Origin of the sequence: Streptomyces sp. NPDC096040, from assembly GCF_040303265.1 — a bacterium.
Classification (GTDB): Bacteria; Actinomycetota; Actinomycetes; order Streptomycetales; family Streptomycetaceae; genus Streptomyces.
Genome location: NZ_JBEOTA010000048.1, coordinates 1 through 42,349 on the forward strand (window position 1 = coordinate 1; position 42,349 = coordinate 42,349).

Genomic DNA, 42,349 nt, shown 5'->3' on the forward strand with positions numbered 1-42,349 from the left:
GCGCCGCCCTCGTCCTGCTCCAGATCGAGCACGGACGCACCACCTGAAACGAAGATCACGAACCGTCACGAGAGGTTACCGAGAAGGGTTCACTGGGTGGTCAGCTCCTTGACGCCGTCAGGCGGGAGCAAGTGTTGAAGGGACATTCCCCCTCCTCCTTGAATCCAGGGAGGTCACGTTGGGCGGGAAGGGGCACGGCAGCGTGGGGTGGAACAGGTTGGGGCAGGACACCACGGCGTAGGAGGCGAGCATGCGCGACTGCGTCCAGTAGCCCCAGACGATGTCAACCCCGCGGGGCAGCACGTCCAGGGCGTACTCGACCCTGAACTCCAGGGAGCAGTAAGCGGCCTTGCCGTCCTCCCGGACCATGGGCGGAGTCTCGGTGTAGCGAGCCTGGAGCCAGGCCACGGCGTCCTCCGCCCGGGACCAGGTGGCGGCCACCTGCTTGCCGCGCATCAGCCACTGCCCCGTCATCATCGGGGGCAGCATCTCCTCCAGGAAGGTGCGGGTCTGCGGGTCCTGCGGGCCCTCGCCCGGCCGCCGCCGTCCCTCCTGCCGGTGGGTGTCCCCACTCCCGATCCACGGCCCGAACGCGTGCCAATGCCCGTTCCAATTCTGGCTGGTCAACCTGCTACCGATGCTGCCGCTCACCCTGTGACCCCTTCCCAAAGGTCGAAAGGCGGGCCCCCACCCGCAGCGAACGGGGGCCCGCCCTGAAACGCTCCGAGGCTCGACGGCCTCAGACTGTAAACGGAGGCACCGACAACGCCGGTGCATTCGACTTACGCGCCGATGATGTCGCCGGCCTTGGCCAGCGCGGTGCGCAGCTCGGCGCCCGTGAAGCGCAGCACCGGGCCGTCCTCCACCTTGTTGTCGCGGATGGCGAACGCGTCCTCCGCGCCCGGGATGGCCGCGAGCTCCAGGCACTGCTCGTTGTCGCCGCCCTGGTTGCCACCACACAGGGCGGTGAACTCCGCGCCCTCCAGCGGCAGCGCGTACAGGTCCACGGCCTCGTTCTTCGGAACCATGACACTCCTCGGTGTCTCGCGCGGGAACCGCAGTCCCCGCGGTTGGCCCGCCCACCGGTTGGGGGCGGGGGTCTGGGGCGGCCCGGCCGACCGGGAAGGGATGCGGCCGGGGCCGTCGTCCCGGCTGCCGTCACTCCCCCACGGAGGTCAGGCCGGGACGCTGGAGCCCACCCCGAGCCGGGGCACCGCGGCGGATGCGGTGCACGGCGACCGAGAGCCGTGGTGCGCCACGGCCGGCCCGGGGCGGGTGATCAGTGGCGGGTCACAGCAGGCGCACCACGGCCGCCGCAGCCAGGACGCCCAGCGTGAGGGCGTAGGCGCCGGCGGCCAGCGCCAGGCGCGGGTGCCGTTCGCGGATGAGCCGCCACGCCTCCCGGCCGGTCCGGCCGTCGGCGTGGGCCCGGATGCCCAGGCCGGTGAACGACAGCGACACGACCTGTACGGGGACGGCGGCCTTACCGTGCTGGGGGTGCATGGTGCTCCTCGGTACGTGGGGGCGGCGGGCGTTGTACTCGCAGCCGGGGGCGGAGGTGGGTCGAGGGCCGCGGCCCATGACGTGCTGCCAGAACCTGCGCTCCACGGCGTCCAGGCACGGGGCGCACAGGTTGAGGGGGGCGTGCTGGCCCTCCGCCTGAATGGGGCCGACCCACACCACGGGCACGTCGGCGGCCTCACGGCGCCAGCAGTCGCCGGTGAACCACGCTGCGGTCACGGCGCGTCGGAGACGACGGCCAGGGCGAGCAGCACGCCGAGCGTGATCACTATGAGCACGTACAGCGCTTGGGCCTGGGGGGTGACGTATATCGGGACGGTGGGGGCCGGCTGTCCGGCCGGGGGCTGCTCGGGCTCCAGGTCGGCCCAGACGCGTTTGCCCCACGGCAGCAAGTCCGTGCCCCACTGGACCGAGACGGCGTCGATGATCGCCAGGCCCCGGCCGTCCACGGCATCCTCCGTGGGCGGCAGTAGCACCGGCATGGTGCGGCTCATGTCAACGACGGCCACCTGCACCTTTCCGCCGTCCAGGCGACGGACCGTCACCCGGATCGTCGTGGAGCGGGCGTGCCGCACGGAGTTGGTCACCAGCTCGGTGACGACCAGCTCGGCCACGTCGTCCAGGCCGGTCAGCTGCCAGTCGGCCAGGGCCTTCCGCACGAGGTGACGGGCGACCGGTACGGACTCCGCCAGGCGGGGCAGGCTACGGGTCGCGGTAGGCACCTCGGCCAGGGGCGCGAGGTCGCGAAGCACCAGCTCACCCATGGCGCGGTTTGTCACCGGCGAGCCGGTAGCGGCCCGTTTGGACGAGCTGTGAAACGGCGTCCGAAGCGGCCAGCTCTCCGGCGCTGTCCATCTCCACGCACCAGTAGTGGCGGCGCTCCGGGCTGGTGGCGTTCAACGCCGGCACGCCCAGGAAGTGGCCGCGCCCCATGAACTCCGCGTCGTCCCGGGCCTGCTCCCACTCCTCGCGCAGGCCGGTGGTGTGACCCACCAGCACGTAGTAGCGCAAGGTCGTCAGGTCCGCGAAGACGGGGCCGCCGAGCAGGGCCCGGTACAGGTACGCGTCCACGTCCTGGGGGACGTCCGTACCGGCCGCCGCGTGCACCAGGGCGGCACTGATACGGACAACGCCGAAGATGCCCCCGCAGCGCAGGAGCGCCACCCCGTCCGTCTTCCACTCCCGCCGGGCCCGGTCCCGGTCCTCGGTCGCCATGAGGAGCCAGTGCTCCACGGCCAGGCGACGCTCGGCGCCGCTCACAACGTCTGTTCTGGTATCTGGTGGTGACACCGACGGGTGGTGAACATGCTGAACGGAGCCCATGTCTCGCGGCCTCCCAAGTAGCCTGATTCAGGGATAGCCACGACCGTACGTAGTCGCGCGGCACCCCTGAAGTGACCGCGAGTACAGGTGGTTACGGGCAAACCACCAGGATTGGACTGCTCATGCAGCCAAGTTCTCGACAAACCCTGACCGGTAGTACGGGTCAGGCTGGGCGGCCTCGGACGGGCCTGCTCAGCGGGTACGTCCTGCGGGTGATCCGCGAGCAGCAGGGTTACACCCAGGACGAGACGGCCGAGCGGCTGCGGGTGTCCACGGACACGATCGCCGGGTGGGAGACCGGCCGCCGTCCCCTCACGGCCGTGCCTGTCGGCCAGATGCTCGCCTTACGCCACCGGCTCATGCAGATGGGCACCTCCCCCGTCCTGCTCCAGGCGCTGGAGCGGGCCCTGGAGGCGGACGTGCTGCTGGCCAGCGCCCTGGACGAGGACACCCCTGTCGAGGAGAGCCCACTGGGCGCCATGGTCATGCAGCGGGAGCTCGCGGAAGTCCTGGTGTGGCCACTCAACGGCGTCGCCCCCGGCCCCGTGCGCGCCCTGCCCCGGCCGGCCCGCGCCCGCCGAGGCCCCGCCCCGACCGGGCCCCAGCTCACCGCGGCCGAACGGCGCACCTTCTTCAAGACCATGCGGGCCACAGCCGAACAGGCACGCGACCCCGGACAGTTCCTGCTGCGCCGCCAGGCCCTCTACCTGTCCGGGTACGACCGGGAGGCGGACACCGCCGACTGGCTGGCCCACCAGCAGCGCACCGAACGCCCCGACGACTGGCTGACGGCCTGGCTCAACAACCGCTCCGTGGCCGCAGTCGCCGCTCGCCACGGCGACCGGGACCGCATGGCCCACTTCATCGACACCGCCCTGCAGGACGACGACCCCGGGGAGGCCGCCAACCTGGCGTACTGGGCGTACTGGGTGGGCGAGGCACCCGTGCCGCAGCTCTCGGACGACTTCATCGCGGACGACTCTCTGGGCCCCTGGCACGGTGACAAGCTCCTGGCCCACCTCGTGGCAGGGATCGCCCCCGAACACGGCTACGTGGACCTCAACATCCACAGCGTGTGGGCCCTGCTCCAGGTCCGCCCCAACCTGCTCCGGTCCGGCCAGGCCGCCCGCGCCCTACGCGAGAGGCTTCCGATCATGTTGGATAGCGGAGACCTCTCGCCGCGCGCGCGGCGAGAGCTGGAGAGCATCCGGTACGCGATCCGCCTCGCCGAGGCGTGAGAGGAGCCCGACCGTGTCCAACGACCAGGAGCTGACGGCGGTAGCGCGCTTCCTGTACGAGGCAGGGACGCTCAAGAACACCAGGCGCAGCGGCTGGTGGATGGCCGGCGTCAAGGACCCGGAGTCAGTGGCGGACCACTCCTGGCGCACCGCCCTCATCGCAACGATCATCGCCCAACTGGAAGGCGCCGACCCGGCCCGCGCCGCGTTCCTCGCCGTGTGGCACGACTCCCAGGAGACCCGCACCGGCGACGTGAACCACCTGGGCAAGAAGTACACCCCCGGCGAGGCGGACCCGCGCGCCATCACCGCTGACCAAGTCGCCGGTATGCCCGAGGGCCTGGCCGACGCCATCCGCGCCCTGGTCGGCGAGTACGAGGCGAAGGAGAGCCCTGAGGCCGTCTGCGCCCGGGACGCCGACAAGCTGGAGTGCATGATCCAGGGCATCGAATACCGAGACCAGGGCTACGCCAACGCACAGCGGTGGATCGACAACAGCCGCGGCCGGATCACCACCAAGAGCGGCCAGGCCCTGGCGGACGCCGTCCTGGAAACCGGCTCCCTGGACTGGCTGCGCGCCGCCCTCGGCGAGCAGCCGCGCTAACCCAAGATCACCGTACGGGCTGTGTCAGACCCCGCCCTTAACGTGGGTGTATGCCCAACTCCCCCCGGCCTGCGGGCACTGTGTGCTGCCCTGCTCGGGGCCACCTCAACGACGCCATCCGAGACCTGATGAACCAGCCCGTCAGCCGTGAGCGCTCCGCCCAGTGGGCGCGGCTGCTGGAGCAGTGGGCGGACCTCTGCCCCCAGGGCGGGGACTGCTGGACCACCGCCGCCTGACCCCGGACATGGGTGCGCCCCGTCCCGGTTTTCCACGCCGGGGCGGGGCGCTTCACATGCGTCCGAGTGGCACGCCAGCCTTGTGGACTCCACCACCGTACGGCCCGGCACTGACAACGACCTGGGCCGGGGACGCCGTTACGCCGGCGGCGCCTGCTCGCCTGGGTCCTCGACGTCGACGGTGAGCGGGTCCACCGTCGTAAGCAGCCGGTAGGAGGCGGACCGCAGCACGTCCTGCGGGCTGCTGGCCTTGTACGCGAGAACGGAACGTCCCGGCCGACGGTTGGAAGCGGCCTGGCCACGTTGCCCACTCACCGGGACCGCTCCACCGCGGCCTGCTCAAACTGCTTACGACCTTGGCGGATCCGCGGGGCCAGCGCGCGCGTTACCCCTCGGTGCTCTGTCAGAGCAGCTTCTGCGGTGCCTGGTACTGGTCGACGGGCGCGACGTTGCACGAGGCCTTGGGCCCGCCGAGCACGTGGCCCCCGATGCCCTCACCCTCCGGCAGCGGCACCAGGCAGCGGCCGTCAATGTTGATGAGCGGAGCGCCATAGGTGTTGAGGATGCCGCCAGCGTCGTCCGTAATGGCGGTGTCGGCCGCCGATGCGGGTACAGCGACGGCCATCGTTGCGGCAATCGCGAAAGCCGCGCTGGCCAGAACCTTCTTGATCACTGTGATGCTCCTGTTCGGTGATCTTCTTTGTGATCTGTCCAACGCCACGCTGTGGTTGTAGTTACGTGTGCCGGACCAGCCGTCTCGGCGAGGGACGACAGAGCGGTCGGATCGGGGAGGCGGCAGGCGCTTCATGAGCTCGTCGGTGCTCAGTCCGTGCCCGTCGCTCATCGCTGCACCGCCCGGGCCGCGGCCGGGCGCACCGGCCGGCCGAACGCCAGCGGCTCCACCTTCACATGGGGCGGGCTCGCCATGATCCGGGCGAAGTTCCACAGCGCCGCCGCCGGGCTGCTCAGGTTGTCCCGGATCGTGCGGCAACCTCGGCAGGACGGCTCCTCATGGCCACGGGTGCACACCCGCTGCCCGGCCTGGACGTCGTGGGCCTGGATCGGGTGCCGGCACCACGGGCACGGGTGCAGGTCGGTGGCCCGCTCGATCTGGTGGCGGGCGCGGTCAACGCGCGGCCGGGGCCGGTGTCCCATGGATCTCCTCCAGCTCGGGGTGCTCGGTGCGGTAGTGCTCGCGGAAGACTGCCGTCAAGCGGCCCAGCCTCACCTGGTGGCGCTCGCTCGCCTGGGCGGAGATGGCCGCCGATACGTCCTCGGCGGTGAAGTTCGCCGGCAGGGTCAGCGGCCCGGGCAGCTCGTCCATGAACTCCAGGTACACCATGGGGCACCCCGGCTGACGGCAGGCGAACCGGGCCGTCTGGGCGTTGAACCCCTTGAGGCCCCAAGGAAACTCCGGGCCGCGCATGAGCGGCGGCGCCTCGTCGGCCTGGTCGGCCATGCGGGCCGCATCCTGGTGCCACCGCTGCATGAGGTGGCTAGCCACATCCTGGGGCATCTCGGCCAGCAGGGCGTTGATCCGGTCCACCGTGTCCTGCTCGCTCACCGAGCGCCGCCGACCAGGCCGAGGGAGCGCAGCGCCTCCAGCGCCGGCCGCATCCGCTCCGCCGCCTCCTGCATGCGGCGGGCGCCCTCCGCCACCACGTCCGGGGCCGGGCCGCCGAGCCGGGACGAGGCCAGCGCCACCAGCTCATCCGTAGACAGGGAACGCAGCCACGCCGCGCGCTGGTCGGCGGATTCATCGAGCGCCGCCGCACGCCGCACGTGCTGATCGAGCAGGCGGCGGTCCCCGGCCTCCGTCAGCTCCACCAGCAGACCGTCGTCCGCCGCCGCCGTCACCTCGGTGTAGTCACCGCGCTCCAGGTGCAGGGTGGTCGTCACCATCGCCTCCATGCTCATCGGGCCGGACATGATGGCACAAACGCGCCCGCCCTCCTGGTGTGGAGGACGGGCGCGCTGCTCGGTGCCCGGGGTGGGAGTCGAATCCACACTCTCCCGCGTTTAAGGCGGTTGCGTCTGCCAGTTGCGCCACCCGGGCCCTGCCCCAGGGGGAGGCGGGCCGCAGGCGACGAGGGTCGTGACTGGCCGTCACGGGCCTTGCCGAGGGCCGCACTTCGGCCCCCATCATGCCGTGTGTAACCACCCGTCCCCATACCCGCCGCCTACGCAGGCGGGAATTGGTCAAGAGGTGACGCAAAGACGCCCGCTCCTGCCGGACACAGAGCAGGAACGGGCGTCCGTCTCGGGCCGCCGGGGGCGGTCAGTGCACGAACAGGGACACCACCGCCGTGAGGGTGCCGACGACGCCGGCGACAGCGCCGAGCACGCCCAGCGGCCAGCGTCTCGCCTTCAGCGCCTCCAGCTCCGTCCTGAGAGCGTCGATGTCCTTGCCCGTGTCCTCACGGAGCCGCACCAGGTCCTGCTCGTTGCGCTCGGACCGCGCCATCAGCACGGCCAGCGAACCCTTGACCTCTGCGAACCCCGTAGCCACCGTGCCGCGTAGCCTCTCCAGCTCCACCGCCACCGTGGCGCTCGCCTCCGGCGTCGTCATGCTGCTACACCTTCCGGGACAGGCTGGCGCTGTTGGGGTCGCCGAACGCCCGGGCCAGCATGCCCTTGATGAGGGCGCCCGCCGCGCCGATCGCGGCACCGCCGGCGGCGTACCACATGTTGGCGGCGGTGGCCTCGGCCGGGACGAACGCCGCCACGAACCCGTAGGCCGCGGACGTGACGACCCGCTCGAACAGGTCGCGGGCGTACGTCTCGGCGGTCCGCAGGGTGGCTCCGCCGTCCGGGAGCTGGAAACCGTTGAGGGGCATGAGGTCAGGACTCCTTCCAGACCAGCGCCGTCAGGACGGCGCTGGCTACCTCGATCCCGCCGGCGCCCTGGTTGAGCAGCCGGACGCGCATGGAGCGGCCCGCGCCGAGCCGCTTGACCAGGGGCAGCACGCTGTAGGTGCCGCCCGGCGTGCCGATCACCTCGTGGATCGGGTGCAGCGCCTTGAGGGTGGCGCCCTCCCACTCGCTCATGCGGACCTGCACGACCTCGCCGACCCCCAGGCCCTCGAACCGCAGCGAAAGGGAGCCGGTGAAGCGGGCCGGGCCGACCACGAACACGTCGCCGGCCACGGGGTGCTGGCCGAGCTCGTCGCTCCACTCCTCGGTGAAACCGATCTCGTCCCAGGAGCCGGGCGCAAGCTGGTAGCTGTGTTCCAGGCCCAGGTTGACGTACGAGGGTCCTTCCACGGTGATCTCCTGGGGGGTGCTCGCCTGCTCCGGGCTCCAGCTCGCCGGGTGCGCCAGGCGCTCCGCGACGTCCGCCCGGAGCTGCTTCATCGTGAACGTGAAGGGGCCGCGCTTGCCGTAGCCCTCGACGGGACCCAGGGGGTCCACCTTGCCCTCCACGCTGGTCTCCAGGTGGCCGGCGCAGCTCCCCGCGCCCCACCCGTGGTGACGGCACAGGGCCGCATTCCAGCGCACCCATGTGTCGTACTGGGCGCGGGTATACCGGTCCGTCCCGTTGCCCAGGTTCTCCACCTCGATGCCGTACAGGGCATCGTTGCCGTCCACGGTCCCGCTGGCCTTGGACGGCCTGGGAATGGCCGTCTCGTTGAGGATGGCGGTGTAGGAGTTGAGCGCGGCCAGGCCCGCATGGTTGGCGCGATGGCAGGACACGAGCACGGCTACGCCCGACTTGGGCAGGAACGTGTGGGCCAGCGGCGCGGGCAGCGCCGGCGCCCCGTCCACGGCGACAGCGGCCAGGGAGTTGGACCCGGCCGTGTGGTGGTTGAGTACGCCGTGCACCGGGCCGAACGCCTTGCCGGTGGCGGCGTCCCGGCCCCTGCTCGTCCAGCCGCTGTACTCCGTGAAGGGAACGCCCTCGGCCTTGAGGGCGGCCCGCCACTCGGCGGGCGTCATCGGGGCGGACATCAGCGGCCGTCCAGGCCGGGCCCGTTGCTGGTGTGGTGCGCGTGGGACAAGGCGGATCACTCCCGTAGCGGGGTTGCCTCGTCCGGCCCTGAACCAGCGACGTGTAGGAGTCTAACCGGCCGTCTGTGCGGCGCTCTGGGCGTCCGCGGCGACGGCCTGGCCGGTGTAGCCGGACAGAGACCGGGCGGTCGCCTCAGGCAGGCCCACCTCCATCAGGTCCGCGTACTGCTTGCTGCGGGTCTGCTCCTCCTCCGCGTGAAGCTCCGCCAGGCGCGCGTCATGCTGCTCGCGCATCTCCGCTTGCAGCTCCTCCCACGCGGCCTGGGTCACCAGCCGTACGCCCTCCGCCAGGACCGGCGTCAAGCCGTCCGCAGCGACGATGCGGCCCAGCGCGCCGCTCTCGTACACCACATAGAAGGTGATCGGGTCGGAGGCGACGTCGACGGGCAGCGGCAGAGAACCGGGGTCCAGCATGGGGACGCTCCTCACAGACTGATGATTAGGGCCCGCAGAATGAAAGTGACCGAGTAGTAATAGGCGCCGCCCGCGCCCCGGCCACCGGTGGCGGACAAGGTGATCGGCAAGGTGGCACCCGGCACGAGGTTGCTGGTGTCGGCGAGCACCTTGCACGACTGGGCGTGCACGCCGACCATCGACGTGGTGCCGGTGTTCTTCATGTAGAACATCTCGTCGGACTGCTGCCCGGTACCGCCCGCCGCCCCAGCGGGCAGGACCATGTACACGTCCACCTCCCGCTCCGTGATCACCATGGCAGGCCGGCAGGTGTCCGGGTTGGTGACGTTGACCGTGAAGGTGTCCAGCACCGTGTTCTGGGCCGCCGGGACCGCGATGTCGTTGTAGTCCCGGTTATCCGAGTACGTCGCAAAGCTGATCTTGCCGCGTGGCTCGGAGCGCAGACGACCCTGACTATCGCAGTACACGCCGCCACCAGCGGTGTCCACGCTGCACGGGTATGGCCACGCCTGGGTGTTGCCCTTGACGGGCGCGGACGCCGACCCATTGCCCGTCAGGCCGCAGCCGGTGACCACCTGGCCGCCGGCCGTAGGCACCAGGAGGCCGCCGTCAGGACCGACGACGACGTTGTTTCCGGCCTGGCCGGACAGGTGCGCCGAGATCTGGCCGGTGGCCTGGTCCAGGTTGATGCCGGGCCCGGCGGACAGGCACGCGCGGACATCCGCACAGGGAACTTCCGAGCTGATGACGTACGGGTTGGCCGCCGACCCGGACCCGCTGACGCTGACGTTGGTCCCGGCCTGAACCGCGCAGTTGCACGATCCGCCGGCGCATCCGCACCTCGCCACTGCTCCCACCGTCCTTGGGGGGTTGTGATCAGGCCCGGACCTAAACCAGCGGCGCACTATCGAGTCTATCGGCGCGCCCTCCGGACACCATTGCGGACATATCCGGGACGCCGTCCGGACAACACGCGGACCCAGTCCGGGACATGAGCACCAGACAGGTGCTGACCTGCCAGGACAGTGTCCGGACACGCATGTCCGCGAGGTCCGGACACGGGGTCAGCCGTACAGGTACACGATGACGATGCCCTGGCCGCCAGCAGTGCCGTTGACACTGTCGCCGTCCCGAGCGAGAGCGCCGGCAGCGCCCCCGCCGTAGCCGCGGCCCGCGCCGCCACCGCCGCTGGTGGCGCGCTGCCAGCCGCCGTGACCTAGCCGGGATTCACCGCCCTCGCCGCTGTGGCCCTCATTGCCGTTGATACGGAAGGAGCCGCCGCCGGGGCCGCCGCCCTGGGCCAGGTCTCCGACGCCAGCCAGCGGCCCGGACGTTCCGGTGTGGCACACCGGTGTGGAGCCCGAGGCCATGACGACCTGGCCGCCATTACCGCCGAGCGCGGTGCACAGGCCGCCGAAACTGGAGTTGCCGCCCGCGCCTCCGTCGATCGTGGCCGTGCCCGCATCCCCACCCGCACCGACGACGATGGACTCCGTGGCGCCGAGCGCCGATGCCTCAATCAGCCGCTCCGCGTACCCGCCGCCCGAGGCGCCCGGCTGCGCGACCAACTGGCCCGCATTCGCGCGGGCGCCAGCCGCCCCTCCCCCGCCGGCCTGCACCATCACGAACACCCTCGCCAGCCACGGGTAGTCAGCCTTCTTGAACGTGTAGGTGTCGGGCGTCTTGAAATACAGGACGTCTCGCAGGCCCTCCTGGCCCGGGATGAGCGTCAGCCGCCCATCGTCGCCCACCTCGAAGTAGCTGTCATCTACACATACTGCTGCCACCGGACTCACCCCTTGGGTGCGAAGTGAGCCCGGCCCTGAACCAGCGACTACTGGCCAATGCTAGTGATGCGCCACCACGCCTTGCCGTTCTTGAGGTTCGAGACGTGCGTCTGCGAGATACCGAACTCCGCCGCGAGAACCCGCTGCTTCTCGCCCGCGCGAGCCCGCCGGACGATCTCCCGCACTTGGTCCTCCGTCAGCCGGTGGAAGGCGTGGCGCTCGCCGTGGGTGCTGCGCCCGGACTCCACCATGTCCACCATGTTCTGCTCGTGGTCGCCCAGGTACAGGTGGCCGATGCTCGCGCACCCCTCCTCGCCGCGGTGGCAGGTGTGGAGGACATGCCGGTCGCCCGGGTCCCCATGGCGGATCATCCACACGGCCCGGGCGGCGGTCATCGGGCGATCCTGGTACGAGACGGTCAGGCGCCCGCTGTCAGGCCCGGGCGCGAGGAAACACCCGTCGCCGTCGTGTGCGGCAGCCTGGTCCAGGAGGGCGCGCACCTCGCCCTGTGGGCGCCGTACGACCTTGAGGACCAGCGGGCTGCCGGTGCGCAGCGCGCGGCCGTTGTGGATCGAGCACCACACGTCGGTGGTCATCCGCCTGGTGGCCGTCCTGGCGCACCTCACACCGTCCTCCACCACGGTGCACTGCTTCGGCTCGGTGGTCTTCCACAGCCGTGGCAGCTTGCTCGCCGCAGCGTTGCGGCACTTCCTGTTCGAGCACACCCGGGCGTGGCTCCGGTAGCCCTCCAGGCTCGTCCCGCAGATGGCACAGGCGCGCTCGGGCGCCCCCTCGGGCGCACGGCCCCTATCGTGGGTCACGTCGACTCCTACTCAGTCGGCAGTGCAACCCCCGTGCCAGGTGCCCGCCTTGACGGGGGTTGCGCATGTTGTGCCCTATTTTGCCTCGCCGTTGAGGGTCGCCGCAGCGACGTCCTGGGCGGTCACGTGCACGGCCACCCCGCCGCCGGCCGGCTCGGCCACCCCGGCGCCGCGCCGCCCACGGGTGCGCCACACGCGGACGACCACGCACCAGGTGGTGACCTCCTCCAAGGCCACCAGCACGGTGCGGTCGTCCACCTCAGGGGCAGGGTCCACGGCGATGGCCGAGACGGCCGGAACGGCCGCATGCGGGGCCGGGAACTCCCACCGGGCCCGCCCGTCCTCACCGGTGGTCAGCACAGCGGCAGCCGGGCGCGCAGGGGCGCGCACGGGCGGCTTGTCCGGGGGCGGCGTCTCCTGCTCGAACCCCAGGCCCGTGGTGCGGGTGCGGCCGGCGATCCTGGCCCGGGTGTCCAGGTGGCGCAGCACCCCGCCCAGGGGGTTGCCGGGCATGCTGCGTGAGGGGCTGGTCCTCTTGGCCATCAGGGTGTCTCCGCTCCGCTCGCCGCCACCTGCACCTGCACGCTCTCCGAGCCCGGGTTGTTGTCGTCCCCGCCGGTCTCCGCCACCCGTAGCCCGGTGATCTTCAGCCGCTGGCGGACGGTCCGGCAGGTGGACGCCGACGTGATGTCCAGGCACCAGCCGGGCACCAGGGACGGCACGTCGATAGCGGCCAGGGGGCTGATGGTGACCTGCTGGGTGTCGATGACCACCGGCACCCTGCTCGTCGTCCGCTCCCGCGCCCGGGCCGCCTCGTCCACTGACGCCTGGTCGGTGATCTCGGTCTGTTCCACGTACCGCTCGTGCAACCCGTAGTAGGAATCCGTTCCGCCCGCGATGCCGATGACGCCGCTGTCCTCACTCCCGGCCACGATCCACCGGGTGGTCAGGCCGGCGCCGTCCTCGCTCACCTGGAGCCCGTCCGGCATGTCCGCGTCCGACAGCCGCCCGACGGGCGCCAGGTGCGTCTCCGGGAGCAGCAGGATCTTGGAGCCGATGGCGGTGAAGTCGATACCGGCCTCCGCCAACTGCGAGAGGTGGTCCAGGGTCTGGCCCACGCCAGCGCTGTAGGAGCGGGAGCCGGTCACCCCGGCCTGGCCCACCACTTCCACCGTGTGCCCGGGGTCGTCCGGCTGGTAGCCGTCCTGGATGAGCCACTGGGCGATCTCGGACAGGTCCACGCTGGTGAAGCTCTTGTTCTCGTGCGGCACACGGTTCCCGAGCCAGGCCAGTACGTCCTGGGCACGGATCTCCACCTGGCCCAGGGACCAGGTGATACCGGTGATCGGGCCGTCCCAGCAGTATTTGCCGTCCCGGAACACGACCAGCCGACAACGCCAAGTGGAGATACGCCCCAGGCGCGCGCAGCAGTCCCCGTCCGGGTTGATCGTGGCGGTGGCCGTGCTCACGTCGTCAAGCGTCCGACTCCACTCAACGCTTGTCAGAACATTGGCCACCGCGACGGTGGCGCCGCTCCTATCGAGCACTAGGGCCTGGTGGGTCCCACATCCTGCGACGGCCAAGGCCGGGCCCCTCTCCTCGGAGATGGAGCCCGGCCCTGAACCAGTCGGCTGTCCAGCTATCAGGCTAGCGCCCGTGTTCCCGTCTGTTCCTGTCCGCTCCCCTCCGTTCCCGTCTGCTTCCACTGACGGCCCTGGGTCACGTTGTAGATGGTGCTGCGGTCGACGCCGAACTCAGCGGCCAGCGCGCTGGACGATCCCGGGTTGCTCGCCCGCGCGTACCGGACGTACCGGCGCCGGATCTCACGCACGGCCTCCTCAGTGAGGATGGCCCGAGGGTTGTCCTCGCCCGCCATGTCCGTCCGCCCGATGGCGATGTGCCCGGCCTCGTCCCGGTGCCTCATGTTCTCGTAGTGGTCGCCCAGCACCAGGTGCCGCCGGTTGATACAGCCGTGGCTCCCTGATCCCTCGTTGCAGGTGTGCAAGACGTAGCGGTCGCCGGGGTCGCCCTCGGCGATGATCCACACAGCGCGGGAGGCGTTCATCCACGTGCCCTCGTACTGGACGTGCGGCCGGTGGGCGTACCCGGCGAGGATGATGCATTGGTCCGTCTCCGCCACGGCGGCGGCCCGGAGTTCGCGGAGCACGGCGCCATGCTCGCGGCGCACCCCACCTCGCGGGTCGCCGTAGATGCACCACTTCTTGTAGTGGGCGGAGCAGTAGCCGCGGGCCTTGACGGTCTTCCCGCAGTCGGTCAGCGAGCAAGTACGCTCGGACGTCACGTCGACTCCCTCTAAAGTCGGCGGCCCTGGGGGGAGCTCTCACCTTCCCCCCAGGGCGTTGCGATTTTCGGGGCAATTCTACCGTCTACGCAGGTCAGAGGCAGTCTTGATGGCGCGTCAGCGGCCCCGTCCAGAAACGTTGAGGGTGACTAGGGAGTCCAGCGCGGGCGGGCTCTGGAGATCGGTCTCGATACAAAGACAGTAGGAACTACAGTCCAGCGGCTGGTAGGTGGGTGGCATGCCGTCCACGCCGTACACGTCCGGGCTGGACTCGCACACGCCGCCACACTCCACCGTGGCCCGCCCCGTCTGACCGTCCAGCGTCACCGCGCCCCCGGCCGGCACCCAGGTGATGTGCCAGTAGTTGACGGGGCTGCACCGGTTGAAGTCGGCGGTCTGGTCGCAGGTCATGCCCGCCTCGCCGCTCTCGTAGATGGCGATGGTCAGGTTGCGCAGGTCCGTGGAGCCGGACCGGACGGTGACCACGGGCATGTCGGTGGACCAGTTCGGCCGGCCCGTCAGGTCCAGGTCGTAGCAGGCCCGTTCCGTCGCCAGGGGCAGGCAGAAGCAGGTGGCCAGCGGCGCGCCTGGGAGCGGTGGCAGCTCGGGCAGGCAGCGGGTGTCCGCGCACGCGGCCGTGGGGTCCACGCAGGCGGCGAACTTGCAGCCGCCCGGGCAGCCGGCGTCCCCGGCCGGGTGCACGCACCACTCCACGCAGGAGCCGTCCAGGTCCATGGGCGGGGTGACTTCCATGACGGGCAGGGGATCCGTCCACAGCCATGGCACCGCGGCAGTCAACACGAACTCCACGGTGAGGATGTCCGCCCCGGACTGGCAGGTGCCCGACGAGCAGCCCGTGCCCGCGCGGGCGGTGACCCGAGGTCCCTCCACCAGGGCGACCCGGCGTAGCGTACGCCGATACCGCTGGTTGAACTCCGCCGGCGTCAACCCCTCCCCGGGACAGCAGGAGTACACCACCAGACAGTCGCCGTCGCACTCCCCGGCGTTGCAGCCCTGGAGGGCCTGGGCGAGGAACTGCAACCCGTACTCCACGCCGCAGCAGGTGGACCCGAGCAGGATCGCCGTCACGGTGATGGTGCGCGGCAGTGCCCGGGCCGGGCCGATGGCGCCGCCCCCGGCGATACCTCCGGTCACGGTGCGCTGGACGGGGTAGTCGTCCAGGCCGGCGACGTCCAGCACCATGACGCCGGCGAACTCCACCGACTCCGGAACGTCCGGGTCGTACCAGGGCGCCGGGTTGTTCTGGTCGTCCGGCGTCGTGTAGGGCAGCTCGTCCAGCACCTGGGGGGTGAAGGTGGGGCAGCCGCAGCCGCCGCCCGTATCGAGCGGGGAGCCCACCGTCTGGAGGTACTGGTCCAGGCGGGAGTGGTTCACGATCTCCACGCCGCCGTATTCCATGTACCACTCGGCCGTCATCAGCGCCTCACAATCCCGCCGCGTACACGAGCCGGTTGACGACGCGATGGGCGGTCACGTGCCCGTCGCCTACCTCCCGGATCTCGAAGTGGTTGTTGATGGTCGTTCCGGCCCCGAGACGGCCGCCCCGGGCCGCCGCGGCGGGGCCGGCCTGGGCGGCGCGCTGCGCGCGGGTGAGCGGCACCACGCCCGCGCCCAGGTCGCCCACCCCGCCGAGGCTGGAGGAGACTCGCCCGGGCAGCAGGCCGAACTGTCTTGAGACGGCGTCGACAACGGCCCGGGCCGCCGCCGTGGAGGCGCGCATGATGCCGGCGATGCGGTCGACCAGGCCGAGCTGGAGGCCGGCGCCGGTGTAGTCGCCGAGGCGCCGCATCACCAGGGAAGGGCTGTGGATCTTGAGCGCGGTACGGATGGCGGCCTGCATGCCCTTGGCGATGTCCAGCATCAGCTTTTCGATGTTCTTGCGCTGGGCCTGGAGGCCGGACAGGAACCCCTTGCCCGCCTGGGCGCCCGCGTCAAAGAGCACGTCCGCGCTGGTGTTGCCCAGGCTGGTGGACGCCTTGGTCAGCTGTGTCTGGAGGGAGTTGAGGTGCTTGAGGCTGTCCTTGGTGGACCCGGCGAGCGCCGCGGCGATCTCGGCGCCCTGGACGGGGCCGAGGCTGACGATCTGCTCAAGCAGGGCCTTGGACAGGCCGCGCTTGGCCAGGTTGGTGAGCTGCGCCGAGTACGTTTTGACCTGCTTGACCGCGCCCTCCAGACCGGCGGTCAGGCCCTTGGCGGTCACCGTGTCCGAGCCCTGGGTGAGGTTCTGCAGGCTGAATGCCTGGAGGGCCTGGCTGGCCGTGTCGGCGGCGAACTTCTGGGCGTCCGCGATGCGCTTGGTGAGGGCGTCGCGCTGGGCGGCCAGGGTCTGGAGGCGCTTGTTCCCGGCGTCCACCATGGCCACCAGTTGGTCATCCAGTCGCGTCTTCTTGCCCTGGAACGCCGAGATGATGTCCTTGGCCAACTTGTCCGTGGTGGACTTGATCTTGGCGGCGGTGCTGGTCAGGCCGCCGATGAACCCGCGGCCCACATCCTGGGCGATCTTGAAGAACACCTTGGACGGGCTGTGGATCTCCAGGGTGTCCCGCGCGGCGACGGCGGCGCCGTCCGCCATGTCCTGGGCGGCGGCCACCACCTGGCCGGCGTTGTTGCGGATGCCGTCCACCATGCCCTGCACCACGTTGGCGCCCACGTTGTCCAGCAGGTTGCCGATACCGGAGAGCAGCGTGCGCAGGGTGGAGAGGGTGCCGCCCACGGCGGCGCCGCTGCTGCTCGTCGCCGCGGTGGCGGAGGTGGCCAGGGTGCGGGCCTGGCCGGCGAGGATGCCGAGGAGGCCGGACTGGTGGGCGAGCTGGGCGGCCCGCCTCGGGTCGGTCAGGGGGATGACGACCTCGGGCCCGGCCTCACCGATCAGGGCGTGCGTCGGGCCGAGGACAATGCCGCCCTTGGCGAACGGCAGGTACTTGCGGACGCTGGACGGCAGCCCTGACTTGACCTTGGCCATGATCTGGCCGCCGATGTTGCCGATGGCGGCGAGGATCTTGCCGGGCAGGCCCGAGAACAGCGACACCACACCGGAGATCAGCGACGACACAGCCGAGCGGGCCTTACCGGCCGCGCTGGTGAACGCGCTGGCGATCTTGCCCGGCAGGGCGGCCAGGGCGCTGCCGATCTTGCCGGGCAGGCCACGGAAGAACGAGACAGCCGACGAGATGAACCCGGTGATCCCGGACCGCGCGGAGTTGAACGCGCTGGTGAAGTTGCGCAGCAGGAAGGAGCCCAGCGACGCCAGAGCGGCGCCCACCCGGCCGGGCAGCGCCTGGAAGAACGACACCGTCGCCGAGATCCAGCCGGACACCGTGGAGGTGACGGCGTTGAACCCGGACGTGAAGGCGGACAGCAGGAAGGAGCCCAGGGAGGCCAGGGCGGAGGCGATCCGCCCGGGTAGCGCCTGGAAGAACGCCGCCGTGGCCGAGATCCAGCCGGAGACGGTGGACGTGACGGCGTTGAACCCGGCCACAAAGGCCGTGAGCAGGAACTGGCCCAGGGCGGCCAGCGCGTTGTAGATCCGCACCGGCAGCTCGGTGAACACGTACACGATGGCGGCGATTTGGACCAGCAGAGCGATGATCAAAAACGCGACCGCGCTCGTGAAGGCGTCGAGCAGCAGCCCGGGCAGCGCCTGGAGGCCGGCCACGATCCGGCCTGGCAGCGCGACGAAGAAGTCGACCACGGCCTGCACGCCGGCGAGCACCCCGGCCTTGACCGTCTCGAACGCGCCCACGAAGAACTGGGCGATGGTGGAGCCCAGGGACGACAGCCCGGAAACGATCTTGCCGGGCAGGCCGGTGAAGAACCCGACCACGGCGTCGATCCCGGTCGAGACAGCCGACTTGGACGACTCGAACGCGCCGACGAAGAAGTCGGCGATGGTGGACGCGGCGGACCTGACGAACGAGACGGCGGCCAGGAAGCCGTCCCGCAGGGCGCGCCCCGTGGCGTCCACCACGGTCCGCACGATCGCGAACCGCTGATAGAGCAGGTAGATCGCGGCCACCAGGGCGACTACGCCCACGATGATGGCGCCGATGGGGGAGGCGGCGAACGCCACGTTGAGGGCCAGCCACGCATCCCGGATAAGCGTGAACACGGCGATGGCTGCCTTGACGGCCTTGACCAGGCCGAACGCGGCCGTGGCGGCCACGATGAGCGGGGCCGCCACGGACACGATGGGGCCCACCAGTTGGGCGAGCAGCGTGACGACGGGGGCCAGCGGCACGAGCAGGTCGGCGGCGGAGCGCGCCAGGGCGGCCACCGCGGCCGCCAACGGCGGCAGGGCAGGGCCGAGGGAGACGACGACGGAACCCAAGTCCTGGAAGACCACCGTCAGCTGTGGCAGCGCCCCCTGCACGGCCGTACCGAGCTGGGTGACCAGTTGGGCGATCACCGGGCCCAGGCCGGTGATGATCGGCACCAGGGCGGGCGCAATCCCCCCGATCTGGGTCACCAGGGCGGAGATGATCGGCCCGAGCTGCTGGGCGATCTGGCCGACCGCGCCGAAGATGTTGCCCAGGGCGTCCTGGCCCTGGGCGGAGTTCACCAGGTCTGAGACGGCCTTGGTGATGGTCTGGAGGTTGCCGAGCACCCCGGCGCCGGCGCCGTCGCTGGCGGCGAACAGGCCGGAAAAGATGTCCTTGACGTTCCCAGCGATGTCGCCGAGCCGGGCCAGGGTGTTGATGGCGCCGTCCACCCACGCCACGGCCTGGCCGCCCTTGGCGATGTTCTGCAGCCAGTCCCCGAACCGCTGGCCCAGGCTGGCGATCCCGCCGCCCAGCTCCGGCCCGAACCGCTCCGCGACGACGGCCGCCACCTGGAGCAGGCCGGCCGTCAGCTTGTTCGTGGTCTGGGCCAGGCCGCTGACGGCGGACCCCGTGGCCGTGAGGATGCTGCGGACATTGGCCACGCCCTGCGCGCCCTGGACGTAGCCGAGCGCCCCGCGCGCCGCCGACCCCCACGCCCGGGCGATCTGGGACAGCCCGGTCTTCAGCGGCCCCTGGAGGGCCTTGGCGGTGGCAGTGATCTGCCCCTCGAACTGGACGAAGAACGCGTCCTGTACGGCGTTGCGCAGGCCCTCGAACGCCGGCTTGAGGGCGCGGACCTCCTTGGCGGCGGCCTGGGCCTTGGGGCTCAGGTTCTCCAGGGACTTCTCGAACTCCTCGGCGTCGCCGGTGAGCGCGGACTGGAAGGCGTCCGCAACGCCGAGGGTGGCGAGCTTGAGGGCGCCCAGGGCGGCCTGGAACCCGAGCACCGCCGCCGGGACGGCGGCGAGCAGGCCGGCCGCCGGGGCCAGCGCGGCCACGAACTTGCCCACCGCGGTGGCCGCCCCCGCCGCGGCGATGACGATAGCGCCGAACCGCAGCGCCTTGACCAGCACCCCGCCCACCCGGCTGGCCAGGCTGGACAGACCGGTGAGAGCGCGCGTGATCTGGTCGCGGTCAACGTCGATCGGGATACGGACCGGTGGCGCCCGGTGCGCGCGCAGCGCGGCGTTGAGCCGGGTCAGGTCCGGGTCCACCCGGATGGTGATGGGCGGCAGCCGGCGCAGAGCCCGCTCCAGTTGGGCGCGGAACCGCGCGGCATCCGCCTGGGCGGGCACGGTGACCGCGCCGACCGCCCGCAAGTCCCGGCGGAGTTGGGCGGCGAACCGGCCCGTGTCCGGCTCCACCCGCACCTGCGCGGTCATCCCGCGCAGCGCCCGGTTGACCTGCGCCTGGAACCGGCTCAGATCCGGGTCCAGGCGCACCGACGCCGAGAGCCGGCGCAGGGCCCGCTGGACCTGCCTCTGGAACCGGCCGGCGTCGACGTCCACGGGCACGTTGAGCGCGGGCATGGCGCGCACCGCGGCGACCAGCGCCGCCTGGAACCGGGCAGCGCCCGGGCTCACCGGCACGTCCACGCCGCCCAGGCCGCGCAAGGCCGCCTGCAACCGGGACTGGAACCGGGAGGCGTCCGGGCTGATGTCGACGGACGCGGACAGGCCGCGCAGCGTGCGCTGGAGCCGCGCCTGGAGGCGGGAGGCGTCCGGGGTGAGGTCGATGGTGGCGGCCAGGCCGCGCAGGGCCCGCTGTACCTGTGCCTGGAACCGGGCCGTGTCCGGCTCCACCCGCACGGAGATGGCCGTGGTCAGGCCGCGCTGAATGTTGCGGCGGATCTGCTGGCCGATGTTGCGGGTGGCCCGGTCCAGGGCGTTCTGGATCCGCTGCCCGAGCGCCTGGGCGTCGGCGACCGCGGCCGTGTCGTCCAGGGTGATGCTGATACGGGCTGAGCCGTAGTCCTCTTCCTCGCCAGCCACCGGGCAACCCCACGAAGTGAGTGGTTGCCCGGCCCTTAACCAGTCGGCGAGCGGCCAGGGCGCGCGGCCCGGCCTGGTCCCAGGTTATCCGTTACGGCCGCCAGCGACCTGGGCGTCTTCAGCGGCGACGGCGGCCATGAGCGCCTGGGCCTGGTCCACGCTCATCCCCCGCGCGGCCGGCTGGCCACCCCGAGTTCCGGCGCGCTGCGCCTCCTTGGGCGGGGCGTACAGCTTGGCCCGGTTGCGGGCGCGTTCCCCGTCGTCCTGGGCGGCGGCGTCCATGGATGCCTCGGCGGCGGCGAGCATCGTGCGCAGCCGCCACGCGTGGGGGTCTACGCCTTCGAGCGCGAGCGCGCCGCTCCACCCTTCCCACCCCGCGGCAATGCTCTCGCAGAGCAGCCAGACGACCCAGTAGGGCGGGCGTCCGCACCTCCCCCGTACAGCTCCGTCACCCACTCCATGAGGGCGACCAGGATGCGGTCCGGCATGGGCATGGTCCACTTCACGCGGGCGCCGGCCACCTGGTCCGCCGCCTGCTGCGCCTCGTCCCAGTCCTGGTGGGCGGACAGCACCTCACCGTCCTTGACCACTTCCACGGCCATGAACCGCTCCGCGTCCTCCGCGAGCATCAGCCGGGCGAGGAAGCCACGCAGGCCGCGGGAGGCGCCGCGCAGCGCGGCCGGGTCCAGCGTCGACAGGTCGTCCAGGTCGATGCCCTGCGCTGCCTTCTGCGCGTCGCGCAGCTCCGTGAACGCGTCCAGGAACTCGTCCCCCAGCACCTCGGCCTGGAAGCGGAGTTCCGTGCCGTTGACGTCGGCCACGTGCGGCTCTGTGTTGAAGGAAAAACTCTTCTTCACGGGGTGTGTCCTCGTCTCCCGTGCCTCGCCCGGCCCTCAACCAGTCGGCGTGAGGATCAGGGTAGCCGCACCCGCTCACCGGCCCAGGCGCAGCGCCCGCTGCATGAACGGGTTCGGGCGGGTGCCGGGGTGGCGCACCAGCTTGGTGAACACCACGTCGCCGCCAACCTCGAACCGCAGGAACTTGGCGCGGCGCGGCCGGATCAGGTGCGGGCGGGTGCCGTCCAGCACCAGGCGCACCTTGGGGTGGTGGCAGGTGATGACGCCCTGGAGGCCGCGCGGCCCCTCCTCAATGTCGGTGGTGATGTACTCGCCCATGCTGCCCGGGGCCTCCGCCTCGGCGATGCGGGCCACCCGGTCCACGCGCTGCTCCAGCTTGCGCCGTGCCAGGCCGCCACGGGCCCGCAGCAGCCGCGCGATGGCGCCCTGGTCGATGCGTACCTCAACGCTCATGGCGTCCCCTCCTGCGGGCAGCCGCAGCCTGGCAGGGCCACCGTGACGCGCTGCTCCAGACCGACGCACCCACCCTGCGGGCCGACCGTGCGGCCCTCCCCGACGAACACCACCCGGCCGCGCCGCTGCTCGCCCGTGGCGGGCAGGCAGCACTCCAGGGCGTTACGCACGACCACCATGTCCGTGTGCAGGATGCGCGCCGCCTCCCCCAGCGCGTCACAGGGGGGCGGACAGCCGCCCTCATCGAACGTGGGGGCGCAACGCAACAGCGTGACCACAAGCTCCACCGCCATGGCCGGGGGCGTGGCACAGGTCAGCCGGCCCCGGGCCTGGGTAGGCGGCAGGGTGCGGTCCGCGGTGGGGAAGTCCGTGGACGGGAACAGCCGGGCCACGTTGACCGAGAGCTGGCCGCCCGCACCGCCGGCCGGGGCCTCGTTGCACGGGTCATCGCAGGAATCCCAGGCGACGGTGCCCGGCACCAGGCAGGTACGGCAGGGGCATCCCGGCTGGCCGTCCACCTGGCCGGCCGCTTCCTGCAGAGCCGCGCACACGCACCCCAGCACGGCCTCCGCCGCGTCCTGCACGGCGTTGAGGTTCAGGGCCATGTCGTCTTCCTCGGCCGGTTGTAGTCAGGTGAGTACACGCGGGACGGCCGGCTCAGCCGGCCGGGATTGACGGTCATTAGGAACATGTCCGCCTCCGGTACGCCGGTCAGGCCCGAGCTGTAGAAGACGGTGGGGTCCGGCATCTCCATCTCGACGCCCTGGCGCTGGAGCCTGGTGATCTTGTTGTTCGCCTTGCAGCCGCAGGAGCCGCCCCCACCGCACCCCTTGATCAGGTGGCAGAACAGGGCGGAGACGGCGGCGATGGCCGACTCGTCCGGCTCGATCCCCCACCGGTAGGTCACGGTGAACGTGCCCGGGGCGCCCTCGGGCTCGGCCATCTCCTGGCACTTGGGCCAGCATTCCCCTCCCAGACGGACGAGCAGGCTCGGCGCGTCCACCCGGTACTCCACGCCGGGCACCAGGTCCTGGCCGTCCACGTTGACCCGCACCACGTCGTGGACGGGCCCGCCCAGCTTCACCTCACACAGCTCCGAGCAGGAGCAGCCCGAGGGCCGGCACCCGCACGTGCTGGCGTTGCGCCACTGGCCGTCAATGCCGATGTACGGCACCCACGGGCCGGTGCCCACCCCGGCCTGGAACGAGATCGGCGCGGACTCCAGGCACGCCTGCCTGCAAGGTCTCACGGTGACCGAGCAGAGCCCAACGCGTCGCCCGGACAGCCGCCACAGGAGCTGGGTGGCCACGCGCTGCCACCGCTCCACCGCCTCCTGGTCGTCTGGCAGGTCACAGCACGGCGCGAGCGGCCATGGCTCGCACGCCGTCGTCTGGACGGGCACGCCTCCACCACCTTCCTGGGTACGCGGCAGCCGCGCGACGAGGAGCCGCGCGGCTGCCAGCAGGCCGTCCGGTCAGGCCGGCACGGGCACGTAGTCACACGACGGCACCGGCGGGGCGATGGTCGTGATGAACGTGCGGCGGTGGCAGTTGGCGTCCAGCGGGGTGAGCAGCGGCCCCGGGGTGTTGGACGCGTCGGCGGCGACCACGTCGTACGGGCCGACGCCCCAGTTCCCGCCGGTCTTGGTGGACCCGGTGATCTGGAGGGTGACCGCCTCGCTGCCGATCTCCAGGTCGCCGAGCAGGCCGTTGGCGACCCAGGGCAGCAGGAAGTAGATCCACTGACCGGTGGCGCCGTCCACACACGCCTCGCCCAGGACTTCCGCCCACAGCTCCAGCGCGAAACCCGTGTCGCACTTGACGGAGCAGGTGTCGAAACCGATCGGCTTGCCGTCGTAGCCGAGCACCACCGGGTTGCCGGTGAGGATCTCGATCAGCTCCGGGGAGACACTGAAGACGTTGAGCTCCAGGTCGAACCCCCGGAAAGTCGGGCACCCCTTGCGGTACCCGCACACGCGGCCGTTGGCGGCCTTGTACTCGATGTCGTCGCCGTCGTCGGAGTTGTTGTTCATGGCCAGGCTCGAAAAGCAGTCGAACACATAGCCGTTGTCGGGGCCCGGGATGGGGTTACCGCACTGGTTGACCCGGGTGATTCGCATGGTGTCCGCGTTCGCGATGAGCGGGCAAGACATGCCGGTCCTCCTAGGAACAGGAGTCCGGCCCTCAACCAGCGACATGTGCGTCCGGCCCTAAGCCAGCGACGTTGAAAGGATAGCTGCGGCCAGGCCCGGAGCGCCCGGCCGCAGGCGGGAAAGCGGTCAGCCCAGGCCGAGATGGACCCGCAGGTCGACCAGCGGAATGCCCGGCAGCTCCGAGCCGTCCCCGTCGCCGTCAGGCGGCACCTGGCCGTCGTTGGCGATCCACTCCGCCGCGGCCTCGTCCACGGCCTGGCGGGCCGCCTCGGCCCTCGTCTCGTACTCCTCGGCCGTGATCTCGGTCCAGGTGTCCGGCAGGGACTCGGCAGCGATCGGCCCGTCCCCGGTGATGGCGAGCGCCCCGCCAGGAGACGCAAAGTAGTGCGACATCTGGTCCTCCGTCAGCCCTGGGTGGTGGTGTGGATCGTCGCGTCCGACGTCCAACTGTTGATAGTGATCGTCCCGGCGATGACCCGGACCGCTACGAAGTAGTGCAGCGCCAGGGTGCCGGCGGCCGGCTTGTTGAACCCGGACTCCGAGACGCTGCCGGCGTACCGCTCCCGGCGGGCCGCGCCGAACGCTGTCAGCACACCCTCGATCGGGCGCACCTGGAGCGCGCCGCCGTCCTCCTGGTACACGTAGCCCAGCTCGAACGTGGCCGTCGAGGAGGCGCTGACGTCGATGGACGCGTGCACGTGGGACGTGTAGGACCACAGGCGGCACTGGTTACCGAGGAAGTTGGCCGGGACGTCGAACGCCACGACCGCCGGGGTGCCTCCGGGCTGGAGGATCAGCCACCCGCCGGTCACCCCGATGTTGGAGACCACCGGGTTCATGTGCTCCTGGTAGATGTGGTCAGCCGCCGTGTAGTGCTCGGGCGGAGTCCACAGGGCGCCGCTGGTCGGGTCGCACTTGAGGGTGGACTGCGTGGCCGGGTCACAGCTCCAGTCGGCCGTCCACGGCTGCGAGCCAGCGATGGGGAACGCGGCCAGCGGCGAGGCAGCCGTACCGTCGCCCTGGAGGCCGCAGCCGACCTCCAGCGGCGGGTCCGGCGGCACGAACAGCCTGCCGTCGCCGCCGATGCTGAGCTGGTTGCCCTCGTCGGAGGAGGGGGCGACGAGCAGGCCGGTGGCGGTCGCTTCCAGGCCGTTCGGCTCCGGGGCCACGATGGCATCCGCCTCGACCACGTACGGGTCGGCCGCGGTCCCGGTGCCGGTGACGGTGGTGTCCACCGTGTTGGTGTCCCCGGCCTGGAGCGCCGTGGGCGTGCCACTGCCTGCGGCCGCGTACAGGCCACCATCCGAGCCGAACGCCACGGTGTTGCCCGCGTCCGTCGACAGGCGCGCCGAGATCTCCCCGGTGGCCGGGTCGTAGGCCGCCCCGTCCCCGGCGGAGAAGCACTGCCGCACGTCGGCGCACTCCACGAACAGGCCGCCCGGGCTCTCCTGCAGGAGGTTGCTGCCACCGCCTGGCGGGGTGGGGTCCAGGATCACGGCGGCGGCCACCTGGTACGGGTCACCGGTCGCGCCGCTGCCGGTCACGGTCACGTCCACCGTGGGGGTGTCGGCTGCCTCGAGCGCCGTCGCCCCGGCGGGGGTGTAGAGGCCGCCGTCCGCGCCGATGGTCGTGGTGTTGCCCGCGTCGGCGGACACCCGCGCCGAAATCTCCCCGGTGGCCGGGTCGTAGGCCGCCCCGTCGCCGGCCGTGAAGCACTGCCGCACGTCCGCGCACTCCACGTACAGGCCGTCAGGCCCGGCGCTGAGCAGGTTGGTTCCCCCGGCGGGCGGGGCCGGGTCCACGATGACGTCGGTGGTGACCACGTACGGGTCGCCGGCCGCACCGGTGCCAGTGACGGAGTTGTTCGCCGTGTTGGTGTCCCCGGCCGTGACGACGCTGGGCGCGCCGCCGCTGGCGGGCGGGGCGTACAGGCCGCCGTCGCTGCCGAAGGCGACGGAGTTCCCGGCGTCCGTCGAGACGCGGGCCTCCACCACCCCGGTGGCCGGGTCGTAGCTCGCCCCGTCCCCTGCCGAGATGCACCCGCGTACGTCCGCGCACTCCACGTAGAGGCCCTCGGGGCCGCTGCCGATGAGGTTGGTGCCGCCCTGGGGCGGGGTGGGGTCCAGGATGACGGCGGCACTCACCTCGTAGGGGTCGCCGGCCGCGCCGGTGCCCGTGAGGGTGAGATCGACGGTGGGGGTGTCCTGGACGGAGAGCGCGGTTGCACCGGCGCCGTCCGCGCTGATCGTGTAGGGGTTGGCCGCGGAGCCGTTCCCGGTGACCGTGGTCCCGGTCCCAGCGACGACGCGGCAGTTGCACGGCTGGACGCCGCAGCACTTGGCCATGAGGGGGCTCCCGGTGGAGGAGTCTCGTCCGGCCCTAAACCAGCGACGTGCAGTTCGAGTCTAGGCCGCGAGGGGCGGCCGTCAGGGGGCGACGGCGTGGGCGTGCACCGTGACCCCGGACGCGGCGACACCGGGGCCCAGGACGCTGATGCCGAGCACGGTCACGCCGGTCGTGACGAGCACCTGGAAGGTGGTCGCGGTCGCGCTGTTGGCGGTGATCCGCGCGGTGCGCACCCCGACCGCCGCCGCCTCAATGGAGTGCGTCACCACGGGCGGGGCCGAGAAAGCGCCGGCGGGCCAGGTGAAGGTCACGTTCCCGCTGCCGTCCGTCACCCCGGTCGCGCGCTCGATGCGCGGCGAGGGCGGTGTGTAGGTGCCGTTCGTGGGCATCGGCCGCGGTTACAGCTCGCGCGTGGACAGGACGATGAAATCCGAGCCCGCTACCCCGGTGAACACGAAAGCGTCCTGGAGTTTCTCGCCGTTCTTCCCGCCCTGGTCCACCGACCACGTGCCGGAGCTGCCCGCTGGGAAGGGGACGGCCGTCCCTCCGCCGATCGCCACCGTGGGCGAGCCGGCGAACACCAGCAGCGTCACCGAGCGCGCCCCGGCCGCGATGGTGACGTTGCCGGCGCCGGTCTGCCGCTGTGCCGTGGAGTCGATCTGCGGATTGGGTGAGGCGCCGCAGCGTACGACGGTGCCAGTCGGCGCGTAGGCCGTGGTGCCGTCCAGCGCCGTGTCCGACACGGACGGGGCGCCGGTGCCGCTGGTGGTGTAGTGCCGCAGGAACGGCGTCGAGGAGCCGTCGGCCTGCACGTCGCACAGGATCTCGTACTCGGCATCGGCTGCCGCTGCCGCCGAAACGCTGCCGCTGGTACCGGACATGAGAAGACCTCCGAGAGGGGTGAGGGGTTACGCGACGCGCGCGTACCGCAGGGTGGTGCGCTGGAGAGTGTCAGAACCGATCCCGGCCACCTCAGTGGTCCCCGCGATGTCCGTTCGGGCGACTTCCAGCCGGATCGTCCTCGGTGAAGTGGCCGTGTACTCGACGCTGATCGCGGCGGAGCCGTTCCACTGCAGAGCGGTCGCGGCTCCCGTGGCGAACTCGGCGATCTGTACGACGATGGCCTGACTGTCGGGCACGATGACGCCCGCGGTAACGTCCCACAGTCGGGCGGTGACGACCGCGTTCTCGCCTGTGCCCATCCTGCCGAGATTGCCCCGGACGACCGCGTCGAGGTGGTAGGTGCCGGGGGCGGGCAGCGCAAGGGACAGCCCAAGGTTGACCCATGCACCGGAGGCGGCCGACGTGAGGTCGACGCCTGCCGGTAGTACGGCGAAGCCACTGGCGCGGGTGTCGATACTGGCTGCTGTTCCGGTCATCAGTCGCTCACCTTCACGGCGCCGAGTCGCTGGAAGCCGACGCCGGCCGCAGTGGAGTCGTTGAACCCAACGTGCGTGCGGCGGGCGTCGGCCCGTAGGACGGTGGGCCTGGTCGCAAGGACGAAGCCAGTCACGGAGAACCCGTTCTGCAACGCCATGTTGGTCCCGTTCGTGGGGCCGTTGATGTTGTGGTACTGCACGCGGCGGATCGTCAGGTCTTGGTTCGCCGTCACGTTGACCACGCGTACGTCCAGGGCGACCGCGAACGGCGTCGTGCCGGTGATGGTGGAGTAGCCCTCCAGCGTGTACTCCCACCAACCTGCCTCGGGGATGGTGAGCGTGGTGGGGGCCGGCGCCCACGCCAGATTGGCCACGGTCTGAGCGTCGGCCAACCCCGGAGTGACGTCAGCGAACACCGGGGTCATGCGGGCGCCGATCGTCCATGTCGCCGGGCACGCCCCGGCGGCCGGGGCCTGGACGTCGATGTCCACCGACCGGGCCGTGCTCACCGCGCCGCCCGGCGCGATGCCGGCCAGGGCCGTGGACGGCACCAGCAGCCCGGCCGGGGTCTGGGTCAGGGCGTTGCATCCGGCCGGGTCCAGGCGCGGGTCAATGCGGTACGTACGCCCGCATGCGCCCGCCATCAGTCGCTCACCTTCTTGAACCGGAAATTCAGTGCCCAGATGGCTTCTCCGCTGGTGGTGCCGCTGTCGCGGTGCTTCAGGCCCTCGACTCGAATCGTTCTCGGCCCTGCCACCTGGTACAGCGCCGAGGCCGACGCAGTGGCATGGAGGGTGTGGACGCTGGCGGAGGGTGTAGCCGCGAAGAGCAGGATGGTCCGCGTGGTGAGCGGGATGACCGCGTTGGCGGTGACGTCGAAAAGCCGGGCTTGGAGGTACGCGTTGGAGACGCTGCCATTCATGATCACGCCGCCCTGCACGTCGGCGATCACCTCATAGAGGCCAGCCTCCGGAAGCGTCAACTGCGCCCCAGTGACGGCAATCCACGTATCGAAAGGGGAGCCTTGAATGCCGACAGTGCCGGATGTCTGCCCGCCGACCGGCGTGAGCCGCGCCCCGATCGTCCATGTCTCCGGGCAGGCGCCTGCCGCGGGGGCGGTCACGTCCACATCAACGGACCGCTCGGTGCCGACCGCTGTTCCGGGGGCGATGCCGGCCACCTCGGTGCGCGGCACCCGCAGCCCGGACGCCGACTGTTCCAGGGCATTGCAGGCGGCCGGGTCGAGGCGTGGCAGGACACGGACGCTACCGCAGCAGCTTCCGGCCATCACTCACCGCCGGAAGGAGCCGGGAGCGGGCTGGCGGCGGGGTCGGGCAAGCTCGCCAGGTAGGCAGCCTCGTCGACCTCCTCATAGCCCAGCTCGGCGTACGGGGTGGCGTCGCGCAGGTTGTAGACGACCTGCACCCCTTCGCCGTCGCGGGCGAAGTAGCGCGGGTTCGGGGCTGGAGCCTTGTCGGTGTCGGTGGGTGGTGTGGTCACGGAGCGCCTCACTTCCAAGTCCAGTTGAGGAGGTAGTTCGCGGCGGCGGTGGCCCCGGCGAACGAGGCAGCCGCGAGAGCCGTGTCGCTGTCCTGCGCGACCGACCACGTCATGGTCACCCCCGCCGGCATCACCACGCCCGCGCCGTCGCTCATGGTGGCGAGGACGCTGCCGCTCACGACGGTCACGGTGACGCTCTGCACGCCGGGGAACGCCGCGGCGATGTCCTGCGCCGCGGTACCGGTGACGTTGCGGACGCCCGTGCTCAGCGGCCCCGGCAGGACGTCGGCGGTGGTGCACTCGACGGGCGAGACCGGCGTGTACGGGGCCGTCAGGTCACCGTCCTCGTACGTGCCGAGGAGGACCGGCGCGTCACCGCCGCAGGGGTCGACGGCCCACAGCTCGGTGTACGTCACGTCACCGACGCCGTCCCCGTCGATGTCGTCACAGCTGCACCGTTCGATGACCTGCTTGGTGCAGGTGTCCGGGGCCGGGCACACGCCGAGATGGGCGCCGCCGGGAAGGGCTACGGGGGCGCCGGTGGCAGCGTCGACGTAGCGGGTTGCCGTCCGGGCTCCGGTGTCGTCGTAAACGACCTCTTCGCGTACGTACTGGATGACGTTGCCGGTCGCGTTGTCGACCACGCACAGCGGGATCGTCTCGACGTCGACGGCGGCCGGGGCCGCCGGGTCGCACACGCCGACCGTGCCGGCCGGGGTGTAGGGCGTGGTGCCGTCAAGGGCCGTGTCCGTGGTGCCGGTGACCGTGCCGGTGCAGTCATAGGCGAGGTGGCGCAGGAACGGGGTGCTGGTCCCGTTCGCGGCGACGTCGCACAGGGACAGGGTCATGCCGTCCTGGCAGGACGTCTCACCCGCTCCGCACGGGGTGTCGGACTGGCATACGGCCACGTCACCGGTCGGCGTGTACGGCTGGCCGTCGAGGCCGGCGTCGACCGTGGCGACGAGTTCGCCGGTGGTGCAGTCCCGCAGGAAGGTGCGTACGAACTGCTCGCCGCAGCCTGCCGTGCCGCTGCCGCTGCCCGCGACAGGGGTCAGGGAGTACGTGAGGCCGGAGACGGTCCACGTCTTCTCGGTGTTGGCGCCCTGCTTGATCTCAAGCGCCAGGACGGCGATCACGTTGGGCAGGTCGGCGATGGCATGGACGGTCGGCGTGAAGGTGAGGGTCTGTGTGCCGCCGACCGGGAGGTTTGCGTTCACGGCCTGCTGGCCGATCCACGTGCTGCCGTTGAACAGGGCGAACACGCCATCGGCTGCCACGCCCGGGTTCGGCCCGTCGTTGCGGACCGTGACGTGCATGTTCAGGGTGACGTCGCCCATGTCCTCGTACGAGCCGCAGGGCACGCAGTCCGGCAGGGTGAAGCCGAAGGCTCCCCACACGAAGATGTCGCTCGTGTTGTCCAGGCCGGCCGTGTTGCCCCAGGAGGCCGAGCCGCCGTCGAGGACGAGTTGCACGGCGGCCGGGGCCGCGTCCTGCCACATATGTCCCGGGTACTGGGTGTTGGCGGACGTGTCGTCCGGGTCGGCGGCGCGCAGCGTGACGGTCGTCGGGTCGAACGTGACGGCCGAGTCGCACAGGAGCTGCGCGGTCTGCTCGGTGCACGGGGGGACGCAGACGCCGACAGTTCCGGTCGGCGCGTACGGGGTGGAGCCGTCGAGGGTGTAGTCCGCGTGGCCGGTGACGGTGCCGGCCGCATCCCGGGCGTAGTCGCGCAGGAACATCGTCACGCTGCCGTTCGCCTGGACGTCGCACAGGACGACTAGGTCCCGCTCCGGCTGTGGGTCGGGCTGGCAGTCCCCCACGGTGCCTGTCGGCACGTACGGGGTGCCGTCCAGGAGGTAGTCCGAGTGCCCGACGATGGCGCCGGTCTCGTCCCGCCGGTAGTCCCGGACCATCGCGGTGACGGTGCCGTCCGCGGCTGTGTCGCAGAGCTGGACGACGTCCTGTTCCGGCTGCTCGACCCCGGCCGGGCAGGTGGTGACGGTACCGGTCGGCGTGTAGGTGGCACCCGTGGTCGCGTCGACCAGGCGGACGCTGTCGATCGTGCCGTCCGCGGCGTAGCTGTACTCGATCAGGACCAGGCCGGCGACCGTGCCGTCCGCCAGGACGTCGCAGAACGTGCCCGAGACCTGCACGGACTGAGAGCTTCCGCAGGCGACCGTGCCGACCGGCGGCGCACCCGCGCTGTAGGCGCCGGTCTGGAGGTTGATCCATCCCTCGGAGGTGACCACGCCGTCGCAGTCGCGGACGACGGTGACGGCGATCGGTGTCCCGTCCGGCAGGCACAGGCCGATGGTGGCGGTCGGGGTGGTCGGTGAGGCGCAGTCGCTGACCGGCAGGCAGACGCTGACGGTGCCGGTCGGTGTGTAGGCCGTGGTGCCGTCAAGGAGCGTGTCCGCCGCCGTGGTGCCGTTGTCGTCGGTGGTGAACGTGCGCAGGAACGGGGAGGAGGTGCCATCGGCCTGGACGTCGCACAGGAGTTGCGTCGTCCGGTCCGCGGCAGCCGGGCACGGCACCATGGCCGGGGCCGTCAGGACGGCGCCGGTGGCGAGATCGAGGTACGTGATGGCCGGGTCCCCGCAGGCGGCGCACTTGAGGACGGCCGCCGTGCCGGTGCCGCCGGCGCCGTCGTCGTAGCAGACGCTGCCCAGGACGACCGGGGTGTCCGGCATCTGGGTGGGGCAGTCGGCGGGCGCGGTCGGCGTGTAAGGGCTCGTGAAGTCCCCGGCGAGGTAGGTGCCCACCAACTGGGGCGCGCCGCCATCGCACGGGTCCAGCGACCACACCTCGACATACTCGGTGTCGCCGATGCCGTCACCGGTGGTGTCGTCGCAGCGGGTCACCTGGGTGATCTGCCGGCCGCACTCGTCAGCCGGCGGCAAGCACAGGCCGAGCGTGCCGGTGGGGGTGTAGGTCGCCCCGGTGGTCGGGTCGACGATGCGCGTCCTCAGCCGGGCGCCGGTGTTCGCGTCGTAGACGGACTCCACCTGCGCGAGGCCGGCGATCGTGCCGTCCGGGAGCACATCACACAGGAGCAGCGGCTCCACGTCCACGCGGGCGGTCGGTGCCGCGGCCTGGCTAACGATGACGGGCCCCTGCCCGCAGCATCCACTCACAGTTGCTCTCCGGTGGTGAAGGTGACGGTCACGGTGCCGGTGCTCGCTGCGATGACGAGCGGTCCGGTGAGGCGGGCGTCCTCATCCCGCGCGATGCTCCAGGTGGCGGCCTCGCCCTGGTGCAGGGTTGAGGAGCCGTCAGCGGTGGTGATAGTGCCGCTCCCTCCGAACGCGACTGCGGTAACGGACTGGAGGGTCGGCCACGCCGCGGCGCTCCAGGTGGCGGCACCGGTGAGTTCCACGCGGTGGGCCTGGGCGCCGAACGTCGGCTCTGCGCCTTCCTCGTCGCCCAGGGTGTTGCAGTCCACCGGCGAGACGGGCGCGTACGGACCGGTGAGGCCGTCGGTGTAGGTGCCGAGGCTGGTGACGGTTCCGGCGCAGTCGACGGCGAGCAGCTCCACATAGCCGACGTCGGGAAGGCCGTCCGCGTCGGTGTCATCGCAGCGGCACGCCTCGATGACGGTCTGCGCCGGGCACGGCTGCTCGGGGCAGCAGGCGCCGCCTCCGGCCGCGGTGCACTGGGCCGCCTGACCGGTGACCGTGTACGGCTGCCCGTCCAGCGTGGTGTCCGTGACGGCGGTGACGGCGCCGGTCTCGCAGTCGGTGGTGATGTTGCGGAGGAACTGGGTGGCGCATCCGGTCTGGTCGTAGGTCACGGTGGCGTCGAACTGGGACAGCTGCCACCCGGTGTGGCGCGGCGGCGGGCAGATGGCGCCGCTGTCGTCGTAGGCGTCGAACGCCACCAGGACGGCGATGTTCCCGGCGGCGAGGTCGGCGGCCGGGACGTCGGCTTCGGCGGTGAGCGTCCCGGCCCACCCGGCGGGGGTGTCGGGCGGGGCGAGCGCGAGGGCTACCCGGTTGGCGTCGCCGGGGCCCTTGTAGAGGCCGAGGAACCCGGTGGAACGGCAGCCGTTATCGGGACCGAGCTGGGTGACGTCGACCTGCACCGTCACGTGCGCGGTGCCGGCGTCACAGACCGGCCGCGGGGCTTGGAGGATCGCCGCGGCGGTGCTCACGGTGCCGCGCGTGCCCGGCTGTGGGCCTGCCGCGGCCGGGAGCGTCAGGGTTCCGCCGTCCCATAGCGTTTGCGCCCCTGGCGTGGCCACGCCCGTGGTGTACGGGTAGTACGGCGCACCGGGGGTGTCCGTCAGGGTCGCGGTCGGTGACCCGTCGGTGGGCAGGTCGCACAGCAGGAGCGTGCTCGTGGCGCGGCACGGCTCCGCCTCCGGGGAGCAGACGCCTGCGGTGCCGGTCGGGGTGTACGGCGTGCCGTCCAGGCCGTAGTCCGTGTGCCCGTTGATCTGGCCGGTGACGGCGTCACGCCGGTAGTCCCGCACGAACGGCACCGCGGTGCCGTCTGCCTGGACGTCGCACAGCACGGTGAGGTCCAGGTCGGCGGCGGCCTCGGCGGTCCCGGCCGGGCAGTAGCGCAGCTCCCCTTGCAGGGTGTACGTGGTGCCGGTGCCGGGGTCTACGAGCCGCACGTGGGCGAGGCTGCCGTCCGGGTTGTATTCGTACTCGACCAGGACCAGGGCGTGCACGTCGCCGGTGGCGGGGTCCACGTCACAGAGCAGGCCGGCGAGTTCGAAGGCGCGGGAGTCTCCGCACGCGGCGGCCCCGGCCGGCGGCGCGCCGGCGCTGTAGGTGCCGGTGGTGAGGTTGAGCCATCCGTCCTGGGTGACCGTGCCGTCGCAGTCGCGGGTGAGGATGACCGCGATGGGCGTGCCGTCCGCCAGGCACAGGCCGAGTGTGGCGGCCGGCGTGGTCTGCTCGGCGCACGGCGTGCCCGGGGTGCCGCCGTCGCCGGCGCACACCCCTACGGTGCCGTTGACGACGTGCGGTGTCTGGCCGTCCAGGGCGACGTCCTCGTACGTGCCCACCCCGGCGAGCCAGGTGAAGCGGCGCAGGAACGGCCCGGACGCGTCGCACAGGGTGACGGTCTCGGTCTCGGGGCAGCCATACGTGCAGTCGACCGGTGTCACGGGCGTGTACGGCTGTGAGGGGTCGTCCTGGTAGGTGAGGACGAGGGAGGCGGAGCCGTCCGCCTTGATGCACCACAGCTCGCTGTAGGTGGCATCCGGCTGGCCGTCGCCGTCGGTGTCGTCACACAGTTGCCGGCAGACGGTGTCCACACAGCCGGGGTCGCAGAGGCCGGCGTCCGGCGGGGCCGCCCCGGGGGTGAACACGCCGGTGAGCGGGTCCAGCCAGCCGACGACGACCGGGTCCGGGGCGGGGGTGTCGCAGTCCGCGCAGTCGTTGCGTACCACCAGGAGAACGGTGGAGCCGTCCGCGCGGCACAGGGGCGTGGTGGCGATGGACGGCGAGCAGGAGCAGCCCATGGAACAGGGGCCGGCGTCCGGCGGGGCGGCACCGGGCGTGAACGCCCCGGTGAGCGGGTCCACCCACCCGATGACGGCCGGGTCGGTCGGGGTGGCGGAGCAGTCCACGCAACCGGACCGGAGGACCAGGAGCACGGTGGAGCCGTTCGCCCGGCACAGCGGGGCGGAGGCGATGGACGGCGAGCAGGAGCAAGCGCCGGGCGTGCCGGTGCCGCCGTCCGGCCCGCAGGGAATGGGCGTTACGGGCATCCGTCAGTCCTCCCGGTGGACCTGGCGGCGGTGGCTGTCCCGGCCGCGCTCGGTGGTGAACTCCCGGGGGCACAGGTCGCACGCGAAGGGGCCGCCGTCGCCGGCGGCCTGCTCCTCCCCGTCGTCGCCGTCGTCGGCGGGGGCCTCCTCCAGCGGCGCGAAGTCCGGCGCCTGGTCGCCGTCGTCCCCTCCTGCGGCGGCGTTGGAAGCGGCCAGGTCCGTGGCGACGAGAGCGGCCGTCATGGCGCGCTCGATCAGCTCCGGTGGGGTGGCGGCCACCATCGCCGCAGCGTCCGCGTCCGGGTCCCCGGGCCCGGTGAGCGCGTCCGGGGTGGCGACGCCCAGCAGCTCCTGGCCGTCGTCGTGCTGGCCGGGCTCGGGCCGCCCGTGGGCTGCATCCTCCTCGGGAGACACGTAGCGGTGGCCGTCCACCAGGGCGCCCACCAGGACCTCCTCCGGGGCCTGGACGAATAGGTCCGCCGGTACGCCGAACTCCCCCAGGCCCACGGTGCCGATCTTCGGCGTCTGGGCGGTCGCCCACCGCGCGAACGCCCCCAGGTGGGAACGCTCGGGCTTGACCACGATCATGTGCTGGCTCACTCGCAGACCCTCACGTTCACCGCACAGGCCGTACAGGTCGTGCCCACCACGTAGGTGCGCTCGGCCAGCACGCGGCGGTCGTTGTTCCGGATGTTCACCGAGGCCGAGGCGCGGCCCCGGTCCGGGATGACGTCGACCGGGCCACGCCGGATAACCACGGGCCCGGTGATGTACAGCCAGGCCGTGCCTGGGTCCGCCGGGATACCACCCGGCCCCTGGTTGAGGTAGCTGTAACCGGCCCCAATCACCATGCAGTTGCCCACGAGCGTGCGCAGGATGCCCGTGGCCGGGTCCTCCCGTACGAGGTTGCAGCAGCCGAGCAGCGCCGCCGCACCAGCCGGGACGTGGATGGTGCCCACGCCGCCGTAGTTCTCGGCCAGGCACCCCTCCAACGCAGCCACACCCTGGGCGATGGACAGCGGCCCCTCGGGCGGGGTCAGGTCCACGGCGTCCTGGGTGAGCTTGGTCCGCATGAACCCGGCCTCCAGGCCGTGCTGCTCCCCCAACGTGAGGGATGCCAGCGCCTGGGCGCGCGCCTCCTCGTAGCTGAACCCGGGTGCCGAGCACTCCGCCCCGGCGTAGATCGTGATGGGCGTCGCCACCTCGGTCTCCGGGCGACAGAACTCCTTCTCCGTGGGCGCACCCGGCACGGGGTCCTCACACGGGTCCGGCCAGTCCCTCGCCGGGCAGCAGCCAAGCGCCAGCCACTCCACGCCGTTCAGCTCGTGGATGCGGCTCTCGGAGACGTCGATGACATTCGAACACGCGGCGTTGAGCAGGCCGTGAGGGAGCGGTGTCCCCTGGATGCCCTCAACGGATTGACGCAGGCCAGCAGGCATTTTCACCCCCACCAGGTGCAACCGCACCGGAGATTCGAACGTTGAACCTGGTGGGTGGGGCGACGGCGCCGCAAACACCGCCGCCCCTGACCGATGACCCCTTGGAACTGAGACCCGAAGGAGTCCGGCCATGAGCCAGGCTAGAGAGTGCCGGGTGAGCTGGTGCCCCCGGCCCGTCAGGAAGTACACGGCCAGCGGACTGTGCGACACGTGCTGGACGTGGTCCAGTCGCCACGGCGGCGAGGACCCGGAGAGCCCGAAGCGCCGCCGCCATCAGCCGCCCCCAGCGGACGGCCGCTGCACGGTCGTTGAGGAAGGCGAGCGCTGCACGGAGCCACACCGCGCTAAGGGCAAGTGCAACGCCCATTGGCTGCGCGAGTGGAAGCACGGCGACCTTCACAAGCGCCGCCGCTCGAACGGCGAATTGCAGACGCTGGTCGCCGCCGCGGCCCGCTACAGCGGCACGGACTGCGTACTGGCGCCGTGCGATCACAGCCGCCCCACGGTGCGCTACCGCGGGGAGACGGTGCCCGCCTCCCGAGCCGTGTGGATCGAGGCCACCGGGGAGGACCCCGGCGACCGCCAGGTGCTCCACACCTGCCACCAGGGCGAGGAGGGGTGCATCAGCATCCGCCACCTCTACCTTGGCGACCACGCCCGGAACATGGCGGACATGACCGAGGCGGAGCGGCAGGCGCGCGGCGAGACCAACGGGAACGCCGAACTCACCGAACCCCTCGTGTGCGAGATGCGAGCCCTGCACGCCACGGGCGACTGGAGCCAGCGGGCGCTCGCCCGGCGGTTCAACGTGAGCCAGGGGACGGTCCATCAGGTCGTCACCCGTAAGACGTGGAAGCACGTCAAGTAGCACTGCCTCACCTCCTCGGTGGGGGACGACGGGCCCGTGTCAGGTCACGGGCCCGTCGCCGTCTCGGGCCGAGTGGTCAGGCGGTGGGGCAGGCGACCAGGGTCTGGGCGCCGGTCTCGCCGCTGGCGCAGACGGGGACAGTCACGAGGCGGGTGTCGACGGAGCGGTCGACAAGTGCAACGCACTCCTCAGCGAACAACGCGGTGTAGTCGTTGCGGGAGAACTTGGTGCTGTCGTGGATGACGCCCAGGTTGACGTCCTCGCCGCGCCCGATGACCAGGGAGCCGGCCGGGTACATCAGGAACTGGATGGTGGACGGCCAGTCGGTGGCCGCGGTCGTGCCGCCGATGTCGGTGGGGACGGCCGGCGAGAGGCCGCGGGCCCACTGGATGCGCACGCCGAGCGGCGAGAACAGGTCCTGTACGTCCTGGGCGCTCACCTCGGAGGGGCAGCAGCCGTTACGGCGCGCCAAGTCCGCCAGGAACATGTTCTTGCTCCACCACGGGAACACGACCTCCAGCGCGGTGGAGTCACACAGGCTGTGACGCTCGATCATGTCGGCGGCCTGGAGCGCGACGGCGCCGAACACGGCGGAGACGGCGGCCATGGACGCCGGGATGGTCACCGGGGTGGCGGTGGCCAGTGCCTTCTGGAACAGCACCTGACGCAGCCGGATCTCGTGGGCCACCATGCTGTTGCGCAGGTACCAGGCGATCAGCTCCGGGAAATGACGCTGGGTCAGGATGCCGGCCTCCAGGCAGACACCGACCGCGTCACAGCGGACCTCCACCGGGTCCGGGCAGGGGATGCGGAAACACGGCTTGGTGTTGCCGGCGATGTCGTCCGCCTCGGTGTGCACCCAGGTCATGGCCGACACGTCCAGGGACAGCGGCTTGTAGTAGCGCAGGCCGCCGCGCGCGAGCTGGATTTCCGGGGCGTCCCACAGCATGTCCGGGCAGCTCGTGTCCGTCAGCTCGTAGAGCGTCTCGGACGGGGCGCACCAGCCACCGGAGGCGACCAGGTCGCCCTGGGGCAGCCGGGACTGGGTGGAGGCGGTCATGGCCACCGTGGTGCCCTCGGGCGCCGACGAGGAGTCCGTGACGATCGTGTCGGCCGGGTACGGGTGGTGGTAGCTGATGACCTGGCCCACGCCGCCGCCCGCGGTCTTGAGGGCGGTCGCGCGGGAGTTGATGCCCCTGACCACGTCATCGAAGACCAGGTCCGAGCCGGGGGTGTAGCCGGGGACGTCCACGGCCGCGGTGATGGTGGTTCCCGGCGGCGGGGCCTCCGGCAGGACGCGCGGCTGCGCCCGGCGGACGGCGCGCAGGTTGAGGGCGGGGCGGGTCGGGACGACGACGGCGGAGGCGGTGGCGGTCTCGGGGGCGGCCGGCTGCTCGGGCGCGGCCGGGGCGGCCGGGGGCTGCTCGGTGGCGGCGGCGGTCGGCTCGGCCGGCTCGCCCTCCGGAGCGGCTGCGGGGGCGGCCGGGTTGGCCTGCTCGCCGCGCACCTGGGCGGCGAGGGTCTCGATCTCGGCGGCGGCCTGGGTGGCGGCCTCCACACGGGTCTGCTGCTCGGTACGGATGTCCTCGACGCACGCGGCCAGGGCGCGCATGCGGGTCATGGCGTCGCCGTCGATGACGTCCTGCCCGGACAGGGCGGCGAAGGCGGAGCGGGCCCCGTCCAGGGCCTGGGCCAGGGCCTCGTCATCGAGAGCGGTGACGTCCTCGGGGATTTCGAAGTCCATGCGGGATCTCCAGCGAAGTGCGCGTGAAGATCCGGCCCTGAACCAGCGATCAAACGGAATAGTAGCTTCCGGGCGGCAATGATGTCTTGAGTCCCTGGCGCCGGTGGGCGGCTCAGGCGGTCGGCAGGGCCCTAGTTGTATGAGGCCATGACGTTGGTGACGCCGTTGCGCACCCGGGCGGCGGGCGGCTGGTTCCCGGCGGTGGTGTGTGGCCGGTGGTAGTTGTAGTGGATGTTCCAGACGGCGAGAGCGTCTGCCCGTTGTTATTCTGATGTCCAGGTTCGTGCGTAGAGGAACTCCTCGGCCAGGATGCGGTTGTACCTCTCGACTTTGCCGTTGTGCCGGGGCGTATACGGGGCGATCCGCTGATGGTGGGAGCCCAGGAGGGATCTGGCGAAGGCATCGGCGCGGTAGCAGGAGCCGTTGTCGGTGACGACGCACTCGATCTTGTTGATCCCGTGGGCCGCGAACCAGGACCGTGCGCGGTGCATGAAGCTGATGGCGGTAACGGCTTTCTCGTTCGGCAATGCTTCGGTGTAGGCCAAGCGCGAGTAGCCGTCGACGGCCGAGTGCAGGTACACGTAGCCGCCCCGCTCGCTCCGCTTCCTGGTCCGGTCGGCCGCCTTGGCCTGGTCGCTTCCTCGGCCATGTGCGCGCCAGCCGCCGCCGTCGGGGATGCGGCCGGCCTTCTTGACGTCCACGTGAACCATGTGCCCTGGTCGCAGGGCGGTGATCCGCTGGGGTATCCGGTTCGACTCACCGTTCGGGTCGATGTAGCGCCTCCGGTTCAGGCCGAGCTGAGCAAGGTACCGAGTGACGGTCCGACGACTGATGGGTGTTCCGGTGCTCGTGAGTTCGAACGCGATCCTGGCTGCTGACCATTTGTGGGTACGCCGAAGTCTCTCAATCCGGGCAACCACCTCGTTCCGGGTGGCCGTCGGCTGACCGTGCGGGGCCGAGGACCGGTCGTACAAGCCGAGCTCGCCGTAGCGGCGGTAGCGGTTCACCCACTTCGACGCACACGCCCGGGAAATGCCCATTTCGGCGGCGACGTGCGCGATCGGACGAGTCTGGCAGCGTTCCACAAGGCGTCTGCGTCCTTCGAAGGACAGGGGTGAATTGCGGTGATGCATGAATGGTCTTTCCGGATCAGAGGAAGAGGGCCGCGATCCGCTTCGCGGTTTCGCGGCCCTCTGCGGTGCCTGCACCGCCGGGCATCCAGCGGCTGCGCCTGTCAGCCGTTCAGGCTGTGGGGGCTGCGGATACCGGCCGCGGCGGTGAGCAGCCCCGCGAGCGAGATGCCTGCGGCGGTGAGGAAGGCTGCTCGGTAACCGGCCAGCACGTCGCCACCGGCCGTGGCAGCGATGGTGGACAGGACCGCGAGGCCGAGTCCGCCTCCGACCTGGAGCGCGGTGTTGAACATGGCGCCGGCCAGTGCCTGCTCGTCGGTTCCCGCACCGGTCAGCGCGGTGATGTTCGCCGACACGAAGGTCTGTGAGAGACCGATGATGAGGATGACCAGGATCGGCAGGATGACAGCCCAGTAGTTCGCTCCGGGGCCGACCAGGGAGAACAGGGCGAGGCCGATCGTGTAACAGGTCAGACCGAACAGCATGAGTCGGCGCGTACCCACCCGTGGGACCAGGCGCCCTGCGACCAGCGGCAGGAGCGTGCCGCCGATGGCCAGCGGCAGGAAGGCCACACCCGTGGTGAGCGGACTGAACCCGAGGACGTTCTGCAGCAGGAGCGCCGCGAAGTAGTTCACCCCGACCCATCCCGCGTACATGAACACGGCGACCGCCAGGGCCGCGGCAAGGTTCGGCCGCTTCCACACCGTCGGAGGGACCAGCGGCTGGGCCGCCCGGCGCTGCCAGACCACGAAGCCGGCCAGGAAGGCCACTGCAACAGCTGCGACCGCCCATCCCGCGCCATCGGCCACGTTCTTGCCGAGCTGGGTCAAGGCGAAGGAGAGACCCAACAGACCGACGGTCACCAGCGCCGCACCGGGAAGATCAAGGTGTCCGCGGGCGCGGTCCTGAGGGGTGTCCGCGGGGATCAGTACGAGCACACCCGCGATGAGCGCGACCACCACCAGGACGTTCATGGCGAACATCGCCCGCCACCCGATCGACCCCACCAGCGCGCCACCGACAACCAGCCCGAACGCGAGACCCACACCGCCCATGGCACCGAACGCTCCCAGCGCCCGCGACCGCCCTGGTTCCTCACCCCACAGAGCACCGATCAGCCCGAGCGCGGCCGAGACCGTCACCGCCGCACCAGCCCCCTGAACCGCACGGGCCGCTACGGCGAGCAGCAGCGAGTGGGAGGACCACACCACCGCGGACGCGGCTGCGAACAACACCATTCCGCACAGCAGAGCCCGGCGTCGCCCGTACAAGTCAGCGGCTCGCCCGGCCACCATCAGGAAACCGGCGAACATCAAGGAGTAGGCCGACACCACCCAGGAGAGCTGCTCGGGGGAGGCGTTCCAGTCCCGCGCCATCTCGGGCAACGCCATGTTGACCGACGAGAGATTCATGATGTCGAGGGCCTGAGCGGTGCACAGGATGGCCAGTACCGCCCCGGAGCCTTTCGCCGTCCGGCGGACAGGCGCATCCACAGATTCCGATGTAGTCACACATCCAGTCTCTGGAGTACAGCACCGGCCGGGAAGTATGCACAACAAAGTGCCATACTATCTAAATGGATAGTGTCATCTCACCGCGAGGCGTTGCCAAGGCCACCGGCAGCGCCGCCACGATGCAGTTGGAGCAAGGCTGCACGACCCGTCGGGTCTTCGACCTGATCGCCGACAAGTGGATGCTGTCGATCCTGTGCGTGCTGTCCGAGGGGACGGCTCGCTACAGCGCACTGCAGCGAGCCGTCGTCGGAATCACCCCCAAGGTCCTCACCCAGCACCTCCGCTCGCTGGAGAGCAATGGCCTGCTGACCCGCACCGTCTATCCGGTCGTCCCTCCACACGTCGAATACGAACTCACCGACCTCGGGCGATCGCTCAGGCAGGCACTACAACCCCTCCTGGTATGGGGTGAATCCCATCTCGACGAAGTCGAGCAAGCCCAAAGCGCACATCAGCAGTGACCTTCGGGCCACGTGACCGCGCCGTCGTAAGCGTCAGCCGCGAGATGCGAGGCCCGTGCACGTCACCAACGTCATGTCCCGCAACACCTAGTACTACAGCCGGTGGTTTCACGGTGAGTGAGCGCGGGCAGCGCGGGTGCGGTAGTGGCTGGTTCGGGCTCGGACTTGGTGGCGGGTGCGCCAGCGGTGCCAGTGCATG

General features: G+C 71.2%; 46 protein-coding genes, 1 tRNA gene and 1 pseudogene. 4 read left to right on the forward strand and 44 right to left on the reverse strand.

Going from position 1 to position 42,349, the window contains the following annotated elements; genetic code table 11:
- Positions 1-117 precede the first annotated feature (117 nt).
- From ABTY98_RS38610 to ABTY98_RS38630, 5 genes are all read right to left on the reverse strand, one after another.
- Positions 118-627, reverse strand: a complete 510-nt coding sequence (locus tag ABTY98_RS38610; protein WP_352225822.1) for a hypothetical protein — start codon at positions 625-627, stop codon at positions 118-120.
- Positions 628-782: 155 nt separating this feature from the next.
- Positions 783-1,028: a DUF397 domain-containing protein gene (locus ABTY98_RS38615; RefSeq protein ID WP_352225823.1), complete on the reverse strand. Its 246-nt coding sequence runs from the start codon at positions 1,026-1,028 to the stop codon at positions 783-785.
- A 262-nt stretch (positions 1,029-1,290) separates the two neighbouring features.
- Complete coding sequence (locus ABTY98_RS38620) at positions 1,291-1,740, reverse strand: hypothetical protein (protein WP_352225824.1); 450 nt, start codon at positions 1,738-1,740, stop codon at positions 1,291-1,293.
- Complete coding sequence (locus ABTY98_RS38625) at positions 1,737-2,285, reverse strand: ATP-binding protein (protein ID WP_352225825.1); 549 nt, start codon at positions 2,283-2,285, stop codon at positions 1,737-1,739. The genes ABTY98_RS38620 and ABTY98_RS38625 overlap by 4 nt, the downstream gene beginning before the upstream one ends.
- Entirely contained in the window at positions 2,278-2,781 is a 504-nt protein-coding gene (locus ABTY98_RS38630; RefSeq protein WP_352225826.1) for a hypothetical protein, read from the reverse strand. Before ABTY98_RS38630 ends, ABTY98_RS38625 begins: the two co-directional genes overlap by 8 nt.
- A gap of 173 nt (positions 2,782-2,954) precedes the next feature.
- Between ABTY98_RS38630 and ABTY98_RS38635 the strand changes: the two genes are divergently transcribed.
- The gene (locus tag ABTY98_RS38635; protein WP_352225866.1) at positions 2,955-4,082 is read left to right on the forward strand and encodes a helix-turn-helix domain-containing protein; all 1,128 of its coding nucleotides are present in this window, start codon (positions 2,955-2,957) and stop codon (positions 4,080-4,082) included.
- A 13-nt stretch (positions 4,083-4,095) separates the two neighbouring features.
- Positions 4,096-4,686: an HD domain-containing protein gene (locus ABTY98_RS38640; RefSeq protein ID WP_352225827.1), complete on the forward strand. Its 591-nt coding sequence runs from the start codon at positions 4,096-4,098 to the stop codon at positions 4,684-4,686.
- A 374-nt stretch (positions 4,687-5,060) separates the two neighbouring features.
- Here ABTY98_RS38640 and ABTY98_RS38645 read toward each other — a convergent pair whose 3' ends face one another.
- The 36 genes from ABTY98_RS38645 to ABTY98_RS38820 form a co-directional block, all read right to left on the reverse strand.
- Positions 5,061-5,237, reverse strand: a complete 177-nt coding sequence (locus ABTY98_RS38645) for a hypothetical protein (RefSeq protein WP_352225828.1) — start codon at positions 5,235-5,237, stop codon at positions 5,061-5,063.
- Positions 5,238-5,325: 88 nt separating this feature from the next.
- Positions 5,326-5,595 (reverse strand): hypothetical protein, encoded by a 270-nt coding sequence (locus tag ABTY98_RS38650; RefSeq protein ID WP_352225829.1) that lies wholly within the window; start codon positions 5,593-5,595, stop codon positions 5,326-5,328.
- A gap of 167 nt (positions 5,596-5,762) precedes the next feature.
- Positions 5,763-6,077, reverse strand: coding sequence for a hypothetical protein (locus ABTY98_RS38655; protein WP_352225830.1), 315 nt, complete (start codon positions 6,075-6,077; stop codon positions 5,763-5,765).
- Entirely contained in the window at positions 6,049-6,486 is a 438-nt protein-coding gene (locus ABTY98_RS38660) for a hypothetical protein (RefSeq protein WP_352225831.1), read from the reverse strand. Before ABTY98_RS38660 ends, ABTY98_RS38655 begins: the two co-directional genes overlap by 29 nt.
- Positions 6,483-6,839 carry a hypothetical protein gene (locus tag ABTY98_RS38665; protein ID WP_352225832.1) on the reverse strand — a complete coding sequence of 119 codons (357 nt, stop codon included), beginning with the start codon at positions 6,837-6,839 and terminating at the stop codon, positions 6,483-6,485. The genes ABTY98_RS38660 and ABTY98_RS38665 overlap by 4 nt, the downstream gene beginning before the upstream one ends.
- A 65-nt stretch (positions 6,840-6,904) precedes the next feature.
- Positions 6,905-6,978, reverse strand: a tRNA-Leu gene (locus ABTY98_RS38670).
- A gap of 222 nt (positions 6,979-7,200) precedes the next feature.
- Complete coding sequence (locus ABTY98_RS38675; RefSeq protein ID WP_352225833.1) at positions 7,201-7,491, reverse strand: hypothetical protein; 291 nt, start codon at positions 7,489-7,491, stop codon at positions 7,201-7,203.
- A 4-nt stretch (positions 7,492-7,495) separates the two neighbouring features.
- The gene (locus tag ABTY98_RS38680; protein ID WP_352225834.1) at positions 7,496-7,759 is read right to left on the reverse strand and encodes a hypothetical protein; all 264 of its coding nucleotides are present in this window, start codon (positions 7,757-7,759) and stop codon (positions 7,496-7,498) included.
- A 4-nt stretch (positions 7,760-7,763) separates the two neighbouring features.
- Positions 7,764-8,870 carry an N-acetylmuramoyl-L-alanine amidase gene (locus ABTY98_RS38685; protein WP_352225835.1) on the reverse strand — a complete coding sequence of 369 codons (1,107 nt, stop codon included), beginning with the start codon at positions 8,868-8,870 and terminating at the stop codon, positions 7,764-7,766.
- A 111-nt stretch (positions 8,871-8,981) separates the two neighbouring features.
- A complete protein-coding gene (locus ABTY98_RS38690; protein WP_352225836.1) occupies positions 8,982-9,344 on the reverse strand; it encodes a hypothetical protein in 363 nt (120 codons plus the stop codon).
- Between the two features lie 11 nt (positions 9,345-9,355).
- On the reverse strand, positions 9,356-10,192 hold the full coding sequence (locus tag ABTY98_RS38695; RefSeq protein ID WP_352225837.1) for a hypothetical protein: 837 nt from the start codon (positions 10,190-10,192) through the stop codon (positions 9,356-9,358).
- A gap of 216 nt (positions 10,193-10,408) precedes the next feature.
- On the reverse strand, positions 10,409-11,131 hold the full coding sequence (locus ABTY98_RS38700) for a glycine-rich domain-containing protein (protein WP_352225838.1): 723 nt from the start codon (positions 11,129-11,131) through the stop codon (positions 10,409-10,411).
- Positions 11,132-11,178: 47 nt separating this feature from the next.
- The gene (locus ABTY98_RS38705) at positions 11,179-11,952 is read right to left on the reverse strand and encodes a hypothetical protein (protein WP_352225839.1); all 774 of its coding nucleotides are present in this window, start codon (positions 11,950-11,952) and stop codon (positions 11,179-11,181) included.
- Between the two features lie 75 nt (positions 11,953-12,027).
- A complete protein-coding gene (locus ABTY98_RS38710) occupies positions 12,028-12,495 on the reverse strand; it encodes a hypothetical protein (RefSeq protein WP_352225840.1) in 468 nt (155 codons plus the stop codon).
- Positions 12,495-13,421, reverse strand: coding sequence for a hypothetical protein (locus tag ABTY98_RS38715; protein WP_352225841.1), 927 nt, complete (start codon positions 13,419-13,421; stop codon positions 12,495-12,497). The genes ABTY98_RS38710 and ABTY98_RS38715 overlap by 1 nt, the downstream gene beginning before the upstream one ends.
- Before the next feature lie 173 nt (positions 13,422-13,594).
- Positions 13,595-14,254 (reverse strand): hypothetical protein, encoded by a 660-nt coding sequence (locus ABTY98_RS38720; protein WP_352225842.1) that lies wholly within the window; start codon positions 14,252-14,254, stop codon positions 13,595-13,597.
- 117 nt (positions 14,255-14,371) lie between these two features.
- Positions 14,372-15,691 (reverse strand): hypothetical protein, encoded by a 1,320-nt coding sequence (locus tag ABTY98_RS38725; protein ID WP_352225843.1) that lies wholly within the window; start codon positions 15,689-15,691, stop codon positions 14,372-14,374.
- Positions 15,692-15,698: 7 nt separating this feature from the next.
- Positions 15,699-20,585 carry a hypothetical protein gene (locus ABTY98_RS38730; protein WP_352225844.1) on the reverse strand — a complete coding sequence of 1,629 codons (4,887 nt, stop codon included), beginning with the start codon at positions 20,583-20,585 and terminating at the stop codon, positions 15,699-15,701.
- 84 nt (positions 20,586-20,669) lie between these two features.
- Positions 20,670-20,891, reverse strand: a complete 222-nt coding sequence (locus tag ABTY98_RS38735) for a hypothetical protein (RefSeq protein WP_352225845.1) — start codon at positions 20,889-20,891, stop codon at positions 20,670-20,672.
- A 26-nt stretch (positions 20,892-20,917) separates the two neighbouring features.
- Positions 20,918-21,442: a hypothetical protein gene (locus tag ABTY98_RS38740; RefSeq protein ID WP_352225846.1), complete on the reverse strand. Its 525-nt coding sequence runs from the start codon at positions 21,440-21,442 to the stop codon at positions 20,918-20,920.
- 75 nt (positions 21,443-21,517) lie between these two features.
- Positions 21,518-21,895 carry a hypothetical protein gene (locus tag ABTY98_RS38745; RefSeq protein WP_352225847.1) on the reverse strand — a complete coding sequence of 126 codons (378 nt, stop codon included), beginning with the start codon at positions 21,893-21,895 and terminating at the stop codon, positions 21,518-21,520.
- Entirely contained in the window at positions 21,892-22,500 is a 609-nt protein-coding gene (locus tag ABTY98_RS38750) for a hypothetical protein (RefSeq protein ID WP_352225848.1), read from the reverse strand. The genes ABTY98_RS38745 and ABTY98_RS38750 overlap by 4 nt, the downstream gene beginning before the upstream one ends.
- Positions 22,491-23,297, reverse strand: coding sequence for a hypothetical protein (locus tag ABTY98_RS38755; protein ID WP_352225849.1), 807 nt, complete (start codon positions 23,295-23,297; stop codon positions 22,491-22,493). Before ABTY98_RS38755 ends, ABTY98_RS38750 begins: the two co-directional genes overlap by 10 nt.
- Positions 23,298-23,369: 72 nt before the next feature.
- Positions 23,370-24,047, reverse strand: a complete 678-nt coding sequence (locus ABTY98_RS38760) for a hypothetical protein (protein WP_352225850.1) — start codon at positions 24,045-24,047, stop codon at positions 23,370-23,372.
- A 126-nt stretch (positions 24,048-24,173) separates the two neighbouring features.
- The gene (locus ABTY98_RS38765) at positions 24,174-24,440 is read right to left on the reverse strand and encodes a hypothetical protein (RefSeq protein ID WP_352225851.1); all 267 of its coding nucleotides are present in this window, start codon (positions 24,438-24,440) and stop codon (positions 24,174-24,176) included.
- An 11-nt stretch (positions 24,441-24,451) separates the two neighbouring features.
- Positions 24,452-26,392, reverse strand: coding sequence for a hypothetical protein (locus ABTY98_RS38770; RefSeq protein WP_352225852.1), 1,941 nt, complete (start codon positions 26,390-26,392; stop codon positions 24,452-24,454).
- Positions 26,393-26,473: 81 nt separating this feature from the next.
- Positions 26,474-26,782 carry a hypothetical protein gene (locus tag ABTY98_RS38775; protein ID WP_097287014.1) on the reverse strand — a complete coding sequence of 103 codons (309 nt, stop codon included), beginning with the start codon at positions 26,780-26,782 and terminating at the stop codon, positions 26,474-26,476.
- 9 nt (positions 26,783-26,791) lie between these two features.
- Complete coding sequence (locus tag ABTY98_RS38780; protein WP_352225853.1) at positions 26,792-27,274, reverse strand: hypothetical protein; 483 nt, start codon at positions 27,272-27,274, stop codon at positions 26,792-26,794.
- A 27-nt stretch (positions 27,275-27,301) separates the two neighbouring features.
- Positions 27,302-27,772, reverse strand: coding sequence for a hypothetical protein (locus ABTY98_RS38785; protein WP_352225854.1), 471 nt, complete (start codon positions 27,770-27,772; stop codon positions 27,302-27,304).
- Entirely contained in the window at positions 27,772-28,416 is a 645-nt protein-coding gene (locus tag ABTY98_RS38790; protein ID WP_352225855.1) for a hypothetical protein, read from the reverse strand. The genes ABTY98_RS38785 and ABTY98_RS38790 overlap by 1 nt, the downstream gene beginning before the upstream one ends.
- Positions 28,416-28,967 carry a hypothetical protein gene (locus ABTY98_RS38795; RefSeq protein WP_352225856.1) on the reverse strand — a complete coding sequence of 184 codons (552 nt, stop codon included), beginning with the start codon at positions 28,965-28,967 and terminating at the stop codon, positions 28,416-28,418. Before ABTY98_RS38795 ends, ABTY98_RS38790 begins: the two co-directional genes overlap by 1 nt.
- A 92-nt stretch (positions 28,968-29,059) precedes the next feature.
- The gene (locus ABTY98_RS38800; RefSeq protein WP_352225857.1) at positions 29,060-29,272 is read right to left on the reverse strand and encodes a hypothetical protein; all 213 of its coding nucleotides are present in this window, start codon (positions 29,270-29,272) and stop codon (positions 29,060-29,062) included.
- Between the two features lie 8 nt (positions 29,273-29,280).
- On the reverse strand, positions 29,281-32,343 hold the full coding sequence (locus ABTY98_RS38805) for a hypothetical protein (protein WP_352225858.1): 3,063 nt from the start codon (positions 32,341-32,343) through the stop codon (positions 29,281-29,283).
- A 59-nt stretch (positions 32,344-32,402) separates the two neighbouring features.
- Positions 32,403-34,994 (reverse strand): hypothetical protein, encoded by a 2,592-nt coding sequence (locus tag ABTY98_RS38810; protein WP_352225859.1) that lies wholly within the window; start codon positions 34,992-34,994, stop codon positions 32,403-32,405.
- 3 nt (positions 34,995-34,997) lie between these two features.
- Entirely contained in the window at positions 34,998-35,594 is a 597-nt protein-coding gene (locus ABTY98_RS38815) for a hypothetical protein (RefSeq protein WP_352225860.1), read from the reverse strand.
- On the reverse strand, positions 35,591-36,433 hold the full coding sequence (locus ABTY98_RS38820) for a cupin (RefSeq protein ID WP_352225861.1): 843 nt from the start codon (positions 36,431-36,433) through the stop codon (positions 35,591-35,593). The genes ABTY98_RS38815 and ABTY98_RS38820 overlap by 4 nt, the downstream gene beginning before the upstream one ends.
- A gap of 130 nt (positions 36,434-36,563) precedes the next feature.
- Here ABTY98_RS38820 and ABTY98_RS38825 point away from each other — a divergent pair, with 130 nt between their 5' ends.
- On the forward strand, positions 36,564-37,301 hold the full coding sequence (locus ABTY98_RS38825) for a hypothetical protein (protein WP_352225862.1): 738 nt from the start codon (positions 36,564-36,566) through the stop codon (positions 37,299-37,301).
- Between the two features lie 76 nt (positions 37,302-37,377).
- Here ABTY98_RS38825 and ABTY98_RS38830 read toward each other — a convergent pair whose 3' ends face one another.
- The 3 genes and pseudogenes from ABTY98_RS38830 to ABTY98_RS38840 all read right to left on the reverse strand — a co-directional run bounded on the left by ABTY98_RS38830 (position 37,378) and on the right by ABTY98_RS38840 (position 41,686).
- Entirely contained in the window at positions 37,378-39,045 is a 1,668-nt protein-coding gene (locus tag ABTY98_RS38830; protein WP_352225863.1) for a major capsid protein, read from the reverse strand.
- Between the two features lie 131 nt (positions 39,046-39,176).
- Positions 39,177-40,178, reverse strand: a pseudogene (locus ABTY98_RS38835) (IS481 family transposase).
- 101 nt (positions 40,179-40,279) lie between these two features.
- Positions 40,280-41,686, reverse strand: coding sequence for an MFS transporter (locus ABTY98_RS38840; protein ID WP_352225864.1), 1,407 nt, complete (start codon positions 41,684-41,686; stop codon positions 40,280-40,282).
- Between the two features lie 65 nt (positions 41,687-41,751).
- On the opposite strand from ABTY98_RS38840, the gene ABTY98_RS38845 reads away from it, so the two are divergent.
- Positions 41,752-42,150 (forward strand): winged helix-turn-helix transcriptional regulator, encoded by a 399-nt coding sequence (locus ABTY98_RS38845; RefSeq protein WP_352225865.1) that lies wholly within the window; start codon positions 41,752-41,754, stop codon positions 42,148-42,150.
- Positions 42,151-42,349: the final 199 nt, after the last annotated feature.

Coding starts and splice junctions, on each gene's coding strand:
- ABTY98_RS38745 (WP_352225847.1), bottom strand. CDS start 21,895: ATGAGCGTTGAGGTACGCATCGACCAGGGCGCCATCGCGCGGCTGCTG.
- ABTY98_RS38685 (WP_352225835.1), bottom strand. CDS start 8,870: ATGTCCGCCCCGATGACGCCCGCCGAGTGGCGGGCCGCCCTCAAGGCC.
- ABTY98_RS38760 (WP_352225850.1), bottom strand. CDS start 24,047: ATGTCTTGCCCGCTCATCGCGAACGCGGACACCATGCGAATCACCCGG.
- ABTY98_RS38615 (WP_352225823.1), bottom strand. CDS start 1,028: ATGGTTCCGAAGAACGAGGCCGTGGACCTGTACGCGCTGCCGCTGGAG.
- ABTY98_RS38765 (WP_352225851.1), bottom strand. CDS start 24,440: ATGTCGCACTACTTTGCGTCTCCTGGCGGGGCGCTCGCCATCACCGGG.
- ABTY98_RS38780 (WP_352225853.1), bottom strand. CDS start 27,274: ATGTCCGGTACCAGCGGCAGCGTTTCGGCGGCAGCGGCAGCCGATGCC.
- ABTY98_RS38845 (WP_352225865.1), top strand. CDS start 41,752: ATGGATAGTGTCATCTCACCGCGAGGCGTTGCCAAGGCCACCGGCAGC.
- ABTY98_RS38665 (WP_352225832.1), bottom strand. CDS start 6,839: ATGAGCATGGAGGCGATGGTGACGACCACCCTGCACCTGGAGCGCGGT.
- ABTY98_RS38735 (WP_352225845.1), bottom strand. CDS start 20,891: ATGCTCGCCGCCGCCGAGGCATCCATGGACGCCGCCGCCCAGGACGAC.
- ABTY98_RS38690 (WP_352225836.1), bottom strand. CDS start 9,344: ATGCTGGACCCCGGTTCTCTGCCGCTGCCCGTCGACGTCGCCTCCGAC.
- ABTY98_RS38820 (WP_352225861.1), bottom strand. CDS start 36,433: ATGCCTGCTGGCCTGCGTCAATCCGTTGAGGGCATCCAGGGGACACCG.
- ABTY98_RS38785 (WP_352225854.1), bottom strand. CDS start 27,772: ATGACCGGAACAGCAGCCAGTATCGACACCCGCGCCAGTGGCTTCGCC.
- ABTY98_RS38750 (WP_352225848.1), bottom strand. CDS start 22,500: ATGGCCCTGAACCTCAACGCCGTGCAGGACGCGGCGGAGGCCGTGCTG.
- ABTY98_RS38655 (WP_352225830.1), bottom strand. CDS start 6,077: ATGGGACACCGGCCCCGGCCGCGCGTTGACCGCGCCCGCCACCAGATC.
- ABTY98_RS38625 (WP_352225825.1), bottom strand. CDS start 2,285: ATGGGTGAGCTGGTGCTTCGCGACCTCGCGCCCCTGGCCGAGGTGCCT.
- ABTY98_RS38725 (WP_352225843.1), bottom strand. CDS start 15,691: ATGACGGCCGAGTGGTACATGGAATACGGCGGCGTGGAGATCGTGAAC.
- ABTY98_RS38710 (WP_352225840.1), bottom strand. CDS start 12,495: ATGGCCAAGAGGACCAGCCCCTCACGCAGCATGCCCGGCAACCCCCTG.
- ABTY98_RS38675 (WP_352225833.1), bottom strand. CDS start 7,491: ATGACGACGCCGGAGGCGAGCGCCACGGTGGCGGTGGAGCTGGAGAGG.
- ABTY98_RS38680 (WP_352225834.1), bottom strand. CDS start 7,759: ATGCCCCTCAACGGTTTCCAGCTCCCGGACGGCGGAGCCACCCTGCGG.
- ABTY98_RS38770 (WP_352225852.1), bottom strand. CDS start 26,392: ATGGCCAAGTGCTGCGGCGTCCAGCCGTGCAACTGCCGCGTCGTCGCT.
- ABTY98_RS38790 (WP_352225855.1), bottom strand. CDS start 28,416: ATGGCGGGCGCATGCGGGCGTACGTACCGCATTGACCCGCGCCTGGAC.
- ABTY98_RS38775 (WP_097287014.1), bottom strand. CDS start 26,782: ATGCCCACGAACGGCACCTACACACCGCCCTCGCCGCGCATCGAGCGC.
- ABTY98_RS38830 (WP_352225863.1), bottom strand. CDS start 39,045: ATGGACTTCGAAATCCCCGAGGACGTCACCGCTCTCGATGACGAGGCC.
- ABTY98_RS38825 (WP_352225862.1), top strand. CDS start 36,564: ATGAGCCAGGCTAGAGAGTGCCGGGTGAGCTGGTGCCCCCGGCCCGTC.
- ABTY98_RS38810 (WP_352225859.1), bottom strand. CDS start 34,994: ATGCCCGTAACGCCCATTCCCTGCGGGCCGGACGGCGGCACCGGCACG.